General features: G+C 59.0%; 54 protein-coding genes and 1 pseudogene (2 of these 55 cut by a window edge). 37 read left to right on the top strand and 18 right to left on the bottom strand.

What is annotated here, in order from left to right; translation table 11 throughout:
- Positions 1-1,051, top strand: partial view of an APC family permease gene (locus GH665_RS35400; RefSeq protein ID WP_153141699.1) — the 3' portion only. Its footprint begins 374 nt before the window's first position; 1,051 of the gene's 1,425 nt are visible here — the last part of the coding sequence; the start codon falls outside the window, past its left edge; the stop codon is at positions 1,049-1,051.
- 48 nt (positions 1,052-1,099) lie between these two features.
- Here the strand turns inward: GH665_RS35400 and GH665_RS35395 are convergent, their stop codons facing one another.
- The 5 genes from GH665_RS35395 to GH665_RS35375 form a co-directional block, all read right to left on the bottom strand.
- Positions 1,100-2,350: a c-type cytochrome gene (locus tag GH665_RS35395; RefSeq protein WP_246216472.1), complete on the bottom strand. Its 1,251-nt coding sequence runs from the start codon at positions 2,348-2,350 to the stop codon at positions 1,100-1,102.
- A 244-nt stretch (positions 2,351-2,594) separates the two neighbouring features.
- Complete coding sequence (locus tag GH665_RS35390; RefSeq protein WP_153141697.1) at positions 2,595-3,245, bottom strand: isochorismatase family protein; 651 nt, start codon at positions 3,243-3,245, stop codon at positions 2,595-2,597.
- 1 nt (position 3,246) lies between these two features.
- On the bottom strand, positions 3,247-4,296 hold the full coding sequence (locus GH665_RS35385; protein ID WP_153141696.1) for a 2,5-dihydroxypyridine 5,6-dioxygenase NicX family protein: 1,050 nt from the start codon (positions 4,294-4,296) through the stop codon (positions 3,247-3,249).
- A gap of 30 nt (positions 4,297-4,326) precedes the next feature.
- Positions 4,327-5,172, bottom strand: a complete 846-nt coding sequence (locus tag GH665_RS35380) for an alpha/beta fold hydrolase (RefSeq protein WP_153141695.1) — start codon at positions 5,170-5,172, stop codon at positions 4,327-4,329.
- Positions 5,173-5,213: 41 nt separating this feature from the next.
- The gene (locus GH665_RS35375) at positions 5,214-5,966 is read right to left on the bottom strand and encodes a maleate cis-trans isomerase family protein (RefSeq protein WP_153141694.1); all 753 of its coding nucleotides are present in this window, start codon (positions 5,964-5,966) and stop codon (positions 5,214-5,216) included.
- A 571-nt stretch (positions 5,967-6,537) separates the two neighbouring features.
- On the opposite strand from GH665_RS35375, the gene GH665_RS35370 reads away from it, so the two are divergent.
- From GH665_RS35370 to GH665_RS35350, 5 genes are all read left to right on the top strand, one after another.
- A complete protein-coding gene (locus GH665_RS35370) occupies positions 6,538-7,920 on the top strand; it encodes an aspartate aminotransferase family protein (RefSeq protein WP_153141693.1) in 1,383 nt (460 codons plus the stop codon).
- A gap of 494 nt (positions 7,921-8,414) precedes the next feature.
- A complete protein-coding gene (locus tag GH665_RS35365) occupies positions 8,415-9,878 on the top strand; it encodes an APC family permease (RefSeq protein WP_153141692.1) in 1,464 nt (487 codons plus the stop codon).
- A 148-nt stretch (positions 9,879-10,026) separates the two neighbouring features.
- Positions 10,027-10,518: a nuclear transport factor 2 family protein gene (locus GH665_RS35360; RefSeq protein WP_153141691.1), complete on the top strand. Its 492-nt coding sequence runs from the start codon at positions 10,027-10,029 to the stop codon at positions 10,516-10,518.
- Between the two features lie 162 nt (positions 10,519-10,680).
- The gene (locus tag GH665_RS35355) at positions 10,681-12,468 is read left to right on the top strand and encodes a DUF1302 domain-containing protein (RefSeq protein WP_153141690.1); all 1,788 of its coding nucleotides are present in this window, start codon (positions 10,681-10,683) and stop codon (positions 12,466-12,468) included.
- Between the two features lie 170 nt (positions 12,469-12,638).
- Positions 12,639-13,634 carry an XdhC family protein gene (locus tag GH665_RS35350; RefSeq protein WP_408332645.1) on the top strand — a complete coding sequence of 332 codons (996 nt, stop codon included), beginning with the start codon at positions 12,639-12,641 and terminating at the stop codon, positions 13,632-13,634.
- Between the two features lie 486 nt (positions 13,635-14,120).
- Here the strand turns inward: GH665_RS35350 and GH665_RS35345 are convergent, their stop codons facing one another.
- Together GH665_RS35345 and GH665_RS35340 are read right to left on the bottom strand one after the other, a co-directional pair.
- Positions 14,121-15,110 (bottom strand): fumarylacetoacetate hydrolase family protein, encoded by a 990-nt coding sequence (locus GH665_RS35345; RefSeq protein WP_153141688.1) that lies wholly within the window; start codon positions 15,108-15,110, stop codon positions 14,121-14,123.
- Between the two features lie 231 nt (positions 15,111-15,341).
- Entirely contained in the window at positions 15,342-15,683 is a 342-nt protein-coding gene (locus GH665_RS35340) for a MarR family winged helix-turn-helix transcriptional regulator (RefSeq protein ID WP_281357371.1), read from the bottom strand.
- A 459-nt stretch (positions 15,684-16,142) separates the two neighbouring features.
- Between GH665_RS35340 and hppD the strand changes: the two genes are divergently transcribed.
- The 20 genes from hppD to GH665_RS35240 all read left to right on the top strand — a co-directional run bounded on the left by hppD (position 16,143) and on the right by GH665_RS35240 (position 36,794).
- The gene (gene hppD, locus GH665_RS35335; RefSeq protein ID WP_167531046.1) at positions 16,143-17,147 is read left to right on the top strand and encodes a 4-hydroxyphenylpyruvate dioxygenase; all 1,005 of its coding nucleotides are present in this window, start codon (positions 16,143-16,145) and stop codon (positions 17,145-17,147) included.
- Between the two features lies 1 nt (position 17,148).
- Positions 17,149-17,472 carry a YciI family protein gene (locus GH665_RS35330; protein WP_167531045.1) on the top strand — a complete coding sequence of 108 codons (324 nt, stop codon included), beginning with the start codon at positions 17,149-17,151 and terminating at the stop codon, positions 17,470-17,472.
- A complete protein-coding gene (locus GH665_RS35325; RefSeq protein WP_153141684.1) occupies positions 17,469-18,608 on the top strand; it encodes a homogentisate 1,2-dioxygenase in 1,140 nt (379 codons plus the stop codon). The genes GH665_RS35330 and GH665_RS35325 overlap by 4 nt, the downstream gene beginning before the upstream one ends.
- Positions 18,605-20,005, top strand: coding sequence for an FAD-linked oxidase C-terminal domain-containing protein (locus GH665_RS35320; RefSeq protein WP_153141683.1), 1,401 nt, complete (start codon positions 18,605-18,607; stop codon positions 20,003-20,005). The genes GH665_RS35325 and GH665_RS35320 overlap by 4 nt, the downstream gene beginning before the upstream one ends.
- Before the next feature lie 173 nt (positions 20,006-20,178).
- Positions 20,179-21,510 (top strand): MFS transporter, encoded by a 1,332-nt coding sequence (locus tag GH665_RS35315; RefSeq protein ID WP_153142466.1) that lies wholly within the window; start codon positions 20,179-20,181, stop codon positions 21,508-21,510.
- Between the two features lie 188 nt (positions 21,511-21,698).
- On the top strand, positions 21,699-22,154 hold the full coding sequence (locus tag GH665_RS35310) for a MaoC/PaaZ C-terminal domain-containing protein (RefSeq protein ID WP_153141682.1): 456 nt from the start codon (positions 21,699-21,701) through the stop codon (positions 22,152-22,154).
- Positions 22,154-22,924 carry an enoyl-CoA hydratase/isomerase family protein gene (locus tag GH665_RS35305; RefSeq protein WP_153141681.1) on the top strand — a complete coding sequence of 257 codons (771 nt, stop codon included), beginning with the start codon at positions 22,154-22,156 and terminating at the stop codon, positions 22,922-22,924. The genes GH665_RS35310 and GH665_RS35305 overlap by 1 nt, the downstream gene beginning before the upstream one ends.
- A gap of 32 nt (positions 22,925-22,956) precedes the next feature.
- On the top strand, positions 22,957-23,301 hold the full coding sequence (locus tag GH665_RS35300) for a Zn-ribbon domain-containing OB-fold protein (protein ID WP_153141680.1): 345 nt from the start codon (positions 22,957-22,959) through the stop codon (positions 23,299-23,301).
- Positions 23,298-24,452 (top strand): acetyl-CoA acetyltransferase, encoded by a 1,155-nt coding sequence (locus GH665_RS35295; RefSeq protein WP_153141679.1) that lies wholly within the window; start codon positions 23,298-23,300, stop codon positions 24,450-24,452. Before GH665_RS35300 ends, GH665_RS35295 begins: the two co-directional genes overlap by 4 nt.
- A gap of 22 nt (positions 24,453-24,474) precedes the next feature.
- Positions 24,475-25,830 (top strand): phenylacetate--CoA ligase family protein, encoded by a 1,356-nt coding sequence (locus GH665_RS35290; RefSeq protein ID WP_153141678.1) that lies wholly within the window; start codon positions 24,475-24,477, stop codon positions 25,828-25,830.
- Entirely contained in the window at positions 25,827-27,014 is a 1,188-nt protein-coding gene (locus GH665_RS35285; RefSeq protein ID WP_153141677.1) for a CaiB/BaiF CoA transferase family protein, read from the top strand. Before GH665_RS35290 ends, GH665_RS35285 begins: the two co-directional genes overlap by 4 nt.
- Position 27,015: 1 nt before the next feature.
- On the top strand, positions 27,016-27,945 hold the full coding sequence (locus GH665_RS35280; protein ID WP_153141676.1) for a CoA transferase: 930 nt from the start codon (positions 27,016-27,018) through the stop codon (positions 27,943-27,945).
- Between the two features lie 114 nt (positions 27,946-28,059).
- On the top strand, positions 28,060-29,145 hold the full coding sequence (locus GH665_RS35275; protein ID WP_174771778.1) for a hypothetical protein: 1,086 nt from the start codon (positions 28,060-28,062) through the stop codon (positions 29,143-29,145).
- Between the two features lie 62 nt (positions 29,146-29,207).
- Positions 29,208-30,257 carry a 2Fe-2S iron-sulfur cluster binding domain-containing protein gene (locus GH665_RS35270; RefSeq protein ID WP_153141675.1) on the top strand — a complete coding sequence of 350 codons (1,050 nt, stop codon included), beginning with the start codon at positions 29,208-29,210 and terminating at the stop codon, positions 30,255-30,257.
- A 48-nt stretch (positions 30,258-30,305) separates the two neighbouring features.
- Positions 30,306-33,824 (top strand): indolepyruvate ferredoxin oxidoreductase family protein, encoded by a 3,519-nt coding sequence (locus GH665_RS35265; RefSeq protein WP_153141674.1) that lies wholly within the window; start codon positions 30,306-30,308, stop codon positions 33,822-33,824.
- A 36-nt stretch (positions 33,825-33,860) separates the two neighbouring features.
- On the top strand, positions 33,861-34,985 hold the full coding sequence (locus GH665_RS35260; RefSeq protein WP_153141673.1) for a branched-chain amino acid ABC transporter substrate-binding protein: 1,125 nt from the start codon (positions 33,861-33,863) through the stop codon (positions 34,983-34,985).
- A 13-nt stretch (positions 34,986-34,998) separates the two neighbouring features.
- Positions 34,999-35,337, top strand: coding sequence for a YciI family protein (locus GH665_RS35255; RefSeq protein ID WP_153141672.1), 339 nt, complete (start codon positions 34,999-35,001; stop codon positions 35,335-35,337).
- 104 nt (positions 35,338-35,441) lie between these two features.
- The gene (locus tag GH665_RS35250) at positions 35,442-36,029 is read left to right on the top strand and encodes a TetR/AcrR family transcriptional regulator (RefSeq protein ID WP_153141671.1); all 588 of its coding nucleotides are present in this window, start codon (positions 35,442-35,444) and stop codon (positions 36,027-36,029) included.
- 90 nt (positions 36,030-36,119) lie between these two features.
- Positions 36,120-36,269: a hypothetical protein gene (locus tag GH665_RS35245; RefSeq protein ID WP_153141670.1), complete on the top strand. Its 150-nt coding sequence runs from the start codon at positions 36,120-36,122 to the stop codon at positions 36,267-36,269.
- 15 nt (positions 36,270-36,284) lie between these two features.
- The gene (locus tag GH665_RS35240) at positions 36,285-36,794 is read left to right on the top strand and encodes a hypothetical protein (RefSeq protein ID WP_246216471.1); all 510 of its coding nucleotides are present in this window, start codon (positions 36,285-36,287) and stop codon (positions 36,792-36,794) included.
- Between the two features lie 128 nt (positions 36,795-36,922).
- Here the strand turns inward: GH665_RS35240 and GH665_RS35235 are convergent, their stop codons facing one another.
- Both GH665_RS35235 and GH665_RS35225 read right to left on the bottom strand, forming a co-directional pair.
- Complete coding sequence (locus GH665_RS35235) at positions 36,923-37,795, bottom strand: hypothetical protein (RefSeq protein ID WP_153141669.1); 873 nt, start codon at positions 37,793-37,795, stop codon at positions 36,923-36,925.
- A gap of 264 nt (positions 37,796-38,059) precedes the next feature.
- A complete protein-coding gene (locus GH665_RS35225) occupies positions 38,060-38,929 on the bottom strand; it encodes a hypothetical protein (protein ID WP_153141667.1) in 870 nt (289 codons plus the stop codon).
- A gap of 257 nt (positions 38,930-39,186) precedes the next feature.
- On the opposite strand from GH665_RS35225, the gene GH665_RS35220 reads away from it, so the two are divergent.
- Entirely contained in the window at positions 39,187-39,801 is a 615-nt protein-coding gene (locus GH665_RS35220) for an HAD family hydrolase (RefSeq protein ID WP_153141666.1), read from the top strand.
- Between the two features lie 115 nt (positions 39,802-39,916).
- On the opposite strand, the pseudogene GH665_RS39320 reads toward GH665_RS35220, so the two are convergent.
- Positions 39,917-40,246 (bottom strand): annotated as a pseudogene (locus GH665_RS39320) (Crp/Fnr family transcriptional regulator); the annotation flags it as partial.
- Between GH665_RS39320 and GH665_RS35210 the strand changes: the two are divergent.
- Positions 40,199-40,423: a hypothetical protein gene (locus GH665_RS35210; RefSeq protein ID WP_174771777.1), complete on the top strand. Its 225-nt coding sequence runs from the start codon at positions 40,199-40,201 to the stop codon at positions 40,421-40,423. The pseudogene GH665_RS39320 and the gene GH665_RS35210 overlap by 48 nt on opposite strands.
- 137 nt (positions 40,424-40,560) lie before the next feature.
- On the opposite strand, the gene GH665_RS35205 is transcribed toward GH665_RS35210, so the two are convergent.
- Entirely contained in the window at positions 40,561-41,370 is an 810-nt protein-coding gene (locus tag GH665_RS35205) for an AraC family transcriptional regulator (RefSeq protein WP_153141665.1), read from the bottom strand.
- A 94-nt stretch (positions 41,371-41,464) separates the two neighbouring features.
- Here GH665_RS35205 and GH665_RS35200 point away from each other — a divergent pair, with 94 nt between their 5' ends.
- The 3 genes from GH665_RS35200 to GH665_RS35190 all read left to right on the top strand — a co-directional run bounded on the left by GH665_RS35200 (position 41,465) and on the right by GH665_RS35190 (position 43,247).
- Positions 41,465-41,839: a cupin domain-containing protein gene (locus tag GH665_RS35200; RefSeq protein WP_217361933.1), complete on the top strand. Its 375-nt coding sequence runs from the start codon at positions 41,465-41,467 to the stop codon at positions 41,837-41,839.
- A gap of 123 nt (positions 41,840-41,962) precedes the next feature.
- Positions 41,963-43,039 carry an MFS transporter gene (locus GH665_RS35195; RefSeq protein ID WP_167531044.1) on the top strand — a complete coding sequence of 359 codons (1,077 nt, stop codon included), beginning with the start codon at positions 41,963-41,965 and terminating at the stop codon, positions 43,037-43,039.
- A gap of 10 nt (positions 43,040-43,049) precedes the next feature.
- On the top strand, positions 43,050-43,247 hold the full coding sequence (locus GH665_RS35190; RefSeq protein ID WP_217361932.1) for a hypothetical protein: 198 nt from the start codon (positions 43,050-43,052) through the stop codon (positions 43,245-43,247).
- Between the two features lie 61 nt (positions 43,248-43,308).
- Here GH665_RS35190 and GH665_RS35185 read toward each other — a convergent pair whose 3' ends face one another.
- The 4 genes from GH665_RS35185 to GH665_RS35170 all read right to left on the bottom strand — a co-directional run bounded on the left by GH665_RS35185 (position 43,309) and on the right by GH665_RS35170 (position 47,476).
- Positions 43,309-43,506, bottom strand: a complete 198-nt coding sequence (locus GH665_RS35185; protein ID WP_153141661.1) for a hypothetical protein — start codon at positions 43,504-43,506, stop codon at positions 43,309-43,311.
- 54 nt (positions 43,507-43,560) lie between these two features.
- Positions 43,561-43,914, bottom strand: a complete 354-nt coding sequence (locus GH665_RS35180) for a hypothetical protein (protein WP_153141660.1) — start codon at positions 43,912-43,914, stop codon at positions 43,561-43,563.
- A 378-nt stretch (positions 43,915-44,292) separates the two neighbouring features.
- A complete protein-coding gene (locus tag GH665_RS35175; protein ID WP_153141659.1) occupies positions 44,293-45,450 on the bottom strand; it encodes a 2-aminoethylphosphonate--pyruvate transaminase in 1,158 nt (385 codons plus the stop codon).
- 226 nt (positions 45,451-45,676) lie between these two features.
- On the bottom strand, positions 45,677-47,476 hold the full coding sequence (locus tag GH665_RS35170; protein ID WP_153141658.1) for a methyl-accepting chemotaxis protein: 1,800 nt from the start codon (positions 47,474-47,476) through the stop codon (positions 45,677-45,679).
- Between GH665_RS35170 and GH665_RS35165 the strand changes: the two genes are divergently transcribed.
- A complete protein-coding gene (locus GH665_RS35165; protein WP_153141657.1) occupies positions 47,475-47,642 on the top strand; it encodes a hypothetical protein in 168 nt (55 codons plus the stop codon). The genes GH665_RS35170 and GH665_RS35165 overlap by 2 nt on opposite strands.
- A 321-nt stretch (positions 47,643-47,963) precedes the next feature.
- On the opposite strand, the gene GH665_RS35160 is transcribed toward GH665_RS35165, so the two are convergent.
- The 3 genes from GH665_RS35160 to phnA all read right to left on the bottom strand — a co-directional run bounded on the left by GH665_RS35160 (position 47,964) and on the right by phnA (position 51,086).
- Positions 47,964-48,212, bottom strand: coding sequence for a hypothetical protein (locus GH665_RS35160; protein WP_153141656.1), 249 nt, complete (start codon positions 48,210-48,212; stop codon positions 47,964-47,966).
- A gap of 146 nt (positions 48,213-48,358) precedes the next feature.
- The gene (phnY, locus tag GH665_RS35155) at positions 48,359-49,816 is read right to left on the bottom strand and encodes a phosphonoacetaldehyde dehydrogenase (protein WP_153141655.1); all 1,458 of its coding nucleotides are present in this window, start codon (positions 49,814-49,816) and stop codon (positions 48,359-48,361) included.
- Between the two features lie 34 nt (positions 49,817-49,850).
- Positions 49,851-51,086 carry a phosphonoacetate hydrolase gene (gene phnA / locus GH665_RS35150; protein WP_153141654.1) on the bottom strand — a complete coding sequence of 412 codons (1,236 nt, stop codon included), beginning with the start codon at positions 51,084-51,086 and terminating at the stop codon, positions 49,851-49,853.
- A 426-nt stretch (positions 51,087-51,512) separates the two neighbouring features.
- On the opposite strand from phnA, the gene GH665_RS35145 reads away from it, so the two are divergent.
- The 5 genes from GH665_RS35145 to GH665_RS35125 form a co-directional block, all read left to right on the top strand.
- Positions 51,513-52,604: a putative 2-aminoethylphosphonate ABC transporter ATP-binding protein gene (locus tag GH665_RS35145; protein ID WP_153141653.1), complete on the top strand. Its 1,092-nt coding sequence runs from the start codon at positions 51,513-51,515 to the stop codon at positions 52,602-52,604.
- Positions 52,601-54,328, top strand: a complete 1,728-nt coding sequence (locus GH665_RS35140; protein WP_153141652.1) for a putative 2-aminoethylphosphonate ABC transporter permease subunit — start codon at positions 52,601-52,603, stop codon at positions 54,326-54,328. The genes GH665_RS35145 and GH665_RS35140 overlap by 4 nt, the downstream gene beginning before the upstream one ends.
- A gap of 31 nt (positions 54,329-54,359) precedes the next feature.
- Positions 54,360-55,748, top strand: a complete 1,389-nt coding sequence (locus GH665_RS35135) for an FAD-dependent oxidoreductase (RefSeq protein ID WP_153141651.1) — start codon at positions 54,360-54,362, stop codon at positions 55,746-55,748.
- Positions 55,749-55,783: 35 nt separating this feature from the next.
- A complete protein-coding gene (locus tag GH665_RS35130; protein WP_246216470.1) occupies positions 55,784-56,917 on the top strand; it encodes a 2-aminoethylphosphonate--pyruvate transaminase in 1,134 nt (377 codons plus the stop codon).
- Between the two features lie 250 nt (positions 56,918-57,167).
- Positions 57,168-57,671, top strand: the 5' end (the start) of a protein-coding gene (locus GH665_RS35125) for a putative 2-aminoethylphosphonate ABC transporter substrate-binding protein (protein WP_153142463.1). Its footprint extends 504 nt past the window's final position; the window shows 504 of its 1,008 coding nt (coding positions 1-504); the start codon lies at positions 57,168-57,170; its stop codon lies off the right edge, out of view.

Genomic DNA, 57,671 nt, shown 5'->3' with positions numbered 1-57,671 from the left:
CGGAGCATGGGCGCCATCCAACGTATTCGCACAGAGCTGGCTACTGTGGGTGGCGATTCTGACTCCGCTCGCGTTCCTCGTTTCGTATCTGGGCGCGGACGTCTCAGCTCGCGTCGTACTGACAATTATCGGCTGCGGGATGATTGCCATCGTTTTTCTTGATGTGACGATCGTGGCGCATGTCGGGTTGAACGCCGTCCCGTGGTCAACGCTGTATGAGCCAACCCAAGGCGGGGCAGGTCGGTCGGGCATGATGCTTTCGGTCGGCGTCGCTGTGATTACGCTGGCGGGCAGCGAGAGCGCCATCTATCTCGCCGGGGAGGCGAGAAATCCGAAGCGGCATATTCCGTGGGCTGTCTATGGAAGCATTGGCGCCGCAGCGCTCTTCTACCTGCTCACGTCACTGGCGTTCTCGGCTGCGCTGCCTTCCAATTCGCTCGCCGATCTCTGGGGGAAAAACGGACCCGAAGTCGTCAGCAAGCTCGGAACGACCTATATAAGCAAGGGGTTTGCCATTGCCACCCTTTCGCTCGTTGCGGCTTCGGCGTTCGCCGGCGTGATCAGCTTCATCAACTACATCGCGAGAGTGATGCTTGCCATGGCGGAGGACCGTTATCTGCCCGCGAGCTTTGCAGTTCTTGATTCCCGGCAGTCACCCTGGATATCCATTACCGTGCTGGCGGTCTTGACGGTCGCTTCGTTTGCGATCGGGTATTGCATGCTGGGTGACCGCCCGGATGGCGCGATCACCTTTTTCACCTGGCTCTATTTCGGTGTCACGCTCTTCCTGATCTCGAACTACATCCTCATCTGCGTCAGCGCTGTCGTCCATGGAAAGTCGAAAGGTAACTCGGGTCTTCGGACCTATATCGCACCTTTTGTGACGTTGGGCATCATGTTGCTTGCAACAAAGGCGGAGTTGACCCCGCTGCCGCCACCGCCTTTCGATGTCGCTTCGTGGTTCGCTATTGGCCTGCTCGCTTTTGTTGTCATCTACGCTGAGTGGGTCGTGCGGGGACGAGTTGTCGAAGCAAAAATTCCGCGGAGTTAGGTCTTCCGGTCCGGCCAGATCACATGAGACTGCGGGTTGCTGCAGGGACTATCGCAGCGCTTCGATGGATTTCCGAAGCTTCGATACTGAGCTTGTCGGCGTCGATGGCGCTTCATTCCCCCAACTGCGTCGGATAAAGGTGACAACCTGCGCAATCTGCGTGTCGCTCAGCGTTAGCCGGAAGCCGGGCATCACGTAAGGTGCAGCCACCCCGCGAAGCACGATATCCGAAGCCCCATTGAGCGTCACGTTGATTGCGGAAGAATCGTCCTTTTCAAGCAAGTTTGGGTTGCCTGCGAGTGGAGAAATGAACGGGGGACGTGACAGTCCATCGGCTCCATGGCAGTACATGCAGAACTTGGCGTAGACGCGAGCGCCTTCGTCACTCTGTGTCGAGCGCATGAGCGACCGGGTGTTCGACGCTTTGTACACGTACGGCGGAGAATCGGAACCCTTTGCAGGCGGTAAAGACGTCAGGTAAACAGCGATGCTCCGCAAGTCTTCGTCGGACAGAAAGTGTGTGCTGTTGTTGATGACCTCGGTCATCGAGCCGAACGCTGAAGCATGTGAGTTGGTACCGGTTTTGAGAAACGCGGCGATGTCGGCGCTGCTCCAGCGTCCCAGACCAGTTCGCTTGCCGGCAGTGAGGTTCGACGCATACCAGTTTTCAATCGGCGCGCCGCTCAGGTAGACATCGCCTGTCTCATCAAGCACCTTTTCCTGGAATCCAAATCCACGCGGCGTATGGCACGAGCCGCAATGTCCCAGACCCTGTACAAGATAAGCGCCGCGATTCCAATCTTCTCCGCGCCCTTCTTTGGGCTGATACACGCGCCGCTCAAGGAAGAAAAGATTCCAGATTTGCAGTGGCCAACGCATGCTAAACGGCCACGGTATGGAGGTAGGTCGGTTCGGTTCGCGAACCGGCTTTACACCGTGCATGAAGTAGGCGTAGAGCGCTTTGACGTCAGCATCCGACACCTTCGCATAAGAAGGATAGGGCATCGCCGGGTAAAGATTGTGGCCATCCCTGGCAACGCCTTCACGCAGCGCGCGGCCGAAATCCGCTTCCGTGTAGTTCCCGATGCCCTTGACCTGATCGGGAGAGATATTGGTCGAGTAGACGATACCTAGGGGCGTCTTCATCGCCAGGCCGCCGCCGAAAGGCTTTTGTGCGGCCGTCGTATGGCATGCGGCGCAATCCCCAGCGCGTGCCAGATATTCGCCGCGAGCCACAAGAGCAGCGTCGTCCGCGGCGAAAGCTTTTGGGGATGTCAGTGCAATCGCGGCTGCAGTCATGATCAGACATCGGGACAAGCGCGGGTTCTCGATTACGGTCATCTGCTTAGAAGTTAAGTCCTATCGAGTAGCGACGCTCGCGTGAACCTGTGAGCCAGAAGAGCCTTCGTCTATTGAACTGTGCACGCGATCGTCTCGAAATGCCTTGAGCTCGGGCGGAGATAGAACACGCTCGTTTGCTGATCGTTGGAGTGTGGAGCATATTGAACGGACGGTGGATGGCACCGTCAAGCAGGTATGCAAATCAGGCTCGCTGAGCAGCGAAGTCGATTGCGGCAAGCGCTTGATCGAAAGGCAAGACTGCTGCGTACTTTTGCGCCATATCGAACAGGCTCGCGTCGTGAGGTGCGATGGCCCGGTCGCCGACACAATCCGAAAGCACCAACGGGCGGAAGCCGAGCGACATCGCGTCCACCACGCTTGCACGGACGCATCCACTGGTCACGGCCCCCGCAACGAGAAGAGTCTGCACGGCGCGTTGGGAGAGCCAGGGAGCCAGCTGTGTCCCAAAGAACGCACTAGGCACTGTTTTTCGTACAACGAGCTCGCCCTCTTCGGGAGCAAGCTCGGGCACGATGGCGCTGTTTGGATTGTGCTCAGTGAGTGTCGCCATACCGGGTACTTTCAGCGAGAAAATGTTGTTATCGCTTCCGTTTTCGGCGTAGACGATTCTGCTGTGAGCAACGGGCCAGCCGCGCTGTCGGGCAGTGGAAAGGGCGAAGCGTGTGCGCTCGATTGCGAGGGGGATGTTCCCGCCGCCGAACACCTGCGGGTCGGCGAAGCCTGCTACGAAATCGACAATGAGGAGCGCGACATTTCCCTTGGGCTCAAGGGGGGTGCCGAAACCCTGGTTCCGGTAGACGAGCGATTCGGTATGGTCAGAGATGTGTTTCATGTTACGACTTGTCGTTCAGGGTAGGGATGACGCGGCCTTCCTTGACTACCGGTTTGCCGTCCAGTTCGACCGTGCAGGCACGCAGGGGGATGTCGATGTGACATGTGGTCGTGCGAGTGCCTCCGCCTTCGTTGTTCGGTCCGAGCGAAAAAAGGAAATTGCCCTCAAACGCACGGGCATCCATGCCGATGGTCGCCTCGCGATCGTATAGACCGAGCGTCGACCAACGCGCGCGCGACTGAAGCCCCCAGCCGATGTGAGAAATGGCGTAGCCCTCGGGGTCGCCAAAAGTCTCCATATAATCGCGCAGGAGGGCGGCGTCGACGCCGCCCTCGATTCTCGTCGCGTAACCGTTCTCGACCGTCAATTGAATGGGGTCGCTCACGTATCGTTTTTGCGGTAAAAGAATGTCGCCGCGGTCGATCACGATCGTGCCGTGTGTGGTCCGGTCGTTCGGATAGGTCAGCGCGAAACCGCTCGGCCAGTGGTCCCAGCGGCCAGGCTCATCGACGAAACCGTATTCGGCAGTGGGCCCGAATTCTCCGAGTGGACAGACAAGCGAGGTTCCCGCCTGGGAATGCACGCGCATTTCGCGAGCGCAACCAATCTTGCTGGCTGCACTGAGAACGCGAGTTCGGTCCTCCTCGGTTGGAACGAGACGGGCCAGTACTTCGGGCGGCTCGACCGCGAGCAGGATTTTGGTGCCGGACTTCAGGATGTCGTGCTGTTCTGGAGAGAACAGCAGCGTCATGAGGTCCAGTACGAGGTCGCTCTCCTTCAGGGCCGCAATGGCAGAGCGATTGCCTGTGAGCGGCGTTGTCCCCAGGTACGACAGCGAATCCCGGCTGAATGCTTTCTCGCCGTTCACGGGCGGCAGATCCAACCGGTTGACCACCGCCCCCATTGCCTGAGTTGCTATCAGGGCGCACGCCAGAGTTTGCGGGTGTGTCGCAGCGCTTGTCAGAATGGTGACGTTCTGGCCAGCTTCGAGACGCGAAAGTTTGAGGACTTTTTTCCAGGCCTCGATAAGTTCATAGTCGCTAATGGACATCAGGGGCTCCTTCTGGCGGAGATGGGTGCGCTAGGCGATCGGCTGTTCATCGAAAAGTTTTGCGCCAAGGAATGTGCCGAACGCTTCGTAAAAACATTCGGCGTTGTCCCAGGGAATCATGTGACCGGCATCAGGCACGCGAACATGCGCCATCGCTTGATTCAGCCTTTGCAGTTCAACGACATCTTCGTCGCGAACCACATCGCCTCGTTCCGCTGTAATCAGAAGTGACGGGACTTCAAGACGCGCTGCATCCGCGTGGAAGTCATCGCTATGAAAGCCTTCATAAGAAGCGATCACCGCGCGCTCGTCGCAGGTGTGTAGCCATTCCGCGCGCAACTGCAGTTCCTCTTTTGTCCAGGTGGGACAAAATTCGCGCATGCCCTCGGCGTCGGTGCCTTGGCGGGCGAGCGCCATCGAATTGATATACCAGGGTAATTGGCCTGGGTACGCTCGACGCCCGGGACCGGATACCGGAGGGTCAACGAGCACAACCGACGTAGGGCTTCGCGGTGCCCGTCGGGCGGCTCGTGCCGCAATGCGCGCGCCCATGGAGTGACCGACGAATGCAAAGCGCTCGAGGCCGAGAGCCGCGACGAATCCCGCAAGGTCGTCTGCCTGGGCGTCAAGGCTGTAGTCAAGTTCGTCCGACGCTGCGGAGAGGCCGCGACCCCGAACGTCGAGTACATAGGTATCGAATTGCCGGCCAAACACTTCACCGACAAAACCCCATGTTACGGCCGGACTTGTGATGCCAGGGACGATGACGACGGCGGCTCGCTGCGACGTCTCGCTCGTGGCGTGGTGGTATCGAAGGTAGTGCTGGCGGATGTTGTTGGCATGAACATTCGCGCCATACAGGAAGGTGGTCGACATGCAATGGCTCCAATGGGACGGTTCGGCCGCTAGCTCGCGGTTCAGAATGCACCCGAGAGAAGCGCGCCCGCGCCCGGAACGACCGGCTCGAGGTCGAGTTCGCGCAACATCGCGTAGGTCGTCGCAATAGCCGCAGTGATTACCGGCTTACCGGTCATGGCCTCTACTTGAGCCACTGCGGGAAGCGACGGCATCTGCACGCAGGCCGAAAGCACGATCGCATCCGCGTCGGCATAGTTGAGCTGCTTGACGATTTCGGGGAGACGCGCCGGGTCGTGCCGGCCGACATCCAGGTTGTCGGGAATCTCCAATGCGCGATAGTCGAGGACCTCATAACCTTCATTGCGGATGTAGCTCACTACCAGTTCGGTCAGCGGCTTCATGTACGGCGCGACGACCACGATTCGTTTCGCGCCGATTATCTTTAGAGCGTCCACCAGAGCCCCTGCGCTTGTGATGACAGGTGCCTGAGCATCGTTCTCTGCCGTGTGCCTCGTCAGTCGCTCCTGCGACACGCGGTGGTAGCCATGACCCATTGCCATAATGGCGACAAGGCATGCGTAGCCAAGCACGTCGACACGGGCGTCCGAGAGTTCAAGCGCGCAGCGGTCCGATTCCGCATCCATGGCGGCGAGTTCTTCTTTCACGACTTTCTTCATCCGCATGCGACTGGAGTGAAACGTGAATCGCTCGGGACGAATCGCTTCGCGCAGGCGGAGCATCGCAGGGATTTCTGTCTCCATCGTAGTGTTTGAGCTGGGCACGATTTGGCCGATGCGAAAGGTCTTGGTCATGGAGTCTGCTCCGAGCAAATGGTGTAAGAGAAATCGATGGATAGTCAGCAGTAGCGGCCAATTAGAGCGTTCGCTCTCTCGTGGCAATCGACGCACCGGGCCCGAGTATTTCGACGTGGTTTGCGCGCTAAAGGAAGTGCGCTCACGGACGGGCACCGGAGGGCGCCAGAGCGCTAACATGCGAATAGCGCTGGCTTCACCCGTTACGCTGATTTGGAGTGTCAGGATCTTCCACAAATGGATTCGATGAATGAGGCCTGGTTGTGTCGGACTAACCGGGGACACTATGCGGACCTTGTTCCTGGGAGACTAGGTTGGAAGTGGCCAAACACACGCGCTAACGTGTTAGTCGCTCTGCATTCTTCGTGTTGGCAACAGAGAGGGCATTGCAGGGAGTCACTTGCCGCGGCGTTCGTCCAGCGAAGGAGCCCACGTCGGTGCTTAACCGATGAGCGCTTCAGGGCGAAAGGCGGATGGCCGGAAAACACCTTCTGAGGTACCGGCTGTATGCGTAAGGTGTGTGCTTCGGGGGAACACTCTCCAACGAAACACGAACTTACGCGAGGCAAGAATGACTGCTGAAAATTCCGCACGGACGACGAGTCAATGGCAAGCGGCCGACGCCGCACACTTTCTCCACCCTTTCACCGATCCGGCAGTGCTGGCAAAAGAAGGATCGAGAATCATCACCGGCGCGTCAGGCGTCTACATCTTCGATAGCGAAGGAAACAAGCTTCTCGACGGGATGGCCGGCCTTTGGAACGTGAATGTCGGGTATGGGCAGGAGGCTCTGATTAACGCATCGCACGAGCAGATGAAACAGCTCGCGTACTACAACGCGTTCTTCCATACGGCCGTCCCGTCGGCGATTGAACTGGCGGAGAATCTCGCCCGCGTCAGCCCACCTAACTTCAAGCACGTGTACTACGCGAACTCGGGTTCGGAAGGCAACGACACGGTCATTCGTCTCGTACGACGCTATTGGGACGTGGTGGGGCAGCCGTCGCGCAAAACGATCATCAGCCGCTTCAATGCTTATCATGGTTCCACTATCGGCGGTGCTTCGCTGAGTGGGATGCCGTGGATGCACGAGCAGGGCGGTCTGCCGATTCCGGGCATCGACTATATCCAGCAGCCGCACTACCGGTTGCACGGCGCCGGCATGAGTTTCGACGAGTTCGGCAAGGTTGCCGCGTCGTGGCTCGAACAGAAGATTGAAGCGCTGGGTCCGGAAAACGTGGCTGCGTTTATCGGCGAGCCAGTTCAGGGCGCCGGCGGCGTTATCGTTCCTCCGCCGACTTACTGGCCGGAAATCCAGCGCATCTGCGATAAGTACGGCATCCTGCTGGTGAGCGACGAAGTCATTTGCGGATTCGGCAGAACAGGCAATTGGTGGGGCGCCCAGACTTTCGGTTCACAGCCGGACCTGATGACCTTTGCCAAGGGCGTTACAAGCGGCTATGTGCCGCTCGGTGGCGTCATGGTGGGTGAGCGCGTTGCTTCGGCCATGATTGAGCATGGTGGCGAGTTCCGTCACGGCTATACCTACGCCGGCCACCCCGTCGCTTGCGCAGTGGGCGTCGCGAACCTCAAGCTAACCGAAGAATTGAACCTCGTCGGCAAGGTTCGCAACGAAACGGGTCCCTACCTGGCCGAGTCGATGAAGTCGCTGCAGGATCATCCGCTGGTCGGTTATACGGAGGGTGTGGGTCTCATGTGGGCGGTCCAACTCGTCAAGGACAAGGCGAACAACACGCTGTTCGATGAGAGCAGCAAGGTTGGCGTCGTCTGCCGCGATATCGCTTATCGTAAGGGGCTGATCCTCCGCGCGATTGGCGACAGAATGATTATTGCCCCGCCGCTGACCATCACGAAGCAGGAAATCGACAATCTCGTCGAGATTACGAGGCATTGCCTGGACTTCGCTCTCGAATCCGTAGCAGCTGCGAGCTGAAGCGGAGTCCTGATCAAATAGGATTATCCGCGGGAAGACCGTGCATCGCGTCTGCGCTGCACGGTCTTCCCGCTTGACGAGCGCGGTGTGTCTAGCAACACTCACTGCGCATGTCACCCGGTTCAACGCCATTCACCGCCGCCGCATGGTCTTTGCGACCGACGGAACCCCGTCCCAGCGCGCCAGGATATTCCCACTTTAGCGGAACCCGCGCAGCCCGCTCGTGCTTTTGCACATGTCCTGCGGACCACGCGTCAAACTTTCCGCTCGCCGTTCTCATATGAGGAACATTGCAGGGTCGTTGTAAGCCTGGAGCGGCATCGCGACTCTTCCGGCGTTTGGCCGTTTAGCACCTGAAATCAAAAAAGACTCTCGCTTACCATCGTTTCATCAAGGAGTTCCGATGACAAAAGAAGGTAAGGGCAATCTTTACGCTTGCTTTGGTCGCGCCGGATAAGACGAAAAGAGCATCCACATCAGAGGAAAGGACAGATATGAAGCATCTAGCGAATGAGGCTGGCCAGGCAGTGGAGGCAGCGATTGGGCAGGCGCATGCTGCCGATTCGCTTAAACGCAGTCTCGGCACAGTCAAGCTGGTCGTGTTCGTGATTGCTGCTGTGGCGCCGCTGGCCGCTGTCATTGGCGTGCTTCCGGTCGCTCTGGTTTTCGGAAGCGGTGCGGCGTTGCCACTCGCGTTCGTTCTGACGACCATTGTCGTCGCATTTTTTTGCGTAGGCTACTCGGCGATTAGCCGGGAAGTGACCTCCGGTGGCGCCTTCTATATCTACATCGCAAAGGGCTTGGGGAGACAGGTCGGACTCGGGTCGGCATTTACCGCAGTGGTGTCGTATGTGACTTTTGTGCCCGGCGGACTCAGCTATCTCGGCTTTGTCATTCACACGCTGGTTCTCGACATGCTCGGCGTCGACGTTCACTGGCTGTGGTTCAGCGGTTTGTCCGCGATCGCTGTTGGACTGCTTGGCTATCAGAAGCTGGACTTCAGCTCGCGATTGGTACTCGTGTTGATATCGCTTGAATTCGTGCTGCTGCTCGTGTTCGATTCTGGCGTTGTGTTTCATCTTCACGCTGCGAGTCTGCCCGCACAAGCTATGAATTTCAAGGCGCTATTGGATGGCGCGCCCGGCGTGTCGCTCCTCCTCGCATTCACGTGCTACTTCGGAATCGAATCTGCCGCCTTGTATTCCGAAGAGGCGCAGTCGCCAGAGAAAAGCGTGGCGCGTTCAACCTACATTGCGGTTGCCCTGATTGGGATTTTCTATTTCATCACCTCGTGGATCACCGTAGGGGCGATCGGCCCGTCGAACATCCGCTCTATTCCGGAAGATCAGGTGGGTCTGATTTATTTCCAACTCAGCGACAAGTACGTGGGCCGGGTCTTTACCCACATTATTCAGCTGGCCGTTGCGACCAGTATGTTCGCTACGGTTCTTTCCATTCATAACGTGGCCTCCCGCTACATATTCGTGTTGGGGCGTCAAGGCTGCTTCCCGCGTCGGCTGGGGAGTATTCACCCGAGATTCCAGTCGCCGCATGTGGCGAGCGTCGCCGTATCGCTTATTTCGGCGACGGTCGTGGTTTTTGCTGCTACGTTCAAGGTGCACCCCATGCTGGGTCTCGGTACCGTTGCACTTGGTTTCGCCGCCGTCGGCGTGATGCTGATGCAGGTTCTGACCAGCCTGGCAGTCCTGGCGTATTTCCGAACACGTGAACCGCGGAACATGTGGAAACATGTCATCGCTCCGTCACTCAGTCTTGTCGGTTTGGCTGCGGGACTTGCGATCTCCCTGAAGAATTTCGAGTTCCTAAGTGGTAGCAATAACGCGACGATCAACAGGCTTCCGTATCTCCTTGGAATTGTGCTGTTGGGTGGAATTGCTTACGCAGGTTGGCTCAGGAGAGCTCACCCAACTCGTTTTTCTTCACTACGGTTCAATTGACACACTGAGATTCAATTTAAAGGGACGAGGGTTCCTGAAGCGTCTGTTCTAAAACTCGCACCGGCCATCAACAACACGACCACCTTTGAGTGGTCTGGCCGGTTACTGCCCAGTCAAGTCGGAATCGAAAATCAGGGAATAAATCGAAATGTCGAAAAATCGGCTAGTTATTACGACCGCGATGCTTTGCGCGCTATTCGCAAGCGCCGTGTGCAGCGCGGACGAAAGCGCGGACTCGCTTCGTAACGCAATTGCGTCTGCGCTGCGCACGCAACAGGCTGCGAACGCTGCAGGAGAAGACGCTGCGCAACTCGCGCACCGGTTTTATACCGATGACGTTGTCATCATCGGCGAGGGCGAAACGAAACCCAGTCGAGGGATGGACGCCGCCGTGAAGGCCATGGTGGATTGGAACGACTACCTGGGCCCTGGCGGCGAGAAGAAGTGCCATTTTGAACTGGAAGACCCGGTGGTTGGCAGTGACAGTACAGTCTCGACCTTTGTGGTTTTGAGCTGTAAGGCAAATCCGCCCAGGCTGACGAAGGACGAAACAATCCGCCAGCTCTTCGTCTGGAAGAAAACGTCCGAGGGCTGGAAAGTCGCGATGGAGATGTGGCAGTCAGGTGGTTTTGGAAAATAGGTTGTTTGCGAACTATCGCATGACAAAGGTTACACGGGAGATCGAAGCCGGCAACCTGTAGGCAGGTGTCGGCGTAGTTCGGACAAAGTCCGACAACGGGAAGGTCGATGCCTTCACGTTGGTATTATGTGTAGCAATACTAATTAACAGGGGTTGGTTACCGTGAAAAATAGAGCGATATGCGCGTGCACCGGCGCTGCTTTGGCAGTGGCCTGCACATCTGCCCATGCCTTCCCATTTTCCACGGGAATAGGTGATTTGCAGGGCTCATGGGATTCGAACATCACCGCCGGGATGGCAACGCGAACGAAAAATCCAAGCTGCTCACTCACAGGAGACCCGGACTTTGCCAACTGCGGGGCGGCAGCCAATACGGCCCAATGGTCTAATGGTGACGACGGCGATCTTAACTACAAAAAGTTCAAGCCTTATTCGGCATACCTCGGTCTTACCAGCGAGTTGCTTCTTTCATCACAGGAGGCGGGCGTTAAGTTTATGGTCCGTGGTACAGGCTTGTATGATTTCATGGCTAAGAACACGCAGCGCACGGACCTCTCCGGCGACGCTTATGGACAGATCGTTCACAATATCGACCTGTTGGACCTCTGGGTTCAGAAGAGCTTCAACATCGGCGACCAGCAAGCTCGAGTCCGTGTGGGTAACCAGGCAATCAACTGGGGCGAGAGCTACTTTGCCGCAGGTGGAATCAACGCCACCAACTCGCTGGACTACCAGAAGCTGGCGATTCCCGGCACCCAGTTGAAGCAGGCCATACTTCCCGCACCCATGATTGATTTCTCGACGAGTTTGCCCAAAGGCTTCGACACTGAGGCTTATTATCAGTGGGCATGGAAGGCAAACCGGTATCCACCTGTCGGTACTTTCTGGTCGACTTCCGACGTCTTTGGAAAAGGGTTTCAGCCCGCGACGTTAAACACGAATAACTTAAATGTGGGCGGTCTGGATGCAGGCACACTGGCGGGTCCTGGGCGCGTCGGCATTGGCACGCTGAACGCCACGAACTCGGCGCTTGTCAACGGCGCTTATCCGGGATCGTTAGGCGTCCCGTATCTGACGACCAACGCCGGAGACAATCCGCAATATGGTATTCGCGTTGGCTATCGGCCGCCAAATCTGGACGTCAACTTCGGACTGTACTACCTTCAGTACACGGACAAGGCTCCTGTTGTGTCCTATCTTGCCAATGGAGTGTCTAACTATCATTACCTGTCGGACCGGCGTTTGATTGGCGCTAGTGCTAACCTTCCGGTCGGCAATTGGGCCGTCGGTACTGAACTCTCGTACCGCCCGCGTGATGCTGTGGCGATGTCCGGGTGTTTCAACGCCGGCGGACCCGCGGACGCAAACACAAATGGGGTTTCTGGCCAGACATGCAACGGTTACAGGGATTTCAAGAAATTCCAGTACGACATCAATGCCCAGTTAAACCTCACTCCGAGTACATATCCGTTCATCAAATTTCTGAAGGCGGACGCGGCGACCTTCACGGCTGAATTTACGTGGATTAACTATCCGGGAGTGAATCCCAACACGCAGTACTACAGCACGATTAACGGTCATCCTGTTTATCAGCTCGTCGATGCTGGCTATGTCACCTGGCTGAACGGTGGCAATGTGGGAGGGCAGGGTACGGCCAATTCCATGGGACTGACGCTCGACTTCAACTGGACCTATGACGGCTCGTTGATTCCCGGCTGGCAGGTGACACCTGGCGTGACTTTCCAAGGCACGCTGCATGGCTATACGCCGACGTTCAGCTACAACTATGCATCAGGCGCGAAGTCGGCAAACCTCTACGTGCTGTTCAACCAGAACCCGACCGTATGGCAAGCGGGTATCAACTTCGCCATGTTCTTCGGCGGAAACTCGTCGAGCCAGGTCTATGGAGACAGAAACTTCATCGGTATATTCGCGACCCGCAATTTCTGATCTGCTCGCCACGGTTTGGCGGCGTTGCGGTGCGCCGCCGGGCACTTACGGGAGGCGAGCGCGCGGTCGCGTGTGCATTTGCAGAGATTTGGGCACGCCACGCCGCAGTGTGTCGGTTGCCCCGGTGGGTTGGTAACCGACGTCTCATCTTTTGCGGGAAGCTGAGTGTGATTTACGATGCCGAGCGGGAAGTGTTTGAAGCAGCCTCTTCATGGCTGTCGTCGGGATTCAACGTTTGGTTGTACACGGTCGTGAGGACATGGGGATCGTCACCCAGGCCAATTGGTTCGGTTATGGCGTTGAGAGACGACGGACGTGTGGTCGGTTCTGTGTCCGGTGGCTGTATCGAAGATGACCTCATTCATCAACTGCAGACAAAAGGACCACCCGGCGAGACCAGACCTTCGATAATCGTGTACGGGTTGAACGCAGACGAAGCTCATAGATTTGGGCTGCCATGTGGCGGGACTTTGCAATTGGTGCAGGAAAGGCTCGGCACTAAAAGTGGACTCGATACTTTGCTTCGCGCGCTAAGAGAAGGCCGGATCGTCCGCCGGACTTTGAGACTTTCCACAGGTGAGACGCATTTGGCAGACGCCTCAGACGAGCCGGGCGCCATTCGATTTGATAAGACAACGCTGTCAACGGTGCATGGGCCAACCTGGCGGATGTTGTTGATAGGTGGCGGCTACCTCAGCGCCTATGTCTCAATGATGGCGATTCCGCTAGGCTATGCCGTGACGCTATGCGACCCACGACCGGAGTATGTCGCTGAATTGGAGATTCCCGGGGTCAACGTTGTGCGGACGATGCCCGACGACGCGGTGATCGAGATGAAACTGGATGCGCGTAGCGCGGTGATTGCGCTGACCCATGACCCAAAGCTTGACGACTTTGCTTTGATAGAGGCACTTGAGACACGCGCGTTCTATGTCGGTGCTATTGGTTCACGCCGAAATAGTGATGCGCGCCGCGAGCGGCTAAGCCTATTTGGATTGCGTGACGCCGCGCTGGCAAATTTGCGCTGCCCGGTAGGGCTCTACCTTGGCGGAAATTCACCTCCTGAGATTGCGCTATCGATCATCGCCGATGTCACGGCGCGGCGTAACGGTATTCCCATTACCGAGTTGGCGGATGTACGGCTTGGAAAGACTATTGCTGGGTAACCGACTGGCAGAAACGCCGATTGCACATGGGGTTCCACCGCCAATTGACGATTGAGTGGGAGCGATCGAGTGGGGATTCGAGGCCAGTTCGCAAGGACGGGATCGGAGGCGCCCGTGTGCCATTTTCCAGGGCGTCGAGGTGACCGATTTTGCTGTATGGGTAGGATGATGGGTACGCCATGGCTTGGAGATGTGGGAGTCAAACCTGGCGGGGCTTTCCGCTCAGTTGTTGGAATCGGCTGCTTTCCGCCTGCGGGGGGCTTCCCGGGGCATTCCAATAACTTCCACTTCCGCTGACGCCCTCTAGATCGCTGCTTTAAAAGCGGTTTATGAGTAACGGCATGCTTGCTGCTTCCACTACGATCCCGCAAAATTTCCGCACGAAGTATGGGTGGCGACATGGGTTTTGTGGGTAGGAAGGGAGGGCAACACGCTCAGGACTTACGCATATTCGGTGATCGGTGAAGTCCGTGTGCGCGCAGCCAGTCAGCGCGGACTAGCGTAACGCACACGTTGCTCGATACGACCGAACACGCTTATTTCAGCGCGCGCGAAAGCTTCGATCCTGACTGTGTCACCGTCGGCAAGATAAGGCACAAGCGGCGTCGCGCCTTTGATCATCTCCTTAGCCCGTCGCTCGGCGATGCAACCGTAGCCGCTATTTTCGCCATGGTTTGAGACGGTGCCGGCACCCAGGACAGTACCCGCGCACAGCGGTCGAGTTTTCGCGGCATGGTGCAGAAGGTCGGCGAAGGAGAAGTGCATATCGACTCCGGTCTGAAGGCGGCCGACCGTCGTCGTGTTGTGCGCGACGTGCAGTTCAAGGTGAGCGCGTTCGCCGTCCCACCTATCTCCCAGTTCGTCCGGCGTCACGAAAATCGGGCCGAACGCAGTCGGTGGTTTGCCGTGAATAAAGCCGAATCCCTTGGCAAGTTCATCCGGAATGAGCCCCCGCAACGAGATGTCATTGGCGAGACCGATCAGACGGATCGCGTGGCCACAGTCGGCTTTCGACGCACCCATCGCAAGATCGCCCGTGATGACGACAAGCTCGGCCTCGAAGTCCGGTCCCCAACTCGCGTCCAGCACTTCGATGTCCGCATTCCACGGCAGAAATGGGCTGGACACGCCTTGGTACATGACGGGATCCGTGAGCGCCGCGGGCGGCATCGCAGCACCGCGCGCGCGCCGCACCAGTTCGACATGACGCAGATACGCGCTGGCGTCCAGCCACTGATAACCGCGTGGCAATGGTGCCATCAGCGCATTCCAATTCAAGGGGTGCGCATCCGCCGTTTCGTTTGCACACAAACGGGTGTAGGTGTCGCGCAGAGGCGCTGCAATGGTGTCCCACCGATCGAGCGCCTGTTGCAGGGTCGAGGCGAGTCGAGTAACGGCGCAAACGCGCTCGGAGTTCTTGTCGACCAGCACCAGTTGACCATCAACCGTACCGTCGCGAAGCGTGGCGAGTTTCAAATGGATCTCCTTTTCGACGGCTGTTTTGGCTGACGGCCTTGCGCGTTCCGAATTCTTCCGGCGCTTGGATCGTGCGCAACGCGCTCGCGATCAGGTCGACGTTGGCACGCGTAACCAACAGGATCGCAGAATAAATGCAAAAATAAATTATTTCAATATGAAATTATTAGGTTAAACCCAGGGCGCAGTGTCGTGACGTGACCTGCGAAGCGGCAGGATGCGACGCGGAACTCACTCGACGTTGCTGGCGTTTTGCCACAAGCGCAGCGAGAGCGAGGCCAATGCAGCCTGTTCGTCTTTGGAAAAACCCGCTAGCAGTTCCTGTTCGACCTGGACCGCCACCGGGACGATTTCCTCATAGACCGTACGGCCTTTTTTGCTGAGGCGCAGCGTCACGCGGCGGCGGTCTTCCGTGTCGATTCTGCGAATCAGCAGTCCCAGTTCTTCGAGTTGATTGAGTGCCCGTGTGACGCTCACACTATCCATTGCCGCTCGCTCTGCCACGTCTTTGGCTGACATGGGTTGAGCGTCGTCACCGAGGTGAGCCATGACTCGCCAGGCGGCCGCTGACATGCCAAAGTGCTCGTAGCAGAAGGTATGCAGGCGCGCACTGACGTGGTTGACGACGAATGAAAGGCGATAAGGCAGCCACGAATCTAGGTGAAGTTGGACGGGCACTGTTGTCATGCGCTCGGGGCGTCGCGGTGGGTGGTCGAAGGTGTAATTATTTCACGACGAAACAAAAAATTGTGCTTTTCCCGTCAACTTCGAAGGGATGGCTCCGCAGGTGGCTGACCATCGCGGAAAATTAATTTCATAATGAAATTAATTGCATTTGAAAATAATTATGCCTAGAATTCGATGACGCTCTCAGTGGAGTTGGGAGAGATTGAAAAATAGGAGGCGCGGTCGCGTTGGCACATCCGTTGCCGAGCAGCTGTCGTCGTGCCGGACGTTACACGTCGGGCGCACGCGAATGGAGGAGCAGATATGGCAGAGAGTCGGTGCGTACGTGTCATTGACACGGCATTCATGGAATTTGCAAGTATGGAACCGGAGGCGCTGATCGCAACGTTCGGCCGCCTGGGCTTCAGCGCAGCGGGACGACATCGCAGTCAACGCATCACCTGGCTACGGCAAGGTGGAGTCAGCATCATCGTCAACGGCGAGCCCGGTTCGCACGGAGAACGATTTGCTGCGGTGCACGGTCCCTCGTGCGCGGGGATGGGTTTCCTCGTAGAGCGCAGCGACGAATCAATAGACGTTGCGCGTGCACACGGCGCCGATCCAGCCATGCTCGCGGCGCATTCGCTGCTCCCGCGTGTTGCATTGCAAGGTATCGGCGACAGCGCGCTCTACCTGGTCGACATGGCGACGCTTAACGAACTGAAGTCGCAATTTGACTTCGAACCGGTCCACGAACCCGTCGCGCCGTTTCTGCGTATCGATCACGTTACGCACTGCGTCCATCCGGGCCACATGGCTGAATGGGTGAACTTTTACCGGCGCATTTTCGGCTTTGAGGAAGTATTCAAGTTCGTCGCCGGCGACAGGGAAAACGGCTTCGACACGATTGCCGTGCGCGCGCCGGACAGCGCCGCCTGCGTGACGGTGATCGAGCCGATGGGCGCAAGCTCACAGATTCAGGCGTTCATCGACGAGTACCACGGCGAGGGCATCCAGCATGTGGCGCTTAGCAGCGGCGACCTGTACGAGACAGTCGAGCGTCTGACGAAAGAAGGGATTGAATTCCTTCCGGCGCCGGCCAGTTACTACACGGCGCTCGATGAGCGCGTCCCCGGACATGGTGAGGATATTGAACGTCTGCAACGCCTCAACATGTTGCTTGACGGCGCCAATACCGGTGAAAACCCGCACGCCACTGCGCGCCTGTTGCTGCAGATATTCACACGAAAGATGGTGGGGCCGATCTTCTTCGAGGCGATCCAGCGTAAAGGCGACACGTCGTTCGGCGAGGGCAATGCAAAGGCGCTTTTCGAAGCAATCAAACGTGAACAGCGAGGGGAGTCCGTTTGACATGTCCTTTCTGATCCATTGCCTGTATCGCCCCGGTGGTGCGGCGGATCGCCTGCCCATCCGGCGCGCTCATATTCACTACATGCTCGACTGGCTTCCGGTCACGGTGTTCGGTTCCGCCATTCTCAGCGCCGACGGTACGCAGGCGGCCGGGATGGTGGTGGCGCTGGATGTCGACAGCGAGACGGAGGTGCGGCGCTTCATCGCAAGCGAGCCGTATTGCAGCGCGGGTCTGTTCGACACCATCACGGTCAACCCCCTGGTGCAAATGACACCGCCCTACACGCGCGCGGTACTCGAGCGCGAACTGGAGAAATGTCAATGAGTCGCGCTCCCCAGATTCCTTTGCGCGCCGGCAACTTCAGCCGCCAGGCCCACGCCGATCTGCCCGACGGTACCTACGAGCGCGAGGTCGGCAGGGAGGGCTTCGGCGGACAGGCGACCCATTTCTACCATCGGCATCCGCCGACTGCCTGGACACACTGGGAGGGCGCTCATCGACCACGAGCGTTCGATCTGAATCAACTCGGCCCTGGCCAGTGTCCGCTCGAGGCGCCGCTCGTTGCGTCCAATGCGCACCTGCAGCTACGGGTCTGGAAGCCGGTTGAACCAATGCCCTATCTCGTCCGCAACGCCGATGGCGACGAACTTTTCTTCGTACACGCGGGCGGTGGCGACCTGTATTGTGACTACGGCCATATAACCTTGGGCGAGGGCGACTACTTTGTGCTGCCGCGCGGCACCATGTGGCGACTCGAGCCCCACGGCCCCAGCTTTATTCTCCTGCTCGAGGCCACTGGCGCCGCTTATCGGCTACCGGATCGCGGTCTGCTGGGCGAGCATGCGCTATTCGATCCTGCGGTGCTGGACGTGCCTCAGATTGATGGGTCATTTCTGGCTCAACAGAGCGTACAGCCGACCAGCGTACGCGTGAAGGCGCGTCAGCGGCTTTCCACGATCACGTTCGGCTTCAACCCGCTCGATGCGGTCGGCTGGAAAGGCACACTGGTGCCTATCCGCCTGAACTGGCGCGATATCCGGCCGGTGAGCAGCGACCGGTATCACCTGCCGCCGTCTGCACATTCGACGTTTGTCACGGACCGCTTTGCTGTCTGCACGTTCTGCCCCCGTCCAGCGGAGACCGACCCAGGCGCACTGAAAGTCCCGTTCTTCCATTCGAACGACGACTATGACGAACTGCTCTTTCTGCACGCCGGTCAGTTCTTTAGCCGCTCAGGCATGGGACCGGGCGCAATGACATTCCATCCGAGCGGCTTTCCTCATGGTCCGCATCCGGGGCCCTATAAAACGAGTCGGTCGAATCCACGCACCAGGATCGAGGAAGTCGCTATCAATATCGACGCGCGGGATCCGCTTGATCTGGCAAAAGGACTCACGGGGTGCGAACTTGCCGGTCACGTCGAATCGTGGCTTGAATTTACTGAGGATATCGAATCATGAGATATGGCGACGTCAGCGCCGCTATTGAGCGGCTGAAGCCATCATTCGGCGATCGGCTGAGTCTGTCCGCGGCGGTTCGCGAGCAGCATGGCAAGGACACGACCTTCCATCCGGTCAGGGCGCCGGACGCCGTCGTGTTTCCAAACGTCGTCGAGGAAGTGCAGCAGATCGTGCGCGTGTGTGCGGATCTTCATGTTCCTATCATCCCATTCGGCACCGGGACGTCATGCGAAGGGCACGTGGCTGCCTTGCACGGCGGCATATGTGTCGATACATCCCAGCTGCGCGCGGTCCGGGCGATCCGCGTCGACGATCTGGATGCGACGGTCGAGGCGGGCGTCACCCGCAAAGAACTGAATGCGCAATTACACGGCACAGGTCTGCATTTTCCAATCGACCCAGGCGCCGACGCCTCGATTGGTGGGATGGTGTCGACGCGGGCGTCGGGCACGAACGCCGTGCGCTACGGCACGATGCGCGAACAGGTCCTGAATCTGGAGATCGTTCTTCCCGACGGAAGTCTCGTACATACCGGCACTCGGGCGCGCAAGTCCGCCGCCGGTTATGACCTGACGCATCTGTTCGTCGGTTCGGAAGGCACATTGGGAATCGTGACAGCCGTCACGTTGAAGCTGCACGCAATCCCTGAACATATTGCTGTTGCAACGTGTAGTTTTCCGGAGTTGTCGCAAGCGGTTCAGGCTGTCATTCAAACCGTGCAGGCCGGTGTTCCGATCGGCCGGGTGGAGCTACTCGACGACACCCAGGTCGAAGCGGTCAATCGCTACTCGAAGCTGGCGCTGAGCGTCGCGCCGACCCTGATCTTCGAATTTCATGGCAGCCGCGGCGCTGTCCAGGACCAGATCGAACTGGTCAAGGATATCGCCGACGCAAATGGCGGGTGCAATTTTGAATGGGCTGAGCGTCCTGAGGATCGCTCGCGCCTGTGGAAGGCGCGTCACGATATCTGGTGGGCGAACCTGGCATTGCGTCCCGGATCGCAGGGTCTGCCAACCGACGTCTGTGTGCCGATCTCACAACTGGCGGCCAATATTCAGGCAGCCAAAGAGGACGTGCTGCAGGCCGACCTGATTGCGCCGATCTGCGGCCATGTGGGTGACGGCAATTTCCATCTGTGCTTCGTGGTGAACCCTGATTGCGCAGACGAGATGCGACGCGTGGGGCAGGTCAATCGACGCATGATCGAACGAGCGCTTGCGTGCGGAGGAACGTGCACGGGCGAACATGGAATTGGCTACGGCAAGATTGATTTCCTGCGCCAGGAGGCGGGCAACGCGTTCGCTCTGCATTGCACCGTCAAACGTGCGTTCGATCCGGCCGGAATCATGAATCCGGGAAAAATCACCGGCGAGCCATTCGACGCGGCCACATCTTAGGGCTTCGCTGACGCAGTCGAGAATCCGGTCAGGCGCAAAGCGGATCGCAGAAGCTGGCTAAGCGGAGCCAGATCAGCAGGCGGGCACAGACCCGTCGCAAAGCTCCAGTTGGAGCGCACCTTGGCCGACATCCGGAATTTCCCGAAATCCGGATCGGCATAACAGGAGACATGATGAACCAGAATAGCTTGCAATATGCGGCGACACCTCAGTCGCCCGCTTCACAGCCGCTTGACGCGACGTATCGGAAGATCGCATATCGGCTGCTGCCCATCCTCTTCCTCAGCTATGTGGTGTCCTATCTCGATCGCCAGAACATCGGATTTGCGAAGCTCCAGATGCAGCAGGAGCTTAATTTTAGTGATTCGGTATTTGGGCTTGGCGCGAGCATTTTCTTTCTTGGTTATATTCTCTTCGAAGTGCCCAGTAACATTCTTCTCCATAAGCTCGGTGCGCGCCGCTGGATTGCTCGCATCATGATTAGCTGGGGGCTTATTTCAGCGTTAATGTTCGTCACCCGCGGGCCGGTTTCGTTTTATGTGTTGAGACTATTGCTCGGGGTTGCTGAGGCCGGTCTTGTTCCCGGTGCAATCCTCTATCTGAGCCAATGGTTCCCAGCTTCCCGGCGCGCACGCGTTGTAGCGATCTTTTATAGCGCAGTGGCGGTCTCGGGCATTGTGGGCGGACCGGTCTCAGGCTGGCTGATGCAAACCTTTCACGGTGCGTACGGGTTAAGCGGCTGGCAGTGGCTGTTCATCAGCGAGGGCCTGCCGTCCGTGCTGATGGGACTGATCGTATGGCGGTTCATGGTCGATTCACCCGATCACGCTGGCTGGCTGAGTCCCGAGGAGAGAATGGCGGTCAAGGCAGAACTTGCGGTAGTTGCTCATGCAAGCGGATCAGAGATGCGCGCGCTGGCCGATCCCCAACTCTGGTTATTGATCGTGGTTTTTTTCATGTTGTGCGCGGGCATTACCGGCGTGGGTCTATGGATGCCTACGCTGGTGCAGGCCACGGGCGTGCGGAGTCTAACGCAGATTGGTCTGCTGACCGCAGTTCCTTACCTCGTGGCGATCGTCGCCATGTTTTTCAATTGTCGACACTCCGACCGCACCGGCGAGCGACGCTGGCATGTTGCGCTGCCGATGCTGATCGCCGCCATGGGTCTGGCTCTCGCCGTGCGTTTTGAGCATGACACTGTCATCTCGCTGGTTGGCTTGACGTTGTGCGCCTCCGGCATTCTCTGTTCGACTCCGCCGTTCTGGAGCTTGCCGGTTGCGCGTCTTTCAGGCCGGGCGGCTGCAGTCGGTGTTGCAATGGTCACGGCGATGGGCAGCCTCGGCAGCTTCGCCAGCCCATATTTCATCGGGCTCACGCGAGACCTGACGCATAGCACGGCAATCGGGATTTATTCGATTGCCGCCGGGTTGTTCTTCGGCGGACTGCTCATTCTTGCGTACCACCGGCACGACGCGGTCCATGTATTCAGAGATGTTGTCGCCTGACATCTTGAACGGGCATTCGGCTTGACCTGGCCGCTTCTTACCGGACTGAAAGATTGCATCGACTGTAATGGTCCGGTGGGGGAAAGCAGAGGTTTGAAGGGATCGAAAAAATTCTGTGAGTAGCTTCATCTTTTAATTGACCGTCCGGACGGGTAATTCTATACTCGTCCACAAGATGGGGGGATTCAATGAACTTTCTGGATAAGTTTTACGACGAAATCGAGGTTGGTGAGCAGTACACGTCGCGGGGAAGGACGGTAACCGAATCCGACATCGTGCAATGGTGTGCGTTGACCGGCGACTGGTATGTGCTGCACACAAACGCGCACTACGCTGCGCAGACGCAATTTGGTCAGCGGATTGCGCCGGGCTTGCTGGTTCACGCTATCGCCGCAGGCCTTGGTGTTCCGGCCGATGCACCTGCGGTCGTAGCGAATTACGGCAGTGACACGCTGCGCTTTACCGCGCCGACCTTCATCGGCGACACGGTTCATTTGCGCAGTGAAGTGCTGGCGAAGACCGACAAGCGTAGCGGCCGTGATGGTGTCGTGAAACTTGGCTGGAACGTATTCAACCAGAACGGTGCGCAACTGATTGCTAGCGACATGCAGATCCTGATGAGTTGCCGGGGAGGGAACAATTAATGGGTCCCAATGCGGTTCGCTGTCGGGTTGAAGCCGGTGTCGCCACGATCACCCTGGATAAACCCGAAACTAAAAACAGCCTGTCGATACCGGAGATGGTCGAGGTCGGTGTAGCAGTGCGGCGCGCGGCGAGCGCGGGAGCGCGCTGCATTCTCATCACGGGTGTGGGCGATGCCTTCTGCGCCGGTCGCGATCTGAAAGGCGTCAATCTTGACGAGGACGACACGTACGAGCTTCTTGCCCGTGAAATCAATCCCGCGCTTAAAGTCGTACGTGAATGCGAAGTGCCTACTATCGCCTCGGTTGCGGGACCGGCACTAGGCTTTGGATTTGGATTGGCGCTTGCCTGTGACCTCACGATTGCGGCCGACAACGCAATTTTTGGAAGCCCTTTCCGGAAGATCGGCTTACTGCCTGACTCCGGCGCTCACTACTACTTGCGCGAGCGACTCGGCCGGCACCGCGCTGCCGAGTTGATCATGACTGGCAGGATGCTCAGCGGCAGGCAAGCCGCTGAGCTCGGGCTGATCAATCGAAGTTGCGGCGCCGAAGAACTTCACGCGGTGACGGCGAAACTAGCGCGCGATATTGCGCACGGGCCCACCCGCGCCTTCGGTTTGAGCAAGCGAATACTCGATTCTGGCGATTCGTATACCGATATGGCGGAACTCGAAGCGGTATCCCAGCACGAGGCGATCAACGGGTCTGATGGCAGGGAAGGCGTCAGAGCGTTTCAGGAAAAGCGTGCCCCGCGGTTCATAGGGAACTGAGCGTGGAAACGCGAACGGGTGAATCAGCAAGAATGACTTATCTCAACGGACTACGCGAAGGCACGCTGCTCTATCAGTTCGACCGGCATGCCGGGGTACCGGTGTTCTTCCCGCGCGAGGTGGGTCCATCTGGCCTACGCGAGGCGCTCGAATGGCGGCGCAGCAGTGGCCGCGGCGTCGTGTACTCGATTACCGTGATGCAGCCGAAAGGGGAAGCGCCGTTCAACGTTGCCCTCATTACCCTCGAAGAGGGCTTCCGGATGATGTCCACGGTGATCTCGGACAAACCCGGCGAGATCGTAATCGGTCAGTCTGTTGAAGCCGCGTATGACGAATTGGCCGGCGTGCCACGAATCATTTTCAGGCCCGTGCAATGAGTACAACCTTGCGTGGTTCGACCGCAATCGTCGGAGTCGGCATGTGTACAGTGGCGACACTTCCGCCTGAGAGCTCTCCAGTCGACGCGATGGCGCTTGCCGTAGCCGATGCTCTTGCCGACAGTGGCGTCCTGCTAAGCGAAATCGATGGCGTGTTTGCCGCTGGCCTCCAGTTGTTCATGCCAACGCTAAGCCTGTGTGAGTACCTGAATATCAAGCCGCGCTACACCGACTCGACGCAGGTCGGTGGCGGCACCTTCATTGCTCACCTGAATCACGCGCAAGCCGCCATCGCGGCAGGCCTGTGTGAGGTTGCGCTGATCGCATATGGCAGTACGCAGAAGTCATCGGGAGGCAAGTTCGCGAGCCATTCGGAACCTAGCCCGTATGAGATGCCTTATCGTTATCCCGGTCCCGTCGCCGCCTATGCGCTCATCGCGCAACGCCATATGCATGAGTACGGGACGACGCGTGAGCAGCTTGCCGAGGTCGCGGTTGCAGCACGCAGGTGGGCACAGTTCAATTCACGCGCGTTCGACCAGACGCCTTTGACAGTGGAGGACGTACTCGGCTCGCGCACTGTCGCCAGTCCGCTGACGGTGCGTGACTGTTGTCTGGTGACCGATGGCGCTGGTGTCGTGATTGTGACGTCTGCCGCGCGCGCGCGAGACTGTCGCCGACCGCCTGTGTATGTACTTGGAGTAGGCGAGGCAGTAACGCATCGGAGCATCGCCCAGATGGAGAACCTCGTCTGCACCGGCGCGTCGGATTCCGCACACCGCGCGTTCCAGCAGGCGCGGCTGACTCCGGATGATGTCGATGTTACTCAGTTGTACGACGCGTTCACGATCATGCCGATCGTGTTCGCCGAAGACGTCGGGTTCTGTGCGAAGGGCGAGGGCGGGGCATTTCTCGGCGGTGGGCGCTGTGAACCGGGCGGGGCGTTTCCGATGAATACCAACGGTGGCGGCCTTTCGTTCGGACATCCCGGCATGTTCGGCATCTACACAATCATCGAATCCGCGCTGCAGTTGCGTGGTGACTGCGGACTCCGTCAGGTTCGCGACGCCCACGTCGCATTGGCACATGCACCCGGCGGCTACATGTCGAGTCACTCGACCGCCATTTTCGGCACCCAGGAAGTTCTATAACGATGATCTGCAAAGGACAAAAATGGAGACAATCGAACCGCCCGTGCACGCAAATGATTTCGCGACCCGCGAGGACGTGCTGGCGATCCAGAACTCGAAACTGACCGCGCTAGGTGTTCGTCTTGCGGCAACGGGTGCATGGCGCGAGCATTTCTGCGACGCCGGCATGACGCCGCTTGATCTGGCTGACCGAAGAGCACTTGGCTCGCTGCCTCTGCTCGACAAGGCAGACCTGCGTTCACGCTATCCGTTTCCGTTCCTGACGGTGGCGCCCGAGCGGATTGCCCGTTTCTGCGCGACATCGGGAACCACTGGCCTGCCGGTGATGTTCGGTTTTACCCGCAGCGACTGGGAGCAAACTATCGCGCGACAACTGGCGCGCATTTTCCGCACGACCGGTATTGCGCCGGGAGACCGCGTTTATCAGGGCTACGGCTACGGGCTGTGGATCGGCGGATCGTCAATGGACGAGGCGTTGCGGCGCTACGGCGCAGTCAACTTCCCGATCGGTCCTGGCCGTGGCGAGTTGATGATCCAGTGGCTGCGAGATCACGCGTGCACCGCAACGACGATGTCGCCGTTGTGGATGATGACACTGGTATCACTGGCGCAGAAAGCGGGCATCGACCCGAAACGGGACTGGCGGCTGCGCGTCGGCCTGTTCGGTGGTCAATCGGTATCCGCGGCATTCCGGCGTCAACTGGAAGAGGCCATGCCGCCCGGATTCGTGGCGCACAACATCTATGGCTCGACCGAAGCAGGCGGCCCTGTCCTTGCCGTGTCCTGCGAGTACTCGCATGAGCAGGACGAGATGCATCTGATTAACGATGACTCGGTGCTAACGGAGATCCTCGATCCCGAGACGCTCGCTCCCGTTGGACCTGGCGAGGTCGGCGAGATTGTGATTACGACGCTCGACAAGGAGGCGTCGCCGGTGGTGCGCTGGCGGACGCACGACCTCGTGCGCGTCTCCGCTCATCCGTATGACTGTCCTTGCGGGCGCAGCGGTTTTCCACTCATCGGCCGCATTATCGGCCGCTCGGACGACATGCTGAAGGTGCGTGGGGCAATGGTCTACCCGTCGCAGATCGAAGACGTGATTGCGGACGTCGAAGGTACGGTCAAAGAGGCGTGGCAGATCTATATCGACAAAACGCACGGACATCTGGATTCGCTCGAGGTCGCGGTCGAGAGGCAACATCGCAGCCCAAAGACCGTGGACGCGCTCAGGCAGGAAGTCGGTCGGATTCTGAGGTCCCGCCTCGGCCTGACATGCGCGATTGTCTGTCATGAAGAGGGGACGTTGCCGCGCTATGAATCCAAAGCGCTGCGTGTCATTACTCGTAGCGGACCGAAACCGGCGGGAGACCTTTCATGACGTCATTGACTGGAGTGAAGGTGATCGACTTATCCCGCGTGCTAGGTGGGCCGTTCTGTACCCAGATGCTCGGCGATCATGGCGCCACTGTCATCAAGGTCGAACCACCGCAGGGCGATGAAACGCGTGGCTGGGGACCGCCGTTCGCCGGCGAAACGGCTTCCTATTTTCTCGGCGTCAACCGGAACAAGCAGGGACTCTCGCTCGATCTTGCCCAGCCTGCCGCCCGTGAAGTCCTGATGGCGCTTCTCGAGCAGGCGGATGTACTGGTCGAGAACTTCAAGCCCGGGACACTGGAGAAATGGGGGATGGGCTTCGACACCTTGTCCGAGCGCTTCCCCGGACTGATCCATTGCCGCGTGTCGGGCTTCGGCGCCGACGGCCCGCTCGGCGGCTTGCCCGGCTACGACGCCGTTGCTCAGGCAATGTCGGGGTTAATGTCCGTCAATGGCGGGGCGGGAGCGGAGCCGCTCAGAATGGGCGTGCCGGTCATCGACATCGTCACGGGTATGAATGCGGCGCTGGCGGTCATGTTCGCGCTGTACGAGCGCGAGCAGTCCGGGCGCGGACAGTTTGTCGAAGCCACGCTCTACGACTCGGGCATCTCGCTCATGCATCCGCATCTGCCGAACTACTATTTGTCGGGACGCTCGTCCGGCCGGAGTGGCAATGCGCATCCGAACATCTGTCCGTACGATCTCTTCCCCACGGCGGGGGCACCGATCTTCCTCGCAATCGGCAACGACAGGCAGTTTGAGAAATTCGCGAAGCTTGCAGAAGGTGCGGCGCTCGCCGAGGATCCACGCTTTCTCACCAACGCGCTTCGGCTTGCTCACCGTGATGCACTGCGCGAATCAATCATCGAGTTGCTCGCGCATCAGGACGGCGTTTCGTTTGCGGAGCAACTCATGCGCGTTGGCGTGCCTTGTGGCGCAGTAGCGAATACCGCGGAGGTTGTGACTCATGCGCACACGCAGCATCGGGAAATGATCGTTCGCCTCGGCGAATACACCGGCACGGGCTCACCTGTGAAGCTCTCGCGTACCGGGCCAATTTACCGGCATCCCCCGCCCGAGTTTGCACAAAATACGCATGCGATTCTGAATGGCCTCGGATTCGATGCGACGGCGATCGCGGATTTGATTGAACGCGGCGCAGCGCCGATAACGATTCAGAAAAACTAGCATGACCGCACAAACTTTAACTGGCCTGCGGGTGGTCAATTTTGGTCTCAACCTGCCGGGACCGATGCTCGCGCGAAGACTCGCGAAACGTGGCGCGCAGGTGCAGCACATCGAGCCGCCAGCCGGCGATCCGACGTGCAGCATGTTCGTTAATCCATTCGGAGTGCCGCTGCTTTATCAGTGGCTGCATCAGCACAGCGCAACCATGAGACTGGATTTGAAGCGCTCGGACGACCTGGCGGCCGCGCGGACGATTTGCTCGGCTGCTGATGTGATCATCGACGGATTCTTGCCGGGCACGCTCGCCAGACTCGGCATCGATCCCGACGAACTTCGCCGTGGTGATCCTGGCCTCGTCTACTGCGCAGTTGTCGGCTACCACGATAGAAAGCGAGCTGCGTGGCCAGGGCACGACCTGAACTTTCTGGCGACGAGCGGGCTGGCCACTTCGCTTCGCCTTTCGCCCGATCGGCCTTTGCCGCTGTTTCCGATAGGTGACATCGCCGGCGGTGTGCTTCATGCGGAGACGGAGATTCTCGCCGCGCTGGTTGGGCGCGCTGCACATGGCACGGGTGCGTGCCTGACTGTGGGAATCGCCGATGCGCTGGCGGATCTCGACGTCGTCTCACGTATTAGTGAAGCGGTTCCGGAAGATCCCTCGGCAATGTTTCTGAGTGGCGTCTATGCGTGCTACCGACTGTACTGGGCGGCAAATCAGACAATGCTTGCGCTCGGGGCGCTAGAGGAGAAGTTCTGGATTCGCTTCTGCCATCTGATCGACAAACCGCAGTTAGCCGGACATCAGTTTGCGACCCGGCACGATGGCGCCGATACCCATGCGGTCGTTGAGGCGGCACTGCTTTTGCGTGACGCGGCCAACTGGGAAAGGCTCTCGTTGAACTCGCCATGTTGCCTGACACAAGTCGCGTAGAAGTACCAAAAAAATTTCGAAACCAGAGAAATTAATTGACCGTCCAGACGGTTAATAAAGTAAGCTGATGTCATGTGCGGTTGAGTTACCGCGCTTTAACACTGGGGCCCATTTATGGAAAACGCTAATACTGAAGAACTTCTCCACGCAAGCTCGGCGCCGCCGTTGCTGCTTGACGAAATGCCCGATCCGGAAAAGCTGCTATTCGACACGACCGGTGCGCCGACGATCGAAGCAAAGAACATCTTCCCGCTCGAGTGGAAGGTGGAAACGCCGAAGCTGTACGACATCTACGACGCTGCGCGCGATCCGGGCTGGGCGCCGAACCGGCTACCGTGGGACACGCTCGACGTTGACTCCTATTCGATCGACCAACGCTACGCAATGGCGTACTGGTTCACGCTGCTGTCGGTATTCGACGGTTCGGGGCCAACCGTCTTTGCGCGGGCGATGATTCATACGTATGAAAGCAAGGAGGAAGACCCTGTCCGCAAATGCTTCTTCTCGGTGGTGCGCGACGAGATGAACCATGAAGAGGTATGTGGTCGCGCTATCAGACTTCTGACGCCGGGTGGCCCGCTCGGATATGAGCCCACAACCGCGCTGGGCAAGCTGGCGCGTAACAACGTTGAATGGCTGTATTACAACGGCTCGCGCTACTGGACCGGATTCAACAAGGCGGTGGACAAGTATCCGCTGCCGATTCTGTTCACGTCTTTCCTGTTTGGAGAGGTTGCGTCGTCAACGCTCTTTCACGGTATGTATCAGAACACCACGATTCCCGTTTTCAAGGAGGCGTTTCGCCGGATCGGCGAAGACGAAGGGCGCCATCTCGGCATCTGTCTGACGGTACTTCAGAAGTTGCTGCCGCAACTGACCGACGAAGACAAGGAAATGATCACCATTCAATTGCGTGCCGGCTTCGTCTTTCTGTCCGGCATTCTGCATGAGCCGCCGCCGCAATTCTGGGATCTGCCTCCTACGTTCATTCCGGCGCAACGGCAACTCGAAGAAGTCGCGCGTTCGGCCGGCTTCGGCGTGTTGACGCTTGACGAGAGAGTGGAGAACTGGCGTACCGCCGTGCTGCGAATGAAGGCGAATCTGGATCCGTACGGAATCGAATTTCCGGCGCTGCCGGAAGTGGGCATTAGCGGCAAGGAAGTCGTCTACGACCCGGAAAAGGTCATTCCGATTTTCTGATCCGCCGGGTGACCGGTGGGTGTAGCAATCGTTCGATGCTGGCGAGGTAGAGGAACTTTGAAATGGCTACTTGCGAAGTAACCGAAGTGAATAGCGGCGTGACGTTCACGATCGATACCAACGAGATCGTGCTCGATGGCGCGTTGGCGCGGGGAATCAAGCTCCCGCACCAGTGTCGCGGCGCATCTTGCGGAACCTGCAAGGCAAAGGTGCTCGAGGGAGCCGTTGACCATGGCTGGTCATTCGGCTTTGCGATCAATGATGCGGAGAAAGAGCAGGGGCTCTGTCTGCTATGCCAGGCCCGACCGTTGAGCGCCACGCTGCGCGTAGAAACCTTGCAGATCGCTAGTGAAGGCGTTTCGGAAATCAGCGAACTCGATGCTGAAGTGCTCAGCAACGTGGCGCTTACTCCGCGGGTCAGGCGCCTGGTGCTCGCGCTACGGCGGCCGGTTTCGACGGTTTTGCCCGCGGGCTGTTATGTCGAAGTCTGTCTGCCGGGCATCTCGCCGCATCGCATGTATAGCCTCGCTGCGCCGTTCGCCGGTGACATTGGTCTGGTGGAACTGTTCGTTGCCCGACATCCGCAAGGGCGTGCGAGCGGTTTCATCCACGATGACCTCGACCCAGGCGCGGCGCTCACCATTCGCGGACCGTTCGGCACGTGCCGCCTGCCTGCCGGAAATGGACCCGTACTTGGGCTTGCCGGCGGGACCGGGCTTGCGCCGGTGCTTGCGATCTTCGAGGCACAACTGCGATCGGGCTGCCCCGACGAGTTCGTACTCGTTCTGTCCGTGCGCGAATCGCGCGAGGTATTCGCGCTCGATCGCCTCGAACATCTCGCGCGGCGATATCAGAATTTCGGCTACCGGATTCTCGTCACCGACGAGCCGAGCCGCTATTCAACGCAACCGGTGCTGGCGCCGGACTGGATACGTGCCCATTACCCGTCGTTACGGGGCCATCGTGGTGTGATCAGCGGTGCACCTGGTTTCGTTGAAGCATGTGCAAAGACTTGCCAGGAATTGGGAATGAACAGTGCGGACATTGCGACCGACGGTTTCACCCCGGTTTCAGCGGAGCTCGCATTGATCTGCCCGGAACCGGCCGGCTGAGGATCATGGATCACGGAGCGCGGACTCAACTCTTCAGGAAAACAGAACATGTCCCACAGTGAAGCGACGGTGGACCGGGACGCATCGGCCGCCGCGAATATCGACCTCGACTATCAGTTGCAAGACAACCTCACGCGTCGCAGTGGGCGCGTGTTCCTTTCGGGGACGCAGGCGCTCGTCCGGCTGCTGTTCTCGCAGCAGGCTTTCGATCAGAGCCGCGGGATCAACACGGCTGGCTACGTGACTGGATACCGCGGCTCGCCATTAGCGGGCGTCGACTTTGAACTCTGGCGATCGAAGAACAGGCTCGAAGAGCACGCGATAAAGTTCGTCCCTGGCGTGAACGAAGATCTCGCGGCCACGGCGATGATGGGAACGCAGCGAGTCGAGGGCGAACAGGATCGTAAGTTCGTCGGAGTGTTTGGCATGTGGTACGGCAAAGGTCCCGGCGTCGACCGTGCCGGCGACGCGCTTCGTCATGGCAATGCTGCCGGCTCGTCGCCGCACGGTGGCGTCCTGCTGATTGTCGGGGACGATCACGCGGCCACGTCCTCGTCGATTCCGAATGCTAGCGACTATTCGCTGCTCGGATGGGGTATTCCTATCGTTAACCCGTCGTCGGTCGAAGAATACGAGTATTTCGGACTTTGGGGCTGGGAACTATCGCGCCGTTCGGGCACCTGGGTCGCCTTCAAGGCCATTTCGGAGACGGTGGAGAGCGCGCGGTCGGTGACGATCCAGCCATGGCCGGTGTTTGCCAATGAGACATTGGATGCAGCTGGCGCGCGAGATGTCCACTATCGTACGTCCGACTTTTTGACCCAGGCGATCGAGAACCGGCTGGAGCAGCGGCACAAGCTCGTCTCGGCGTTTGCCCGGCTGAACAGCATCGATAAGCTGGTCGTGCCTGCACCGGAGGCGGAGCTCGGCATTATCACGGTCGGCAAAGCGCATCACGACGTCATGGAGGTGCTTGCACACGCCGAGACAATCATTGGAGCCGAAGCTGTATCCCGTATTCGCATCTACAAACCCGGCCTGACGTTCCCGCTTGACCGGCAGCGCCTGCTTTCATTTGCGCGTGGCCTGCGCCATATTCTGGTGGTTGAGGAGAAGGTCGGGATCGTCGAGCAGCAGGTCAAGGAGATGCTGTTCAATGCCGACGCAAGCAACCGGCCCGCCGTCACCGGGCGCCGTGACGAACGCGGCGAACCACTGATTCCGTGGACGGGCCAATTGCGCCCGTCACTGATTGCACACGCAATCTTTGCCTGGCTCGAGTCGAGACTCGGTCGGCCGGTAGCGGCGCCATGCGGCATGTTTGCGAAGGCGCCGGTCGAGTCGAATGCGGCGGACGGTCTGAAACGCCTGCCCTACTTCTGCTCGGGATGTCCCCACAACTCGTCGACGAAAGTACCCGAAGGCAGCCGTGCGACGGCGGGTGTGGGGTGCCACTACATGGCATCGTGGATGGATCGCAGTACCAGCGGCCTGATCCAGATGGGCGGCGAGGGTGTCGACTGGCTCGGTACCGCGCCCTTCACGAACGAGAGCCACATTTTCCAGAATATGGGGGAGGGCACGTACTTTCATTCGGGCCATCTGGCAATCCGCCAGGCGATCGCTGCAAACGTCAACATCACGTACAAGATTCTCTTCAACGACGCGGTGGCGATGACAGGCGGACAGCCGGTCGACGGGAAGATCACCGTGCCGCAGATCGCGCAGCAGATGAGTGCCGAGGGCGCGCGCCGCGTGGTCGTCGTTACGGATTACCCCGAGAATTATCGCGGCGTAACGTTGCCCGCCAATGTTCCGGTTCGCCACCGCCGGGAGCTCGACTCGGTGCAACGCGAGTTACGCGAGGTAGCCGGCACGACCATTCTGATCTACGACCAGACCTGCGCTGCCGAAAAGCGGCGACGTCGCAAGCGTGGTACCTATCCGGACCCTTCGCGCCGCTTGATGATAAACGCGGAGGTGTGCGAAGGCTGCGGCGATTGCGGCGTGCAGTCCAATTGCATGTCGATCGTGCCGCGGGAAACGGAGTTCGGCCGGAAGCGCCAGATCGATCAGTCGTCGTGCAACAAAGACTATTCGTGTGCCGAAGGATTCTGCCCGAGCTTCGTCTCGGTGACCGGCGGTGAGCTGCGCAAAGGCCGGGCAACGATCGCACTCGACCATGCCGTGCTGCAAGATCTGCCTACGCCGGCGCTGCCCGCGCTGGATCGTCCATGGCATATCCTCGTCGCGGGTGTCGGCGGGACCGGCGTGATTACCGTGGGTGCGCTGATTTCAATGGCGGCCCATCTCGAGGGCAAGGCCGTATCGCTGCTGGATTTCACGGCGCTTGCGCAGAAAGGCGGATCGGTCCTCAGTCATGTGCGCATTGCTCAGCGAGGGCACGTTTTACATCCGGTGCGGATTGAATGGCAGCAGTCTGATCTACTGATTGCGTGCGATGGCGTGGTAGGTATGGCGCCGGATGCGCTCGGCACGGTCGGGTCGAGTCGGACCTTGATAGTCCTGAATAGTCATGCCGCGCCGCTCGCCGAATTTACCCGGGACGCGGAAGCGATCGTGCCAATGGAAGAGATCGCCGCGAAGTTCAGGAGCGTCGTCGGCGAGAGCGGCGTTGAGATGATCGACGCGCATGCCGCTGCAACTGTACTGCTTGGTGACAGCATCGGCAGCAATGTCTTTCTGCTTGGATATTGCTGGCAGCGGGGCAAGATACCCGTTTCGCTCGACGCACTGATGCGCGCCATCGAGCTGAACGGTGTCTCCGTGCAGCAGAACAAACTTGCCTTTGCGGCGGGGCGACTCTCGGCGGTCGACAGCCGATCGCTCGAGCGGTTGAGCGAGACGCAACCCAAGGTGATCGAGTTCCATCGCCCGGAGCAGATGGAGGCCGTTATTGCCCGTTGCGAGCGTCAACTGAGCGAATATCAGTCGAGCCGCTATGCGAGGACTTATACGCACCTGGTCGGGCGTGTGCTGGAGCGTGAGCGCGCGCTGTTGCCCGGCAAACGGTCCACGCCGCTCACGCTTGCCGTCGCGACGAACTTACACCGCCTGATGAGTTACAAGGACGAGTATGAAGTGGCGAGGTTGCTGACGTCAAAGTCGTTCGCGCGGGAACTCAGGAATACATTCGGAGGTGACTTCAAGGTCAAATTCCACCTCGCGCCGCCGATGTTCGCAAAGAAGGACAAGACCACGGGCGTGCCGCGCAAGGCCGAGTTCGGACCATGGCTCAAGCCGCTGCTCCATGTGCTGGCAAAGGGCAGGGCGCTCAGAGGCAGCCCGCTCGATGTTTTCGGCATGACTTCCGAGCGGCGACGGGAAAGGCAACTGATCGGACAGTACAGCAAGCTGGCCGAGTTCGCGCTCTCCACCCTGAATGAGAACAACCACGCGGCCCTCGTCAGACTCCTTCAGGCGGCATCGAGCGTGCGCGGCTACGGTCACGTCAAGTTGCGCAACATCGAGGCCTATGAGCGCGCCCTGGAGACGCAAATGGCGCAATTGCACGGCGAGGCCGTTGAGGTGGGAAGGGCGGCTTGACTTGACACTATAGACGTGCGTTTGAAGGAGAAAAGAATGCGTTTGACAACATCGGGATTCCTTATTTTTGCCGCGGCGGCAACGATATTCAATATCGCTGCTTCGGCTGAGACGATAAAGATCGGCATCAGTGGACCTTTGACCGGTCCGATCGCACGGCTCGGCAAGGACGCTGAATACGGCGCCAGACTTGCGATCGCCGATGCAAATCAGCAAGGCATCGTCGTCAATGGGACGCGCGCGACCTTCGAGCTTGTGTCAGAGGACGACCAGGGCGATCCGAAGACCGCAGTGCAGGTCGCGCAACGACTGGTTGATGCCGGCGTGAGCGGTATCGTCGGCCATCTCAATTCCGGTACGACGATCGTCGCATCGCGCGTCTACGCAAACGCCGGGATTCCGCAGATCGCGCCCGTTGCTACGAATCCGACGCTCACCCAGCAAGGCTTCCGAACCACGTATCGAATCATGGCGACGGACGTCCAGCAAGGCGCGAAGTTGGCGGCTTTCGCGCGACAACTCGCGCCGTCAGGACGCATTGCACTGGTCGACGACCGCTCTGCTTACGGACAAGGGCTGATCGACGAGGTGGAAAAGGACCTTGAAGCGTCAGGTATCAAGCCGGTCGCGCGTGAGTACACGTCCGAGCAGGCAGTCGATTTTTCCGCCATTCTCACCTCCATGAAGGCTGCTAATCCGGCGGTGATCATATTTGGCGGCGCGGACGCGCAGGCCGGTCCGATGGTGAGGCGGATGGCCCAACTTGGAATGAAGGCGGACTTCATCGGCGGCGACGGTGTCTGCACAGCGGACTGGACGCGCCTGTCCGGCGGAGCAAACGAGGGCCAGTACTGTACACAGGCCGGGGCGCCTCATGATCGCATGGCCGGGTATCCGCGCTTTGCCGAGCGGCTCGAGAAAGGCTATGGCACCAAGGTAGTTGCGTTCGCACCTTACTCGTATGACGCGACCCGGCTGATGATCAACGCAATGCAGCGGGCTAACTCCAGTGATCCGAGAGTCTACGTCAGCGCTCTGGCGTCCTCGCACTATGAAGGTGTGACCGGGAAGATCGCGTTCACCGGAAATGGAGACAACCGCAACGGTGAAGTGTGGGTGTACCAGGTCAGAAAAGGTGAGCTGGTGCCGATCAATCGTTAATCCGGAGGCCGATATGCCCGTTCTTATCGCCTGCTACTACCGCTCGCCGTTAGCGGCGCAACAGCGTCTGGCCATCCGTGACCGCCACATCGAATATATTCTCCAGCACAAGGAGAGCATCGCCTTTGCGGGCGCGATATGCGATGCGCAGAACCAGCCTACCGGTATGTTCGTCGCGCTGAAGACGGATCTGGGGAGCGACGCTGACGATTTCATTGTCGGCGAGCCGTACAACCGAGCCAGTCTTTTCGAGAGCGTGCGTATCGACCGCTTGATGCAGTTCATTCCTCATTCCAACGAAAGCTTTCTCGAAGAGGAACTTCAACGGGAAAAAATGCGCCTTGGCCGATGAGGGAAGTTTTCAAACGATGAAACGTAGATCGCCGCGAATACCTTGCGCCACGGCTTGGGCTACAATTCCGATCCTTGGCATTCACGGATTCGACGGTCCCCACCATGGCACGGAAGCGCGCGGAAAATTTCGACGACATCAAGTCAGACATCCTGACTTCAGCAGCAGACCTCTTTGCGCAAAAGGGCTTCCGGAACACCAATATCATCGAGATTGGCAGTGCGTGCAATGCCTCGAAATCGCGGATGTACCACTACTTCGCTTCCAAGGAGTTGATGCTCGAGGCCATGCTGCTCGAGCATGTCAATGGCTTGCTGACAATGGCGCGCGAAATTACCGAATCGGAGCTCGCCCCGGAGGACAAGTTTCGTCATTACCTCCTGGCGCACCTGCAGTACTATCAGGCGCATGGTGCCAGGCACAAGGTTCTGCTCACTGATTCCGAGTATCTGCCCGATTCCGCACAGGCCGAAGTGCGGCAGGCGGAGCATCGGCTTATGGAGCAACTCTCAGCGATACTGAAGCAGCTCAACCCGAAGAGGTTCGCGTCGCGCAGCGAAGCGTCCGCTCATGCCATGCTGATCTACGGAATGCTGAACTGGACGTACACGTGGTATCAACCAACCGGTGGCCTTCGTATCGATGCCTTGGCTCGCAAGGCCGCCGACCTGTGCCTGCAGGGCGTCCTTTAAATCTGCCAGCCCCGTTTTGTTTGCCGCCACATTGATGATGGCGTCTGGGACACTGTCAGCTTGATGGGGAGGCGGCGGTAGAATGAGGTGATGAAGAAGACGGAATTGCCTTATCACGGTCAACGCTTCCTTGCCGTCGTCATCAGCTGCGCGGCGAGCTATCTGTTGTGGCGAGTGATCGACGAGCACGGTGCTGAGCTCGATGTGCTGGCGCACGCGGCAATCTGCAACGGGCGATAAACGGTCCGACAGTTTGTGGATATCGCGGCCATATGCGAATATGGTTCTACCGCACCTGAGCGCTCCTATTCTTCATTTTCCTCCATGCGCCAAGCAATCAGATACTTTGCATCGGCAACCGCAATCTCGATCGTGATTCTGGCGATGCCGGGTTGTGCCACAGCCGCCGTCACGGCGACTAGTCAAGAAGCCGTCGCGAGATCATCGACGGAGCTTTACGCATTCGACAGGCCCTTCGCCGACGTACTGGATAAGGCCCAGTCAATGCTGATGGAGAAAGGTACGGTCGGATTGTCCGACCCGCATGCGATAGGAGGGGAAGATAAGAGCGGCACTTATCGATACGTGATCACAGCTACACCTGCGAAATCTCCAGAGAAATGTTATTTTACGATCGATGTATCACTGGTCGATGACCGCGACACCCTTCACACTTCCACACCGCGCGACGAGTCGCATGCGTTTACGAAAGAGCTAGCCGAAAGACTCGGCACCATCCCGATTTCTGTTCCGGACCACAAGTAGAGCCTTCAGCGAGTAGCCTACCGACGCACCGCAAGACAACACCGTCGCCCTGGTTGTTTGCCGTAGCCGTCACGCGGCCAGCATCGAGTCGTGGTCGGGAACTGGTTCATCAAAGCGATACGGTATGCCTATTCGGGCGCCATATTCCGTTGCATCAGAAACTCCCAAGTGTTGTTCATGAGCAGGGGGAAGCCGTACCACGGCGCAGACGGTATGCGTGCAAGCAATGGCGGATGAAGGTCCTCGCAGGTCCCAGCACGGCCGTACCCAATGAGTTCGGTGACGAGCGAGCTAGCGTTGCTGAGGAGTTCGTCCGGTGATAGATTCCAGACGAAGTCAGAATCTCCGCTCTGCGAATACGCCCGCAGGACTGCGCGACCAACCGACGGCGCATACCAATACACCTCTTTGCTGTAACCGGTGACGGTGCAGTCGGCATCGCCACATTGCTGGGCTTGCAGCAGCTTGCTTGAAGAGCGCGGATTGCTTTTCGTCCAGGCAGTATTGCGCTCGATCACAAATGTATCGAAGGTCCCAGCGCCAACATGTCGTTTCTCAGTGCCAATGACATGACTTTGGGAAATAGCGTGATAGTTGAACTCCATCTCGGCAGCGCTGCCGAGATGCGAGGTGAGGTCTTCTGTGAATTCGTCGGACCACTTCCTGTCCTTCGCGAGCGGGAACACAAGCAGTTTTCGCTGCCCGTGCCGGGTCGCGTTGACAGACGTATAGGTGTCGGTCTGTTCTTCGATGCGCGTGATTGCACCGGGACCGCCGATGTCGTAGCGTGCAATACCTGCGGTCACACCTTTAAGCGTCATTGTGGACGGCTGGGAAGATCCGATGCTATAGCACCACGTCGTGCCGATGGCCGGCAGTGTTCTCGAAGATGCTGTCAATACTTCGGCCGCAGTGGCGTTCAGTTGTGCACTGAACAGGGCCAGGTACACCGCAGAGCAGCGCACGAGAAGCTTGAAGTGTTGCGACGGAATAGGAGGCATACATTAGGTAGATGTATTAAGCAGGAGTGCATCATGCCAGCAAAACACGTGAACCGAAAACGTCTGCAGCGGAATATGCGAAAGGCATGCGTGGAGCTCGCGCTCGACGAAGGCTCGGCGAACCAGGCGAACCAGGTCAAGGTCACACTCGCCCAAGATCCGGTAAGGCGCACGGTGAGGATCTGCATGTAGGCGCCTCTAGCCGACTAGATATCTCACCTACGATTTCTCTTTGGCGCCCGCTTGACCTGGATTTATCAGAACTCAGTTGTTCGGCTCGCAAAACGTCACTTTATCGCGCAGCGCTGCACCTGCGGCAGCCGGGTCCTGTCCTGCTGGCAACGTCACGGAAACCGAAGTGTGCTCGGTTTTGCTTTGCGGCTTCAGACCCGGCCAATGCGTTTCTTTCCATGTTGCAATCCAGTCGAGTTTGCCGGGATTTGCGCCGGGCACGAAGCCCAGCCGCAGGGACCCGGCGAAGTCTTCGCTGCAATGCGGGGAGTGCTTGTAGTCGCGCTCGGAAAAGCATGCCCGAATGGATTTCTCGCAACTGAACGGCAGCTTGGCGACGCGTGGTGTGCTGGCATGCCGTCCATTGGATTGCAGTTCGACAAAGTCAGCATTTTCCCAGCTTCCACCGCCGCCCGAATAGCTTTCGGACCATCCGGCCAGCACCGCGACCGCAAAGCGTTCGCCACCCAGCGGGTATAGAGCGGGGTAGATTTCGAGTGGAGGTCTGTCGCCATCGCCGTCTTCCCGGTCCGTTGGCTGGTAGTCGGAAAAATTCCAATGCTCCAGGACTTTCCAACCCGTGGCAGAGGCGAAGCGCACTTTGAGCAACTGCGGGCCAGGCAGGATCGCGTAGTAGATGTCGGGCGCCTCGTCCTTGACCCGATACAGCGACGGCGCATTGCTGGAGTCGCCTGGCGTTTCTGTGGCGCCACATGACACTGAGGCTAGCTGGCAAATCTTGCGTTGCCAGTCGGGACCAGGGACCGCGGCTTTCACGACTTCAACAAAAGGCACCGCGTGGGCTTCTTTCGCTTCGCCGTAGGCGGGTGCGGCAGATACCGCCAGTGCAGCGGCTGCCAATCCCAGCAAGCCGGAGATCCCTGAGCAGATACGGATATTCATTCAACGATGTCCTTGTGATTGATTGCGTTTCGACTCGTGTCGGGACGACAGTTGCACCGGCTCAGCGCATTGCGGATCGCAAAAGAGGTATCCCGGGTCATGACGCTGGCGGCGGTGGCCTTTATGTGCAGGTCTGGGCGAGTTCAACTGTACCTGTCGAACTCGCGGATCATCGAGGCACAATAGGAATTCCATCCGTTCGGCGACGCATTGCCCGACGGCGCTAGAATCTCTGCGTATAGCCTGGGACTGACCGAATGACCGCATTGATATCTCTCGTCCTGTTCGATATGGACGATGTCCTTTCTTATTATGACCGCTCGGCACGCGTCGATCACTTCTCCGCGTTGTCAGGCCACACACATGAAACTGTCCACCAGGCCATTTGGGGATCCGGACTGGAGGATCGTGCAGACGCCGGCCTGATTACCGATGACGAATATCTGGCGGCAATTGGTGAAACCTTGGGCTGCCGCGTCACGCGCAATGACTGGCTGGCTGCTCGCCGCGCGTCGATGTCACCCAATCTCGAAGTGCTTGCGCTTGCCAGGTCTTTGGCCGCGCGATACAGCGTGGCCGTTCTGACCAATAATTGTCGATTGGTGACCGACAACATCCATTATCTCAATCCTATGGTGGCTGAACTTTTTGGTCCACACGTTTACGCTTCGGCCTCGTTCGGCGCGGCCAAGCCGGCAGCACGCACCTATCTGAGCTGCCTTGATAGCCTCGGTGTTAGCGCGGCCGAAACCTTGTTTATTGACGACCTCGAAGTCAACGTGACGGGGGCAATCAATGCAGGTCTTCACGGGCATGTGTTCACTGGTGCCGCGTCACTATCCGAAGAGCTGGCGCGTCGCAAGTTGCTTTAGCTGGGGGCGCATCATGGCCGCTGGTGTCGGGCTGTCGAGCCGAATAAGGGCGGTCGCGTCGAGATCGATCCGTGCGGGGAGAGCGTTCCCACGAGCTTGCTGAGCGCTGAACCCGTCACATGGCCTTCAGATTCGGCAGCAGTCTTTCGTGCTCACGTTTGATAACGCGATAGTATTCACACACGCGTCGCTCTAGCCCAGGCCGGTCCAGGACGCAAATGCGGCCATAGCTGTAATGGATAAACCCGGCTTTCTGCTACTTCAACGCCGCGTCCGTCGCGCCGGCTCGCCGAACACCGAGCATGTTGGCGAGCAGTTCTTGCGTCATCGTTAGTTCGTTCGAGGTTAGACGATCAAGGCTAAGCATTAGCCACAGGCAGAGTTGCTGGTCAATTGAGTGGTGCCAGTTGCGCACGGCGATCTGCGCCGTCTGCGTGATCCTGGCGAGCTGATCGCATCGTCGATGATGATGACGCTCACCGCAAAAATCAGCCATAGCGACGGCTTCCTCGCGGGCGCGGTGCTCGCGGCACTGGCCTGTGCGATCGCGCTACGGATGCGCCGCCTGGAGTCGAGGCGCGCGGATAAGGTTATTCGGTCGCAGTTGCAACAGTCCATCTGAACTTGCTGCGGGGTTTTCGACTGGACTTGCATTAACCCGCACCTTCGTATTTTCGTATTCCCAATGCGTAACGTTATACGTAGGAAACCGAATGAACGATGATTGACTAACTGGTCAGCCACCACCCCGGCAATCCTTCAGTCTTCCGTGCGATGCGCTTTTGCCTGCGCTGGCGTCATGCCGAAAACTTCGCGAAACGCCGCGCCGAACGCCGGTACGCTGCTATAGCCGGCAATCGCTGCTGCTTTAGTCGGGGTTGCTCCCGTCATCAACGCCCGCAGCGCTTCGGCCAGGCGCGCCTGCTGTCGCCATTGCCGGAACGTCAGCCCCGTTTCGTTTCTAAATAGCCTCGCTAGCGTTCTGCTGGACGCATTTGCAACATCACACCACGCTTCAAGTCCGCGCTGATTGCCAGGGTCGCTCAGAATCGCCTGAACCACCTTCCGCACGCGCAAATCCTCCGGAAGACGGAGTGCCAATGGCAGCGGCGAGGCCTTACTGATCTCGTCGATAGCGAGCTCTGACAAATGATGCGCCCGGCCGCTCTTTTCCCACTCAACCGGCTCATTGCAGATCGCGACGATCAGTTCGCGCAGCAAACTTGATACGGCAATTACCTTCGGATCGGTGCCCAGACGTTTCGCGGCTTCGTCGTCGATGAACAACTCGCGCATCGCGACCGCCCCATCCATCGTTACCGAATGGTCTTCGTGTGCCGGCAAGTACAAAGCGGTGGTCGGCGGCACAACGAAATTAGCGTGTCGAGTCTGCACCCTCATCACCCCCGAGACCGCGTATAGCAGTTGCGCGCGTGGGTGGACGTGAAAACCGGATGTAAGACCGTCCACGTAATCCCGTGCAAAGCCCACGGTTGGCCGCTCGGCGGTTTCGAACGGTCGAATCTCAGCTTGTCTGGTTGGCGACAGAAATTGGCGAGTTGCTTCCATTTTGCATTCTTATAGTTCAACGGCATCTGCAAGATGCCTAACCAGACAACAGAGGGAACCAATGAGCGAAGGAATATTCAAGGAAATCGGCTATGTGACGCAGGACCAACTTGTCGACGGGCCAATGACGCCAGGACAGAGCCGCAAAAAGGCACTTGAGGTCGGAAACCTGTGGGTCGGCGAATGTCAGGTTACTGCCTACGATGAGCCCAGTCAATGGCATCACCATAAGGAGTTCGACAGCGTGATGTACATGCTGTCAGGCCGGATTCGCGTGGATTTTGGCGCCACCGGCCAGGACGCTTTCGAGATCGGTGCGGGCGATTACGCGTATTTTCCACGCCGCGCAATTCATCGCTGCCAAATCCTGGAAGGCAAGGATGTTCGCTACGTCTTCATTCGAGTCGGAAACGGCGAAACGCTGCTGAATGTCGACGGTCCCGGCGCATTCGCTCCCGCAGAGGGCTAAGCGTCTAGCCAAACGTGGTGCCCGTTACGCGCCCTCACCGAGTTCGATCGCAAAGCAACAGGACCGTCTTCGAAATTCGTGCGGGCGCGTCGGGCATCCTATTACCCACATCCGGAGCGCACTGTGAGTAACATCCTGACCGCCTATCCCACCGCTGAAAGCGCTGCGAGCAAGGCCAGCCGACGCCTGATCATCGCGGCATCCCTTGGGAATGTCTTTGAGAGTTTTGATTTGTACATTTTCGGGATCATGGCAAGCACGATCGCGAAACTGTACTTCCCTGCGGCCAGTGACGCCGCATCGCTTCTGATCTTTCTTTCAACGTTTGGTGTGACGTTTTTCGTCCGGCCACTTGGCGCGGTGTATCTCGGCAACCTAGCCGACAAGATTGGCCGTGCTCGAGTCATGAGTCTTTCCTTATTGTTGATGACCGTTGGGATGCTCATCGTAGCGGTCACACCAACATTCGCGACAATTGGGATCGCGGCGCCCATTGCAGTGGTGATCGGCCGCGTTCTCCAAGGGTTTTCTGCAGGCGGCGAGTTCGGCAGTGCAACCGCTCTGCTCGCCGAGCACCATCCGCAGCGCCGCGGTTTCATTACAAGCTGGCAAGCGGCTACGCAAGGTTTCGCGTTAATGTCCGCAGCGGCCACGGGTGCGTTTCTTACGGCTAGTCTAAGCGCCGCACAATTCGATAGCTGGGGTTGGCGGTTGCCCTTTTTGTTCGGTGCGTTGTTGGGTCCAGTGGGCCTTTATTTGCGACGCCATACCGAAGAGTCTTCGGAATTCAATGAGCACGCGAACGGCGAACCCATCGTCGAATTGTTCAAATCGCAAAAGTCGCGGGTCATGACCGGTATCGGGTTGATCGCGCTGGCGACTATCATGATCTGGATGTCGGTCTTCCTGCCGACCTATGCGATCAGGCAGTTCCATATGAACCCCACCATCGCGTTTTTTTGGTGCTGTGGTCAGTGGCGCAACGGTCTTCGTGCTTTCGCCTTTCGTAGGGCTGATTTCGGATTATGTCGGCCGCATTGCACCGATGCTTGTCGGCACGATCGCGGCGGCGCTTCTCGCGTATCCGGTATTTGCAATGATGAAGACCTCGCCGACGCTAGGGACGTTGATCATCTGCAGCGTAATTTTTGGCACGATCATCGCGTTATATTTCGGCCCGATTCCCGCGCTGATGTCTGAACTCTTTCCAGTGAGCACGCGAACGAGCGGCTTGTCGATTAGCTACAACGTGGGCGTCACAGTATTCGGCGGCTTTGCGCCGTTGATCCTGACGACACTGAATGTGATCACCGCGAACCCACTTGCGCCCAGCTATTACGTGATCTTTGGAGCCGCCATCGGCGCGCTTTCACTGTGCAGCGTGCGGTGGCATCTGAAGATGTACTGACGCGAAACGTATGCCAGCGCCTGGAGGGCACCGCGCGATCTGTGCCTTGAACCGTCCTCGCTCAGTTATACCCAAGAATCGCGACCGATTGAATTTCGTCGCGATCTACCATGCTCCCGGCCAGCGTTGCCGCCGGTGCTCGCAGCAGCGTGGTGTATGCGTTCTGCGGGCGTGGCTTCGCCATGCCCGCATTTGCTTGATAGCGACTCGCTGGGTCGAAGGCTTCCTCAGCAACCAGGTAAATTTGGGGGACGGTCATGTTGGATCGGTACGTAGTTCGTTACTCGTTCAGGCCAGGGCGCCGTATCTTCAGTCACTGAAGGTGCAGGTCGGTGCGTTGCCTCGCTTTAAGTGCGGTATGACGTGTATCCAGTTTCGAGCGTTGCACAAGTGCTGCGATTGACAGCCGCTCATGAGGCGGTGCCTGGAAATTTAGTTCGGCGCGCTGATGTGCTGCGACCAAGTCGATGAGGGGAGCAGTCTGAAGCTGACTGTCGTAGAGCCTGAGAAGCTTGGCAGTCGGCTCAATGGCATTAGCCTTAAGACTCCAGGGCCGTTCCGGACGCTTCGAGAGTACTGCTTCGCCCAGCTTGATATCGACTTCTGAAAACAACGACATCTCGCTAATGCCGAACCCCGCCTCGAACAGGAAGAACGAAGCGAACATCGTTCGAACGATTGTCCCGAGGTGGTAAGCCGTACCGTGTTCCGTGCGTAAAGAAAAGAAGCAAAGGTGATTGCGGAGCGACAAATCGACAAGCGTGGCAGTGGATAGCTCAATCGCGTGTGCCCGCGGTGCTGTACAGATAGACGGTGCCATGACTGTGAGATATGGATGAAGTCTTTGCCCAACGGGAAGCATCACTCCCAGGTAGGAGTCGCTCAGTGTTGCCTGTGTCTCATTCAACCCGATCCCTGCGTCAGCGCAAGTTCCCGTATCGGCTCGTTTCCAACGGACGGCTGGCTCGACGTGAACCGGATCGGCACGTCGAGCAGCCGTTCACCACTACGACGGTGCGGGGTGGCGTACGCGCAGCGGTCTTCTTCAAGCCGTTTGAGCGCTGAGTCCGGTCACACCCATCTCGTCTAGCACCGCGCGGATCGCTGCAAGTGCCGCACGCAACTCCGGCTCGCCGATGCGGCCGATACAGCCAATCCGGAACGATTCAGCCACGGTGAGCTTGCCCGGATAGATCACGAAGCCACGTTGCTTGAGGCTGTCGTAGAAGCGCTGGAACACGAAACGCGGATCCGTGGGCATATGGAACGTGACGATGATGGGCGCCTGTAGCGCATCTGGCAGTAGCGGCCTGAAGCCGAGCGCGCGCATGCCCTCAAGGAGGATCCGGCAATTGTTCCGGTAGCGTGCACCGCGACCCGCCACACCGCCTTCGGCGACAAACTCCTCGAGCGCCTGGTGAAACGCGACAATCACGTGGGTCGGCGGCGTGAAGCGGTACTGGCTGGTCTTCTCCAGGTTGGCACATTGGTCGTGCAGATCAAGCACCAGCGTAGTCGCATTACCCTTCGTCCGCTCGAGCGCCTCGCGCCGGCAGATCACAAAGCCGAGGCCGGGAACGCCCTCAATGCATTTGTTCGACGATGCAGCTACCGCGTCGATGTGCATCGAGCGTACGTCGAGCGGCAGCGCACCGAATGCGCTCATCGAGTCAACCAGATAACTCTTGCCATATTTCGCCGCGAGTGCGCCAAGCTGCGCGATCGGGTTCAGTATGCCTGTCGTGGTTTCACAATGGACGGCGAACACATGGGTGATCGAGGGCGTACGCGCGAGAATCGCTTCGACCTCGCCGAGGTCGGGCGGCGTGTCCTCGGCAGTCTCGTAGACCAGCGTCTCGCGCCGCGCGATCTCGAGGATGCGCTTCGCCCGCTTGCCGTAGGCGCCATTGATCAGCACCAGCGCGGTGCCGTCTGCGGGCACAAAGCTCGTCAGCATCGCTTCGACCGCGAAGGTTCCCGAGCCCTGCATCGGCACCGTCACCCAGTCGCCCGCGCCGTTCGCGATCTCGGCAAGGCGTGCGAGTGCCGATCGGTTAATCTCGACGAAGTTCGCGTCTCGCGAGCCCCAGTCGTGCACCATCGCAGCCTTGACGGTGCGCGACGTAGTAAGCGGCCCAGGGGTCAGCAATAACGGATCGCCCGTTTCGGAAGTGGCCACCGTGGCATCTGTGGAACTGGTCATCAAAGTTCTCCTCTGAAAGTCTGTTTGGCGCCTGTATCGACGCATGAAATCCACTCTAAGGTATGCAACAAAATCAGTCAATATGCCACAAATAAACACATTCGATGTCTCAGCGAAACTGCCTCAGAGAGTCCGGCGGCTCCCAGTAGCGTGGTCTGGAAGAGACGTAGTTAAGTGAGTGCAGCAACCATAGCAGTGGCCGTTCAGACACGCTACAGCATGCGCCTTAGTCCAGCTTGAATTGCGCGACGGCGCCGGCAAGACTCACGGCCTGGCTTTGCAACGCGGTGGCGGCCGCTGTCGATTCCTCGACCAGTGCGGCATTCTGCTGAACCATTTCGTCGAGCTGGCTGACCGCGCGGTTGACTTCCTGGATGCCGCGCGTCTGTTCGTTGGCCGCCTGGGTGATTTCGGAAATGATGGTTGTCACGTTGGCCACGTTGCTGACGATCTCCGTCATCGTCGCGCCGGCCTGACGGACCTGGCCTGAACCGGAGCTCACACTCGCCACCGTCGATTCGATCAGCGCCTTGATCTCCTTGGCGGCCTGCGCGCTGCGTTGCGCGAGGCTGCGCACCTCGCCGGCCACCACCGCGAAGCCGCGACCCTGTTCGCCGGCGCGTGCCGCTTCGACCGCCGCGTTCAACGCGAGAATGTTGGTCTGGAACGCGATGCCGTCGATTACGCCGATGATGTCGGAGATTTTCACCGACGCCTGTTCGATCTCGCCCATCGTCGTAATCACGTCGGAGATCACCACGCCGCCGCGCGAAGCGACCTGCGACGCGCACACGGCGGTGTCATCGGCCTGCTTCGCGGCGCTCGCCGATTGCGTGACCGTCGAGGTGATTTCTTCCATCGACGCAGCGGTCTGCTGCAGGCTGGCCGCAGCGGATTCGGTGCGGCCCGACAGGTCGACGTTGCCCGCGGCGATTTCATTTGCGGCAACGCGTACCGATTCGCTGGCATCGCGAATCTGGCGCATCACGTGGCTGAGTTTGTCGATGAAGGTATTGAACGCGCGCGCGATCTGCGTGACCTCGTCATTGCCGGTGGCCGGCAGACGTTGAGTCAGATCGCCTTCGCCCGAGCCGATTGCGTCCATTGCATCGCGTACTTTCGAGAGGCGCTGGAACGACACGGCGGTGACCGCGGCCACGATCGCGGCGGCAATGACGGCAATCACGATCAGCGCGATGATCGAAGCCGTCAGCAGCGATCGCATGCCTGCCGTCGCTTCCGCTTTGTCGAGTGCGACGACCGCATACCAGTCAGTGCCGGGAATGGCCTGAGCGCGCAGCAGCTTCGTGCTGCCGCTCACGTCGACTTCGATGGGGTGGTCGGCGCTGAAGAGTGCGGTTAGTTTGTCGCCTGTGAGCGCGGGCGCCAGGTCCGTGACCGGTTTCAGGGTTAGCTTCGCGTCCGGGTGCGCAACGATATGGCCGCTCGTGTCGATCAGCATGCCGAAGCTCGCGGGTGTCGGGTGAATCGCCTTGACGTTGGCAATCACGCTGTCCATCGCGACGTCGCCGGACACGACGCCCTTTACCACGCCGTCGCGCACCACGGGCACGGCGAACGAGACCACCAGCTTGCCGGTGCCCACGTCGACATATGGCGGCGTCACCACGGGTTTGCCCGCTGCTGCGGCCTGCTTGTACCAGGGACGCCGGGTCGGGTCGTAGTCAGGTGGGATACCGGTCGGGTCGGTGAACTTCCAGGTTTTGTCCGCGTAGCCGACGTACACGTTGGTGAACTTTCCCGCGGCGGCGACCTGCCTGAACGCGGTGAGTGGATCGGGTTGCAGCACGGCGTCCTGCAACGAGTTGATCATCTGGCTATTGGAGGCGATCCAGTCTTCGATACCGTCTGCATGTCCGCTTTCGACAGCATTCAAACTGCTTTCGATTGCCTCGGCGTTATACGAGTTGGCGACGACATAGTTGAGAACGGTGTTAGCCGCGAGCGCGACCACAACGATGGCGACGCACAGGGCGACGATGCGTGCGCGAATGGAAGGGAACATGTCGGAGTCTTTCGAAGTAAGCAATGAGCCATGCCAGGAGCGTCGCGCCGCTGTCGATGCCGGTTCCGCGCCGAATGATTATCAGGTGAGGCAAGCCTGCAAGATCGTCGCTTCCAAAGATGCCGCTACACCAATCTTCCAGAATGCGATCTTCCCGGATAAATAAGTTATCCTGTCAAAATAGATTTACTCGATTATTTTCACAATTTGTACCTGTGCTTCGGTGAAGTCAGTGAAATCGACGGAGAGGTGGTGCGAATCCATCCAGTCGTAGCCCGCTCTGCCGTGTGCCCAGGCCCAGTTGGTCCGGCTATTGTTTGCGGCCCTTTCGCGACGATCGTCTATCTCCCGCAGGGGCTGGACGTGTCGTTTCCCAGTTCCGTTTTGTCTGTCATTGGTCATCGCTGGATTCCCCGATTGGAAAAACCGAATTCAGCAGAACGCCGCCTCGGCGTACTGCGTGCGTTACGAGAAAACGGCATTCGGGTCAGGCTGCATACTGATATGCACCTATCGCCGGCCGCTGCAATTCAGGAGGGAAAACCTGCCACGAACCATCTTCATGCTGGAAGAAAAACATGGCGAACAGGCCACGTGGCCCCAATGTTTCGACGCGCACGTAGCGTCTGCAGTTCGAGCGGGTACAACTGGCACGAATGACGCGCACGGCCATCGCGGGCGTAGGCGAGAGCCATTTCTCGATCAGGGAGCGTAAACATTTCTCATGCGTGTTCATGGCTGGGTCGCGTCCCGTTAATGCAAGCGATGCAATCGTCTGGCCGCACCGCGCGATAAAGCCTGCCAGACGGCGCAGGCGTAAAGATAGCGGCGACCTTCCCGATGCTTCCGGCTTTCACCGGAGACACCGGGAAGGATCGATACTCAATTCCAGGGCAACGAGTACGTCTTCACGTGAGTGAAACTCTTCATCGCTTCCTGCACGCCTTCCTTGTAACCCAGGCCCGAGTCCTTGATGCCGCCGAACGGCGTGAGTTCAAGCCGGTAACCGGGGACTTCACGCACATTGACACTGCCGACTTCGAGTTCGGCGATGAAACGCGTGATGTAGTCCATACGATTCGTGCAGACCGAGGACGACAGTCCGTAGTCGGTCGAATTCGAAATCCGGATCGCATCGTCGATGTCGCGGAATCGGATCACCGGCGACACCGGTCCGAAGGTTTCGTATTTGACGAGCGGCATGTCGGGCGTCACGTGGTCCACGACGGTCGGCGAGTAGAGCGCGCCTTTGCGAACGTTGCCGTACAGCAGTTTCGCGCCGCGGCTCACGGCATCGTTGACTTGCGCTTCGAAGAACTTTGCTGCGGCCTCGTCGATGACGGTGCCCATATCGGTGGCCGGGTCAGCCGGATCGCCATAGCGCACCGCGCGGGTCTTTTCAACCAGCAACTCCACAAAACGGTCGGCCACCGCTTCATGCACCAGCATCCGCTTGACCGCCGTGCAGCGTTGACCGGAGTTTTTGTACGAGCCCGACACGGCGAGCGTGCTGGCCTCGTCGAGATCGGCGTCTTCCATGACGATAATCGGGTCGTTGCCACCAAGTTCGAGCACTGCACGCCGGTAGCCCATTTTCTCGGCGATGTATTTGCCGATTGGTACGCCCCCGGTGAATGTGATCAGATCGATGTGCTTATTGGTGATCAGTTCGTCGGCGATCTCTTTGGGGTCGCCAGTGAGAACCTGCAGCATTTCCTGAGGCAGGCCGGCCGCGTACAGGATGTCGGCGAGCAGATAGGTGGACAGCGGCACCTTTTCCGACGGCTTGACCACGATCCTGTTGTTCGTCGCGATAGACGGCACGATCTTGTGCGCGACCTGATTCATCGGATGGTTAAACGGCGTGATGGCGGAAATCACGCCCAGCAGAGGATCGCGCAACGTATAGACACGCCGCTTCTTGCCATGGGGCGTCAGATCGCAGGAAAACACCTGGCCGTCGTCCTTGAGCGCCTCGTTTGCGCCGAAGATCAGCACGTCGCTGACGCGGCCCGCTTCGTACAGGGAGTCCTTCCTGCACAGACCGGCTTCGGCGGTAATCAGGGCGGAGATCTCTTCGGTGCGCTCCCGCACGATCTCGGCGGCGCGTCGCAGGATCTGCGAGCGTTCGTAGCGGGTGAGCTTGGCGCGGTAAGCGTGGGCGTACGCGAAGGCGCGCCTCACGTCGGCGAGCGTCGCCTTGGGCACCGTGCCGACCAACTCGCCGTTATACGGATTCAGAACCTCGATGACCTGTTCGCGTCGGATCTGTTCTCCGCAGATTCGAAGGGCTTCATGACGGACCGGCAAAGATGGCCGTGATTCCACGATGGCATTCATGCTGTCTCCTGATGTGAAAGAAGGTTATTGATGGTTATTGAAGGTGGTTGAGCGCGAGGTCGAGGATGTCGAAGTTGCGCAGGCGCTTTCGCTGAGACACGGCGCGTGTCACCGGACGGCTGAAAAGGAGCGGCACTGTCTGTTCTGAGAGACCGCCGTGCGAACGCAGCGGGGCATTGAGGCCCGACAGGTCGTGGCGTGATTCGCTGGTGCCGAGCACGACATGGCGCCCGGAGACCACGATGATGTCGCCGAGTCGATCACGCGGCAGCTCGAAACGCTCGCAGCCTTCCGCGCCAGTGAGCGCCAGCTCGATGCCGCTGCGCTCGCGCAGTTTTGCCAGTACTTGAGCCTGATCGACCGAATCCGGCAGGTAGATCGTGGCGAACGAGCCCAAGGCTCCGTGGTGCACGACATACGGATCGGTAATCGGCAGGATCACACGTGCTACGCCGGCGCCGAGCCATGCGTCCAGTTCGTCTTGCAGATAGATCACATTCGGCTTGCCGGCCGCGTCATGCTTGTCGTTCATGCCGTGGTCCGCCGTAATCGCGACGGTGGCCCCGAGCTCGGCCATACGTTGCAAGTAGGGGTCCATCATCTCGTAGAACGAGTTGGCCCCGGCGCTGCCCGGCGCGCACTTGTGTTGCACGTAGTCGGTAGTCGACAGGTACATCAGATCAATGGGACGGGTCTCGAGGAGGCGCACGCCGGCCGCGAACACGAACTCGGACAGGTCGGCGCTGTACACGTCCGGCACCGGCTTGCCGACCAGCTCCACCACACCCGTGATGCCGTTTTCAGCCTGGGTAACTTCATCGGCTTTCTCGGACGAGAAGCAGATACCGTTCAGTTTGTTGCCAAGCAGGCGGCGCAGCTTGTCCTTCGCGGTAACGACCGCGACTTTTGCACCGGCGTCGGCGAACGCGGCCAATACCGTCGGTGCACGCAGGTACTTCGGGTCGTTCATCAACACTTCGGCGCCGCTCTCGCGATCGAAGAAATAGTTGCCGCTAATGCCGTGCACGGAGGGGGGCACGCCCGTCACGATCGACAGGTTGTTCGGGTTGGTGAAGCTCGGTACGACACAGTCGCCTTTGAGCGCGGCGCCATTTTCCAGAATCTGGGCCAGAAACGGAGCGACTCCGGCGCGAGCCGCCTCCGTCAAATAGTCGTATTCGCAACCGTCGACGCAGACCACGACGAGAGGCTGGTCCATCCAGCGATAGCTGCGCCCATTTACATTGAGAGTTCGAGTGTTCGTGTTCATGAGGTTTCCCTTTGAGTGATCAGGTGAGGGTTGAGACTGGCATTCCGATACGCCGGGTTTCGGTGTGAGCGGTATGGAGTAGGGGTTTCCACGGGCGTCATCGAAAAGTGTTTTTGCATGCTTGACATTAAACTTCGTGAATCGTAGATTGTCAACAACAAGCAAGAGGCAAAATACACTCTACGGTTAAATGGTCCCAAAGGCCTTGGCCGAGCGGCATATCGCGGGTTGGGATGTATGGGGCCAGATAGGCCGCCGCGGGATCAGCCAGATGAGTGTTCTTGCCCGATTGCCATCGTTTCGAGAGGAGATCACGGGGCCGTGAAGCTGCAGTCGCCGTGTCATTAAGGAAGTGCAGGAGTTGTCGGCTATGACCTGGAAGGGCCAGAGCACGGCGGCGGAACAGTAATTTCCAGGAGGATGACGATGTCGGATTACCTGCGCATCGAAGGGATTCACAAGCAGTTCGGTTCGACCCCGGTTCTGAAGGATGTCAATCTGACAATTTTCAAGGGGGAAATGGTCTGTTTTCTGGGCCCTTCGGGTTGTGGCAAGACCACCTTGCTACGGATCATCGCGGGTCTGGAGACGCAAAGCGCGGGCACCATCGCGCAGGCCGGCAAGGACATTTCCATGCTGCCGCCCATGCTGCGCGACTACGGCATCGTGTTTCAGTCGTACGCGCTGTTTCCGAATCTCACGGTCAACGAGAACGTCGCCTATGGTCTGACGAACAGGAAAGTGCGCAAAGCGGTGATCCGCGAGCGTGTGGCCGAACTGCTCGCGCTCGTCGGTCTGCCCGATAGCGGCCCAAAACATCCCGGTCAACTGTCCGGCGGCCAGCAGCAGCGCATTGCTCTCGCGCGGGCGCTGGCTACTTCGCCCGGTCTGTTGTTGCTCGACGAACCGTTGTCTGCGCTCGATGCGCGGGTGCGGGTTCGTTTGCGTCAGGAGATCCGCCAGCTGCAACAGCGCCTCGGGGTAACGACGATCATGGTGACGCACGATCAGGAGGAGGCGCTTTCGATGGCCGACCGCATCGTGGTGATGAATCACGGCGTGATCGAGCAGGTCGGCACGCCGACCGAGATTTATCGCGAGCCAGCAACGCCGTTCGTTGCCGACTTTGTCGGCAAGGCCAATATTCTGCCGGCCACCGTGAGTGCGAACGGCGCGATCCAGGTGGGTGACGTCGGCCTGAACTGCGTGAAGGTGAGCGAGTCGCTCAAGGGCGGTTCGCGAGTGTCGCTGTTCCTGCGTCCGGAGGATCTCGTCGTGCGGGGCGTCGACACGAAAGCCGGCAACACGCTGAGTGGCCGTATCGAGAAGCTGGAATTTCTGGGGGCATTCTGCCGGGTCAGCGTTCAGGTGGACGGCATGCCCGGGACTGAAGTACTGGCCGATCTGTCGTATCACGATATGACTGAATTCGACCTGCAGGAAGGCTCGGTGCTTAATCTCGCTGTCCTCGGCAACCGCGTGCGGATCTTCGGTGAAGACCAGCGGAGGGTGCAATGAGTACGACACTCACCGAACCAGGAAAAGACGTGATGCTTACCGAAGTACGGCAACGTACCCACTGGCAGGATCGCATCGGCCATGCGGGCATGCTGCTGATGGGATGTTTTCTGCTGCTGGCCCTGCTTGCGCCGCTCACGATGGTCATCATGCGATGCGTCGAGGATCGCGATGGGCGCTTCGTCGGTCTCGCCAATTTCACGTCGTACTTCCGGACCCCGGCGCTGTGGAACTCGGTTGGGCATTCGCTGTTTGTTGCGGTCTCGGTGACAGCGATTACGATTCCGCTCGCCTTCACGTTCGCGTACGCCCTAACGCGCAGTTGCATGCCGTTCAAGGGACTCGTGCGCAACATCGCTCTGATTCCACTTCTTGCGCCGACGCTGCTGTCGGCGGTGTCGTTTATCTACTGGTTCGGCAACGCAGGTCTGCTGCGGCGCTGGATGGCCGGTCACAGCATTTATGGCGCACCGGGGATCATCGCGAGTCTGGTGTACGCGGCAATGCCGCACGTGTTGATGATCCTGATCACTGCGTTGTCGTTGACGGACGCACGCCTGTATGAAGCCGCGGACGCAATGGGTACGAGCCGTTTGCGCAAGTTTTTCACGATCACGCTGCCCGGCGCGAAGTATGGTCTGATCAGCGCGACAATGGTGGTGTTCACCATCTGCGTGAACGACTTCGGCGTACCGATCGTGATCGGTGGCTCATACAACGTGCTGTCCACCGACGTGTACAAGCTCATCGTCGGTCTCCAGGATTTCAATACCAGTGCGGTGGTGAGCATTCTGCTGCTGCTGCCGGCACTCCTCAGCTTCGCTACCGACTTTTTCGTCAGGCGCAAACAGCGTTCGCTGCTTGGCGCGCGCTCGGTGCCATATGAACCTAAGAGGTCGCGCGGTTTCGACCTGGCGATGCTGGCGTACTGCAGTGTCGTGTGTCTTCTGATGATGGCGATTGTCGGGATTTCGATTTATGGCTCGTTTGTCCACTTCTGGCCGTACAACCTGACGCTTGGCCTAAGTCATTACCGGATGGGGCTCATCGGCGCAGGCATCATCGGCGCGTACAAAAACAGCCTGGAAATGGCGGCGCTGGTCGCGACAGCGGGGACTGCGCTGGTGTTTGGCGGGGCCTATCTGGTCGAGAAAACGCGCGGCATGGACTGGCTGCGCCCAGTCATCAATCTGTGCGCGGTTCTGCCGATGGGTGTGCCGGGTCTCGTACTCGGGATTGGTTATATCTTCTTCTTCAATCATCCGGCCAATCCGCTCAATTTTCTCTACGGGTCGCTGCCGCTTCTTGCCATCGTCACGATCATTCACTACTACTCGTCGAGCCATCTGACCGCCATTACCGCGCTCAAGCAGATCGACAACGAGTTCGAGGCGGTATCCGCGTCGTTGAAAGTGCCGTTCTATGTCACGTTTTTCCGCGTCACCGTGCCGGTATGTTTGCCGGCCATTCTGGAAATCAGCCGCTATTTCTTCATTAACGGCATGACGACGATCTCGGCAGTTGCCTTCCTTTATTCGCCGGGTACGCAACCAGCGTCGGTGGCGATCCTGAATCTCGACGAGGCCGGACAGATCGGGCCGGCCGCGGCGATGGCAACGCTGATCGTGGTGACCTCAGCTCTTGTGTGTGTGCTGTATGCGTTAGTGAATCGCTTCCTGTTGGCGCGCACGCAGCGCTGGCGCTATACGTCGCGTAGCCGATAACGCACCCCGGCAGAGCAAACAGGAAATAGCGATGAGACCTTTCTGGCTTGAACAGGCATTGCGCGGCGAAGCGTCTGACGCGCCGGCTTTGCAGGGCGCGGTGAACGCCGATGTTTGTATCGTCGGCGGCGGATTTACCGGTCTTTGGACAGCGCTGCAATTAAAGCGCGCCAATCCCCATCTGGATGTCGTGCTGATCGAAGCGGATATCTGCGGTGCGGGTGCGAGTGGCCGTAATGGCGGCTGCTTGCTGACTTGGGAAACCCGCTTTCTCACACTGCGTCGACTATTCGGCGAAAGCGAGGCACTACGGCTCGTAGAGGCTTCGCGCCAGACGGTCGATAAGATCACAGCCTTCTGCCGCGAGCATCGAATCGATGCGCAGATTCGCGTCGACGGCACGTTATATACCGCGACGAGTGCGGCCCAGATTGGCAGCGCTGAAGCCGTTAAAGCCGCGCTAGATGAGCGCGGCATGGGTTCATTCGTCAGTCTCGACGTCGAAGAAGTCCGCCGGCGTGCAGGGTCGAAGCGGCACCTCGCGGGTGACTTCTCGCCTGTCGCCGCGACGGTGCAGCCCGCCTTGCTCGTGCGCGGACTGCGACGCGTCGCCTTGGAGATGGGGGTTCGTCTGTATGAGAAGACCGCCTTCGAATCGCTGAGTTATGTGCCGGGTCCGCTGGTTCGCACGACGTACGGAGAGGTGCGCGCAAAGCGCGTCGTGCTGGCGATCAACGCGTGGATGGCGCAAACCTTCCCGCAGTTCGAGCGCAGCATTGCGCTCGTATCGAGCGACATGATCATCACCGAACGCGCACCGGAAGTTCTGGAGCGCCTGGGATTCACGAACGGTCTGTCGGTGCTCGATTCACGGACCTTTGTCTACTACTACCGCACTACGCCCGATGGCAGGCTGATGCTCGGCAAGGGCGGCAATACGTTTGCGTATGGCGGTCGCGTGCTGCCGGTGTTCGATCAACCCTCGCCGTATCGGGCAGCGCTTGCGCGCGATCTAAGCGGGTTTTTTCCTGAGCTCGCGTCGGTGCCGATCGCCGCAAGCTGGAACGGGCCGTCAGATCGGTCGGCCACCGGATTGCCGTTCTTCGGCCGGCTCGACGAACGGCATGACGTGTTCTACGGTTTCGGCTATTCGGGAAACGGCGTCGGACCGAGCTATATGGGCGGCGAGATCCTGTCGTCGCTCGTACTCGGTCTCGACAATGCATGGACGCGTTCACCGCTCGTTCGTGGCCCGCGCGGCGTGTTTCCGCCGGAACCGATTCGCTACGTTGGTTCACTTGTCGTACGCGACGCGATTCGCCGCAAGGAAAGCGCGGAGGACGCCGGCGCCAAACCCTGGTGCTTCGATGTAGCGCTCAGCCGCCTCGCGCAAGCGGCGGGCAAGTCCGACAAGGCATGACATCTATCAGATCTACTAATAGTACGGAGACAAACGTGAATGCTGAACTGGATCCAGTTCTTCTTACCCCGGGCCCGCTGACAACCTCATTGATCACCAAAAGCGCCATGCTACGCGATTGGGGATCGTGGGATACCGACTTCAATTCAATCACCCGCAGCCTGCGCGCCGATCTGGTGGACATCGTGCACGGGCGCGACACGCATGTTTGCGTACCGCTGCAGGGAAGCGGCACCTTCTCGGTGGAGGCGGCAATCGGCACGCTGGTTCCGCGCGACGGCAAGGTGCTCGTGCCGCAAAACGGTGCGTACTGCAAGCGCGTTGTGCGGATTTGCGAGTACATGGGCAGGCCCGTTGTCGAACTGCCGATTGAAGAAGGCAAATTGCCGACCGGCGCCATGATCGAGGAAGCACTCCTGCGCGATCCGGCGATCACCCACGTTGCGCAGGTGCATTGCGAGACCGGTACGGGCACCCTCAACCCTTTGCAGGACATTGCGCAAACCTGTGCGCGGCTTGGCAAGGGACTCATCGTCGACGCAATGAGCTCGTTCGGGGCGATCGGGATCGACGTTCGCACGACACCGTTCGATGCGCTCGTTGCTGCTTCGGGGAAATGCCTGGAAGGCGTCCCGGGAATGGGCTTCGTGATTATCCGGCGCGAGGCGCTGGAAAAGTGCCAGGGCAATTCAGCTTCGCTGTCCATGGATCTTTACGATCAGTGGGCTTACATGGAAAAAACGTCGCAATGGCGCTTCACGCCGCCGACGTCCGTTGTTGCCGCATTGCGCGCAGCGGTGGATCTCTTCAAGGCCGAGGGCGGTCAGCCGGCACGCGGCAAACGGTACCAGGCCAATTGCGACGCCCTGGTCAGCGGGATGCAGGACCTGGGCTTTCGCACGTTCCTGCCTCGCGACGTGCAGGCGCCGATTATCGTGACGTTTCACGCGCCGGAAGATCCGGCTTACGAATTCCGCACGTTCTACGAAAAGGTCAAGGCCAAGGGTTTCATTCTTTACCCTGGAAAGTTGACGGAAGTCGATACGTTTCGCGTCGGATGTATTGGTGACATCGATCGCGATGTCATGCGCAGCGCAGTAAGGGCGATCGAGGAAACACTCGCGGAAATGGGCGTGAAGCAGATTTCACACCACAAGATCGTCGCGTAAGAGCACGAAGACGGTTGCGTCGCCCACGCGACTCACCCGGGTGTTGGTGGCATTTTCGTTAGCGTTCTGGTTTGAAAGGCGGACAGGCCACTGTTGTCAGCGGCAACCTCATCCCGTCAGCGCATTGATACGCCGGCGGCGGTGAGGCCTTTGTGAAAAATCCTCATACCGGGAGTAAGAAATGTTCAAGCAAAAAGTCACCCCTCAGCGCAGCGCGTCCCCTTTGCACGGTGTCCGTACGATCGCGCTAATGACGACTGCCGCGATCGCGCTGCTGGTCGGCAGCACGGCTACGGCGGTGGCCAAGACCACCCTGCTGGTCTATACAGCGCTTGAGGACGAGCAACTCAAGCCGTACGCGGATGCGTTCGAGCAAGCCAACCCGAACATCGAGATCAAATGGGTGCGTGATTCGACTGGCGTGATTACGGCCAAGATTCTCGCCGAGAAGAACAACCCGCAGGCCGATGTGATCTGGGGCCTCGCCGCGACCAGCATCGCGAAGTTCGAAAGCGACGGCATGTTGTTGCCGTATGCGCCGAAGAATCTGCCTGCCATGAGCGCTGCGTACCGCGATCCTAAATCGCCGCCGAACTGGTTTGGCATGGACGTATGGGGCGCGACGATCTGCTTCAACACTGCGGCTGCCGCAGAGCAGCATTTGCCGAAACCGCAGAGCTGGCAGGACCTGACGAAGCCGATCTACAAAGGCAAGATCGTGATGGCGGACCCTGCCTCATCGGGGACGGGATAT

It is taken from the genome of Paraburkholderia agricolaris (genome assembly GCF_009455635.1).
GTDB lineage: Bacteria > Pseudomonadota > Gammaproteobacteria > Burkholderiales > Burkholderiaceae > Paraburkholderia > Paraburkholderia agricolaris.
Note: the sequence above shows the minus strand (reverse complement) of the source record. Positions and strands in the feature narration are given on the sequence as shown.

Bases quoted from the DNA above. Each gene is read 5' to 3' on its own strand.
- GH665_RS35315 (WP_153142466.1), top strand. From the start codon at position 20,179: ATGAACCAGAATAGCTTGCAATATGCGGCGACACCTCAGTCGCCCGCT.
- GH665_RS35320 (WP_153141683.1), top strand. From the start codon at position 18,605: ATGAGATATGGCGACGTCAGCGCCGCTATTGAGCGGCTGAAGCCATCA.
- GH665_RS35325 (WP_153141684.1), top strand. From the start codon at position 17,469: ATGAGTCGCGCTCCCCAGATTCCTTTGCGCGCCGGCAACTTCAGCCGC.
- GH665_RS35160 (WP_153141656.1), bottom strand. From the start codon at position 48,212: ATGAACACGCATGAGAAATGTTTACGCTCCCTGATCGAGAAATGGCTC.
- GH665_RS35395 (WP_246216472.1), bottom strand. From the start codon at position 2,350: ATGACTGCAGCCGCGATTGCACTGACATCCCCAAAAGCTTTCGCCGCG.
- GH665_RS35280 (WP_153141676.1), top strand. From the start codon at position 27,016: ATGACCGCACAAACTTTAACTGGCCTGCGGGTGGTCAATTTTGGTCTC.
- GH665_RS35365 (WP_153141692.1), top strand. From the start codon at position 8,415: ATGAAGCATCTAGCGAATGAGGCTGGCCAGGCAGTGGAGGCAGCGATT.
- GH665_RS35340 (WP_281357371.1), bottom strand. From the start codon at position 15,683: ATGTCAGCGGCCGCCTGGCGAGTCATGGCTCACCTCGGTGACGACGCT.
- GH665_RS35270 (WP_153141675.1), top strand. From the start codon at position 29,208: ATGGCTACTTGCGAAGTAACCGAAGTGAATAGCGGCGTGACGTTCACG.
- GH665_RS35290 (WP_153141678.1), top strand. From the start codon at position 24,475: ATGGAGACAATCGAACCGCCCGTGCACGCAAATGATTTCGCGACCCGC.
- GH665_RS35235 (WP_153141669.1), bottom strand. From the start codon at position 37,795: ATGCCTCCTATTCCGTCGCAACACTTCAAGCTTCTCGTGCGCTGCTCT.
- GH665_RS35275 (WP_174771778.1), top strand. From the start codon at position 28,060: ATGGAAAACGCTAATACTGAAGAACTTCTCCACGCAAGCTCGGCGCCG.
- GH665_RS35370 (WP_153141693.1), top strand. From the start codon at position 6,538: ATGACTGCTGAAAATTCCGCACGGACGACGAGTCAATGGCAAGCGGCC.
- GH665_RS35135 (WP_153141651.1), top strand. From the start codon at position 54,360: ATGAGACCTTTCTGGCTTGAACAGGCATTGCGCGGCGAAGCGTCTGAC.
- GH665_RS35140 (WP_153141652.1), top strand. From the start codon at position 52,601: ATGAGTACGACACTCACCGAACCAGGAAAAGACGTGATGCTTACCGAA.
- GH665_RS35205 (WP_153141665.1), bottom strand. From the start codon at position 41,370: ATGGAAGCAACTCGCCAATTTCTGTCGCCAACCAGACAAGCTGAGATT.
- GH665_RS35375 (WP_153141694.1), bottom strand. From the start codon at position 5,966: ATGACCAAGACCTTTCGCATCGGCCAAATCGTGCCCAGCTCAAACACT.
- GH665_RS35390 (WP_153141697.1), bottom strand. From the start codon at position 3,245: ATGAAACACATCTCTGACCATACCGAATCGCTCGTCTACCGGAACCAG.
- phnA (WP_153141654.1), bottom strand. From the start codon at position 51,086: ATGAACACGAACACTCGAACTCTCAATGTAAATGGGCGCAGCTATCGC.
- GH665_RS35255 (WP_153141672.1), top strand. From the start codon at position 34,999: ATGCCCGTTCTTATCGCCTGCTACTACCGCTCGCCGTTAGCGGCGCAA.
- GH665_RS35180 (WP_153141660.1), bottom strand. From the start codon at position 43,914: ATGTTCGCTTCGTTCTTCCTGTTCGAGGCGGGGTTCGGCATTAGCGAG.
- GH665_RS35220 (WP_153141666.1), top strand. From the start codon at position 39,187: ATGACCGCATTGATATCTCTCGTCCTGTTCGATATGGACGATGTCCTT.
- GH665_RS35305 (WP_153141681.1), top strand. From the start codon at position 22,154: ATGGGTCCCAATGCGGTTCGCTGTCGGGTTGAAGCCGGTGTCGCCACG.
- GH665_RS35165 (WP_153141657.1), top strand. From the start codon at position 47,475: ATGTCGGAGTCTTTCGAAGTAAGCAATGAGCCATGCCAGGAGCGTCGC.
- GH665_RS35380 (WP_153141695.1), bottom strand. From the start codon at position 5,172: ATGTCGACCACCTTCCTGTATGGCGCGAATGTTCATGCCAACAACATC.
- GH665_RS35260 (WP_153141673.1), top strand. From the start codon at position 33,861: ATGCGTTTGACAACATCGGGATTCCTTATTTTTGCCGCGGCGGCAACG.
- GH665_RS35330 (WP_167531045.1), top strand. From the start codon at position 17,149: ATGTCCTTTCTGATCCATTGCCTGTATCGCCCCGGTGGTGCGGCGGAT.
- hppD (WP_167531046.1), top strand. From the start codon at position 16,143: ATGGAATTTGCAAGTATGGAACCGGAGGCGCTGATCGCAACGTTCGGC.
- GH665_RS35245 (WP_153141670.1), top strand. From the start codon at position 36,120: ATGAAGAAGACGGAATTGCCTTATCACGGTCAACGCTTCCTTGCCGTC.
- GH665_RS35295 (WP_153141679.1), top strand. From the start codon at position 23,298: ATGAGTACAACCTTGCGTGGTTCGACCGCAATCGTCGGAGTCGGCATG.
- GH665_RS35300 (WP_153141680.1), top strand. From the start codon at position 22,957: ATGACTTATCTCAACGGACTACGCGAAGGCACGCTGCTCTATCAGTTC.
- GH665_RS35175 (WP_153141659.1), bottom strand. From the start codon at position 45,450: ATGACCAGTTCCACAGATGCCACGGTGGCCACTTCCGAAACGGGCGAT.
- GH665_RS35250 (WP_153141671.1), top strand. From the start codon at position 35,442: ATGGCACGGAAGCGCGCGGAAAATTTCGACGACATCAAGTCAGACATC.
- GH665_RS35265 (WP_153141674.1), top strand. From the start codon at position 30,306: ATGTCCCACAGTGAAGCGACGGTGGACCGGGACGCATCGGCCGCCGCG.
- GH665_RS35310 (WP_153141682.1), top strand. From the start codon at position 21,699: ATGAACTTTCTGGATAAGTTTTACGACGAAATCGAGGTTGGTGAGCAG.
- GH665_RS35145 (WP_153141653.1), top strand. From the start codon at position 51,513: ATGTCGGATTACCTGCGCATCGAAGGGATTCACAAGCAGTTCGGTTCG.
- GH665_RS35185 (WP_153141661.1), bottom strand. From the start codon at position 43,506: ATGACCGTCCCCCAAATTTACCTGGTTGCTGAGGAAGCCTTCGACCCA.
- GH665_RS35170 (WP_153141658.1), bottom strand. From the start codon at position 47,476: ATGTTCCCTTCCATTCGCGCACGCATCGTCGCCCTGTGCGTCGCCATC.
- GH665_RS35360 (WP_153141691.1), top strand. From the start codon at position 10,027: ATGTCGAAAAATCGGCTAGTTATTACGACCGCGATGCTTTGCGCGCTA.
- phnY (WP_153141655.1), bottom strand. From the start codon at position 49,816: ATGAATGCCATCGTGGAATCACGGCCATCTTTGCCGGTCCGTCATGAA.
- GH665_RS35285 (WP_153141677.1), top strand. From the start codon at position 25,827: ATGACGTCATTGACTGGAGTGAAGGTGATCGACTTATCCCGCGTGCTA.
- GH665_RS35225 (WP_153141667.1), bottom strand. From the start codon at position 38,929: ATGAATATCCGTATCTGCTCAGGGATCTCCGGCTTGCTGGGATTGGCA.
- GH665_RS35385 (WP_153141696.1), bottom strand. From the start codon at position 4,296: ATGTCCATTAGCGACTATGAACTTATCGAGGCCTGGAAAAAAGTCCTC.